50 protein-coding genes (1 of these 50 running past the window's edge) are annotated in these 56,706 nt (G+C 66.9%); 23 read left to right on the forward strand and 27 right to left on the reverse strand.

Features of this window, described 5'->3' with window-relative positions:
• The 4 genes in view from osmF to HNO51_RS10195 are tightly spaced (at most 2 nt apart) and all read left to right on the forward strand, a layout consistent with a single transcriptional unit that may run on beyond the window.
• On the forward strand, positions 1-45 hold the end of the coding sequence (gene osmF, locus HNO51_RS10180; RefSeq protein ID WP_209539128.1) for a glycine betaine ABC transporter substrate-binding protein OsmF. It extends 867 nt beyond the left edge of the window; only the last 45 of its 912 coding nucleotides appear in the window; its start codon lies beyond the left edge, outside the window; its stop codon occupies positions 43-45.
• Positions 46-47: 2 nt separating this feature from the next.
• On the forward strand, positions 48-1,214 hold the full coding sequence (locus HNO51_RS10185; RefSeq protein ID WP_234283493.1) for an ABC transporter permease: 1,167 nt from the start codon (positions 48-50) through the stop codon (positions 1,212-1,214).
• Entirely contained in the window at positions 1,211-2,152 is a 942-nt protein-coding gene (locus tag HNO51_RS10190) for an ABC transporter ATP-binding protein (RefSeq protein WP_197447257.1), read from the forward strand. Before HNO51_RS10185 ends, HNO51_RS10190 begins: the two co-directional genes overlap by 4 nt.
• Complete coding sequence (locus HNO51_RS10195) at positions 2,149-2,910, forward strand: ABC transporter permease (protein WP_209539129.1); 762 nt, start codon at positions 2,149-2,151, stop codon at positions 2,908-2,910. The genes HNO51_RS10190 and HNO51_RS10195 overlap by 4 nt, the downstream gene beginning before the upstream one ends.
• Positions 2,911-2,943: 33 nt before the next feature.
• Here HNO51_RS10195 and HNO51_RS10200 read toward each other — a convergent pair whose 3' ends face one another.
• Positions 2,944-4,797 carry a hypothetical protein gene (locus HNO51_RS10200; RefSeq protein ID WP_209539130.1) on the reverse strand — a complete coding sequence of 618 codons (1,854 nt, stop codon included), beginning with the start codon at positions 4,795-4,797 and terminating at the stop codon, positions 2,944-2,946.
• 482 nt (positions 4,798-5,279) lie between these two features.
• Here HNO51_RS10200 and HNO51_RS10205 point away from each other — a divergent pair, with 482 nt between their 5' ends.
• The 4 genes from HNO51_RS10205 to HNO51_RS10220 all read left to right on the forward strand — a co-directional run bounded on the left by HNO51_RS10205 (position 5,280) and on the right by HNO51_RS10220 (position 11,104).
• A complete protein-coding gene (locus HNO51_RS10205; protein ID WP_197447260.1) occupies positions 5,280-6,506 on the forward strand; it encodes a thiamine pyrophosphate-dependent dehydrogenase E1 component subunit alpha in 1,227 nt (408 codons plus the stop codon).
• 1 nt (position 6,507) lies between these two features.
• Positions 6,508-7,485, forward strand: coding sequence for an alpha-ketoacid dehydrogenase subunit beta (locus tag HNO51_RS10210; protein ID WP_197447261.1), 978 nt, complete (start codon positions 6,508-6,510; stop codon positions 7,483-7,485).
• A gap of 27 nt (positions 7,486-7,512) precedes the next feature.
• Positions 7,513-9,201 (forward strand): dihydrolipoyllysine-residue acetyltransferase, encoded by a 1,689-nt coding sequence (locus tag HNO51_RS10215; RefSeq protein ID WP_209539131.1) that lies wholly within the window; start codon positions 7,513-7,515, stop codon positions 9,199-9,201.
• 61 nt (positions 9,202-9,262) lie between these two features.
• Entirely contained in the window at positions 9,263-11,104 is a 1,842-nt protein-coding gene (locus tag HNO51_RS10220) for a protein kinase domain-containing protein (RefSeq protein WP_209539132.1), read from the forward strand.
• Positions 11,105-11,108: 4 nt separating this feature from the next.
• On the opposite strand, the gene HNO51_RS10225 is transcribed toward HNO51_RS10220, so the two are convergent.
• The 5 genes from HNO51_RS10225 to HNO51_RS10245 all read right to left on the reverse strand — a co-directional run bounded on the left by HNO51_RS10225 (position 11,109) and on the right by HNO51_RS10245 (position 15,523).
• Positions 11,109-12,413, reverse strand: coding sequence for a TRAP transporter large permease (locus tag HNO51_RS10225; protein ID WP_197447264.1), 1,305 nt, complete (start codon positions 12,411-12,413; stop codon positions 11,109-11,111).
• Between the two features lie 31 nt (positions 12,414-12,444).
• Positions 12,445-13,008 (reverse strand): TRAP transporter small permease, encoded by a 564-nt coding sequence (locus HNO51_RS10230; RefSeq protein ID WP_209539133.1) that lies wholly within the window; start codon positions 13,006-13,008, stop codon positions 12,445-12,447.
• Positions 13,009-13,079: 71 nt separating this feature from the next.
• The gene (locus HNO51_RS10235; protein WP_197447266.1) at positions 13,080-14,063 is read right to left on the reverse strand and encodes a TRAP transporter substrate-binding protein; all 984 of its coding nucleotides are present in this window, start codon (positions 14,061-14,063) and stop codon (positions 13,080-13,082) included.
• Positions 14,064-14,096: 33 nt separating this feature from the next.
• On the reverse strand, positions 14,097-15,074 hold the full coding sequence (locus HNO51_RS10240) for a LysR family transcriptional regulator (protein ID WP_209539134.1): 978 nt from the start codon (positions 15,072-15,074) through the stop codon (positions 14,097-14,099).
• Positions 15,075-15,085: 11 nt separating this feature from the next.
• Positions 15,086-15,523 carry a VOC family protein gene (locus HNO51_RS10245; RefSeq protein ID WP_209539135.1) on the reverse strand — a complete coding sequence of 146 codons (438 nt, stop codon included), beginning with the start codon at positions 15,521-15,523 and terminating at the stop codon, positions 15,086-15,088.
• A gap of 206 nt (positions 15,524-15,729) precedes the next feature.
• Between HNO51_RS10245 and HNO51_RS10250 the strand changes: the two genes are divergently transcribed.
• From HNO51_RS10250 to HNO51_RS10260, 3 genes are read left to right on the forward strand one after another with little or no spacing between them, the layout of a single operon-like run.
• The gene (locus HNO51_RS10250) at positions 15,730-16,482 is read left to right on the forward strand and encodes a 5-oxoprolinase subunit PxpA (protein ID WP_197447269.1); all 753 of its coding nucleotides are present in this window, start codon (positions 15,730-15,732) and stop codon (positions 16,480-16,482) included.
• Between the two features lie 2 nt (positions 16,483-16,484).
• Complete coding sequence (gene pxpB, locus HNO51_RS10255; protein ID WP_209539210.1) at positions 16,485-17,189, forward strand: 5-oxoprolinase subunit PxpB; 705 nt, start codon at positions 16,485-16,487, stop codon at positions 17,187-17,189.
• A complete protein-coding gene (locus HNO51_RS10260) occupies positions 17,186-18,124 on the forward strand; it encodes a 5-oxoprolinase subunit C family protein (protein WP_209539136.1) in 939 nt (312 codons plus the stop codon). Before pxpB ends, HNO51_RS10260 begins: the two co-directional genes overlap by 4 nt.
• Positions 18,125-18,148: 24 nt before the next feature.
• Here the strand turns inward: HNO51_RS10260 and HNO51_RS10265 are convergent, their stop codons facing one another.
• The 9 genes from HNO51_RS10265 to HNO51_RS10305 form a co-directional block, all read right to left on the reverse strand.
• Positions 18,149-18,370 (reverse strand): hypothetical protein, encoded by a 222-nt coding sequence (locus HNO51_RS10265; protein ID WP_197447271.1) that lies wholly within the window; start codon positions 18,368-18,370, stop codon positions 18,149-18,151.
• 151 nt (positions 18,371-18,521) lie between these two features.
• A complete protein-coding gene (csiR, locus tag HNO51_RS10270) occupies positions 18,522-19,211 on the reverse strand; it encodes a DNA-binding transcriptional regulator CsiR (RefSeq protein ID WP_197451001.1) in 690 nt (229 codons plus the stop codon).
• A gap of 111 nt (positions 19,212-19,322) precedes the next feature.
• Positions 19,323-19,934: an ABC-type transport auxiliary lipoprotein family protein gene (locus HNO51_RS10275; RefSeq protein WP_197447272.1), complete on the reverse strand. Its 612-nt coding sequence runs from the start codon at positions 19,932-19,934 to the stop codon at positions 19,323-19,325.
• Positions 19,931-20,869 (reverse strand): MlaD family protein, encoded by a 939-nt coding sequence (locus HNO51_RS10280; RefSeq protein ID WP_197447273.1) that lies wholly within the window; start codon positions 20,867-20,869, stop codon positions 19,931-19,933. Before HNO51_RS10280 ends, HNO51_RS10275 begins: the two co-directional genes overlap by 4 nt.
• Positions 20,869-21,675, reverse strand: a complete 807-nt coding sequence (locus tag HNO51_RS10285) for an ABC transporter ATP-binding protein (protein WP_242597245.1) — start codon at positions 21,673-21,675, stop codon at positions 20,869-20,871. Before HNO51_RS10285 ends, HNO51_RS10280 begins: the two co-directional genes overlap by 1 nt.
• Positions 21,672-22,793, reverse strand: a complete 1,122-nt coding sequence (locus HNO51_RS10290) for an MlaE family ABC transporter permease (RefSeq protein ID WP_197447274.1) — start codon at positions 22,791-22,793, stop codon at positions 21,672-21,674. Before HNO51_RS10290 ends, HNO51_RS10285 begins: the two co-directional genes overlap by 4 nt.
• Positions 22,794-23,021: 228 nt before the next feature.
• On the reverse strand, positions 23,022-23,837 hold the full coding sequence (locus HNO51_RS10295) for an IclR family transcriptional regulator (RefSeq protein WP_197447275.1): 816 nt from the start codon (positions 23,835-23,837) through the stop codon (positions 23,022-23,024).
• 93 nt (positions 23,838-23,930) lie between these two features.
• On the reverse strand, positions 23,931-25,139 hold the full coding sequence (locus tag HNO51_RS10300) for a 3-oxoadipyl-CoA thiolase (protein ID WP_197447276.1): 1,209 nt from the start codon (positions 25,137-25,139) through the stop codon (positions 23,931-23,933).
• 20 nt (positions 25,140-25,159) lie between these two features.
• Positions 25,160-26,683, reverse strand: a complete 1,524-nt coding sequence (locus HNO51_RS10305) for a 3-hydroxyacyl-CoA dehydrogenase (RefSeq protein ID WP_197447277.1) — start codon at positions 26,681-26,683, stop codon at positions 25,160-25,162.
• A gap of 232 nt (positions 26,684-26,915) precedes the next feature.
• Here HNO51_RS10305 and HNO51_RS10310 point away from each other — a divergent pair, with 232 nt between their 5' ends.
• From HNO51_RS10310 to HNO51_RS10325, 4 genes are read left to right on the forward strand one after another with little or no spacing between them, the layout of a single operon-like run.
• Positions 26,916-28,067, forward strand: a complete 1,152-nt coding sequence (locus tag HNO51_RS10310; protein ID WP_197447278.1) for an acyl-CoA dehydrogenase family protein — start codon at positions 26,916-26,918, stop codon at positions 28,065-28,067.
• Entirely contained in the window at positions 28,067-29,710 is a 1,644-nt protein-coding gene (locus HNO51_RS10315) for a class I adenylate-forming enzyme family protein (protein WP_197447279.1), read from the forward strand. Before HNO51_RS10310 ends, HNO51_RS10315 begins: the two co-directional genes overlap by 1 nt.
• Positions 29,707-30,132, forward strand: a complete 426-nt coding sequence (locus HNO51_RS10320; protein ID WP_197447280.1) for a PaaI family thioesterase — start codon at positions 29,707-29,709, stop codon at positions 30,130-30,132. The genes HNO51_RS10315 and HNO51_RS10320 overlap by 4 nt, the downstream gene beginning before the upstream one ends.
• On the forward strand, positions 30,129-31,541 hold the full coding sequence (locus HNO51_RS10325; protein ID WP_209539137.1) for a hypothetical protein: 1,413 nt from the start codon (positions 30,129-30,131) through the stop codon (positions 31,539-31,541). The genes HNO51_RS10320 and HNO51_RS10325 overlap by 4 nt, the downstream gene beginning before the upstream one ends.
• A 15-nt stretch (positions 31,542-31,556) precedes the next feature.
• On the opposite strand, the gene HNO51_RS10330 is transcribed toward HNO51_RS10325, so the two are convergent.
• The 4 genes from HNO51_RS10330 to HNO51_RS10345 all read right to left on the reverse strand — a co-directional run bounded on the left by HNO51_RS10330 (position 31,557) and on the right by HNO51_RS10345 (position 38,262).
• Positions 31,557-32,984 (reverse strand): enoyl-CoA hydratase/isomerase family protein, encoded by a 1,428-nt coding sequence (locus HNO51_RS10330; protein WP_197447282.1) that lies wholly within the window; start codon positions 32,982-32,984, stop codon positions 31,557-31,559.
• Positions 32,985-33,041: 57 nt separating this feature from the next.
• Positions 33,042-35,066: a TRAP transporter permease gene (locus HNO51_RS10335; RefSeq protein ID WP_197447283.1), complete on the reverse strand. Its 2,025-nt coding sequence runs from the start codon at positions 35,064-35,066 to the stop codon at positions 33,042-33,044.
• Between the two features lie 64 nt (positions 35,067-35,130).
• A complete protein-coding gene (locus HNO51_RS10340; protein ID WP_197447284.1) occupies positions 35,131-36,291 on the reverse strand; it encodes a TAXI family TRAP transporter solute-binding subunit in 1,161 nt (386 codons plus the stop codon).
• Between the two features lie 258 nt (positions 36,292-36,549).
• Positions 36,550-38,262: a SulP family inorganic anion transporter gene (locus tag HNO51_RS10345; RefSeq protein WP_197447285.1), complete on the reverse strand. Its 1,713-nt coding sequence runs from the start codon at positions 38,260-38,262 to the stop codon at positions 36,550-36,552.
• A 123-nt stretch (positions 38,263-38,385) separates the two neighbouring features.
• Between HNO51_RS10345 and HNO51_RS10350 the strand changes: the two genes are divergently transcribed.
• Both HNO51_RS10350 and HNO51_RS10355 read left to right on the forward strand, forming a co-directional pair.
• The gene (locus HNO51_RS10350) at positions 38,386-39,660 is read left to right on the forward strand and encodes an O-acetylhomoserine aminocarboxypropyltransferase/cysteine synthase family protein (protein WP_197447286.1); all 1,275 of its coding nucleotides are present in this window, start codon (positions 38,386-38,388) and stop codon (positions 39,658-39,660) included.
• A gap of 186 nt (positions 39,661-39,846) precedes the next feature.
• Positions 39,847-41,436: a methyl-accepting chemotaxis protein gene (locus HNO51_RS10355; RefSeq protein ID WP_234283491.1), complete on the forward strand. Its 1,590-nt coding sequence runs from the start codon at positions 39,847-39,849 to the stop codon at positions 41,434-41,436.
• Positions 41,437-41,453: 17 nt separating this feature from the next.
• Here HNO51_RS10355 and rarD read toward each other — a convergent pair whose 3' ends face one another.
• Complete coding sequence (gene rarD / locus HNO51_RS10360) at positions 41,454-42,392, reverse strand: EamA family transporter RarD (RefSeq protein ID WP_197447287.1); 939 nt, start codon at positions 42,390-42,392, stop codon at positions 41,454-41,456.
• Positions 42,393-42,546: 154 nt separating this feature from the next.
• Here rarD and HNO51_RS10365 point away from each other — a divergent pair, with 154 nt between their 5' ends.
• Positions 42,547-43,362 carry an amidohydrolase gene (locus tag HNO51_RS10365; protein ID WP_197447288.1) on the forward strand — a complete coding sequence of 272 codons (816 nt, stop codon included), beginning with the start codon at positions 42,547-42,549 and terminating at the stop codon, positions 43,360-43,362.
• Entirely contained in the window at positions 43,362-44,063 is a 702-nt protein-coding gene (locus HNO51_RS10370) for a pseudouridine synthase (protein ID WP_197447289.1), read from the forward strand. The genes HNO51_RS10365 and HNO51_RS10370 overlap by 1 nt, the downstream gene beginning before the upstream one ends.
• 1 nt (position 44,064) lies before the next feature.
• Here HNO51_RS10370 and HNO51_RS10375 read toward each other — a convergent pair whose 3' ends face one another.
• The 7 genes from HNO51_RS10375 to gloB all read right to left on the reverse strand — a co-directional run bounded on the left by HNO51_RS10375 (position 44,065) and on the right by gloB (position 53,678).
• On the reverse strand, positions 44,065-45,810 hold the full coding sequence (locus HNO51_RS10375; protein ID WP_209539138.1) for a GGDEF domain-containing protein: 1,746 nt from the start codon (positions 45,808-45,810) through the stop codon (positions 44,065-44,067).
• 163 nt (positions 45,811-45,973) lie between these two features.
• Entirely contained in the window at positions 45,974-47,572 is a 1,599-nt protein-coding gene (locus HNO51_RS10380; protein WP_209539139.1) for an ABC transporter ATP-binding protein, read from the reverse strand.
• Positions 47,565-48,650, reverse strand: a complete 1,086-nt coding sequence (locus HNO51_RS10385) for an ABC transporter permease (RefSeq protein ID WP_197447292.1) — start codon at positions 48,648-48,650, stop codon at positions 47,565-47,567. Before HNO51_RS10385 ends, HNO51_RS10380 begins: the two co-directional genes overlap by 8 nt.
• A gap of 4 nt (positions 48,651-48,654) precedes the next feature.
• Positions 48,655-49,728 carry a microcin C ABC transporter permease YejB gene (locus tag HNO51_RS10390; RefSeq protein WP_209539140.1) on the reverse strand — a complete coding sequence of 358 codons (1,074 nt, stop codon included), beginning with the start codon at positions 49,726-49,728 and terminating at the stop codon, positions 48,655-48,657.
• A gap of 25 nt (positions 49,729-49,753) precedes the next feature.
• Complete coding sequence (locus tag HNO51_RS10395) at positions 49,754-51,589, reverse strand: extracellular solute-binding protein (RefSeq protein ID WP_197447294.1); 1,836 nt, start codon at positions 51,587-51,589, stop codon at positions 49,754-49,756.
• Between the two features lie 110 nt (positions 51,590-51,699).
• Positions 51,700-52,857 carry a transglycosylase SLT domain-containing protein gene (locus HNO51_RS10400; protein ID WP_197447295.1) on the reverse strand — a complete coding sequence of 386 codons (1,158 nt, stop codon included), beginning with the start codon at positions 52,855-52,857 and terminating at the stop codon, positions 51,700-51,702.
• A gap of 53 nt (positions 52,858-52,910) precedes the next feature.
• Positions 52,911-53,678, reverse strand: a complete 768-nt coding sequence (gene gloB, locus HNO51_RS10405) for a hydroxyacylglutathione hydrolase (protein ID WP_197447296.1) — start codon at positions 53,676-53,678, stop codon at positions 52,911-52,913.
• Between the two features lie 176 nt (positions 53,679-53,854).
• Between gloB and HNO51_RS10410 the strand changes: the two genes are divergently transcribed.
• The 4 genes from HNO51_RS10410 to nudC are packed head-to-tail and all read left to right on the forward strand — an operon-like array spanning position 53,855 to position 56,661.
• Positions 53,855-54,646, forward strand: coding sequence for a class I SAM-dependent methyltransferase (locus tag HNO51_RS10410; protein ID WP_209537395.1), 792 nt, complete (start codon positions 53,855-53,857; stop codon positions 54,644-54,646).
• Positions 54,633-55,130, forward strand: a complete 498-nt coding sequence (rnhA, locus tag HNO51_RS10415; protein WP_209537396.1) for a ribonuclease HI — start codon at positions 54,633-54,635, stop codon at positions 55,128-55,130. Before HNO51_RS10410 ends, rnhA begins: the two co-directional genes overlap by 14 nt.
• 3 nt (positions 55,131-55,133) lie before the next feature.
• Positions 55,134-55,898: a DNA polymerase III subunit epsilon gene (dnaQ, locus tag HNO51_RS10420; RefSeq protein WP_197447299.1), complete on the forward strand. Its 765-nt coding sequence runs from the start codon at positions 55,134-55,136 to the stop codon at positions 55,896-55,898.
• A complete protein-coding gene (gene nudC, locus HNO51_RS10425) occupies positions 55,885-56,661 on the forward strand; it encodes an NAD(+) diphosphatase (RefSeq protein WP_197447300.1) in 777 nt (258 codons plus the stop codon). The genes dnaQ and nudC overlap by 14 nt, the downstream gene beginning before the upstream one ends.
• The last annotated feature ends 45 nt before the right edge of the window (positions 56,662-56,706 follow it).

Raw genomic sequence — 56,706 nt, forward strand, 5'->3', positions numbered from 1 at the left:
CCGCGCCAGGTCGCCGAGGAGTATCTGGCCGGGCTGCAGGACTGAGCGTGGCTGAGGGCAGACCATCCCCCAACTGGGTCCTGCTGAGCCTGATGCTGTGCGCCGCGGCGGCGTGGCTCACCCTCGATGCGGTGAGCCTGGCAGCCAACCGGATCGTGCCCGGCACGCCGCATTCGGCGCTGGACGTCATGAACGGCTGGCCGGCGCTACTGCTGGCCGTGCCGATGCTCGCCGTCGCGGTCCTCGCCTGGCGGCCGCACGACAAGGGGCTGCGGCTGTCGCTGGCCACCGTGGTGGCACTGCTGACGCTGCTGCCGCTGTGGCTCTCGGCGGCAACGGCCGTGCTGGTCACGCCCGACATGCCCCAGGCGCGTGTCGCCATCGGTGCCTCCCTCTGGCTGCTGCTGTTTCTGCTGCTGCTGGCGCTGATCGAGCTGCGCACGCGGCTCGGGCTGTCGCGGGCGACGGCTTGGCTGCTCCAGATACCGGTGATCGCGGGCTGGTGGGTGGCGCTGGCACTATGGCTCGAGCCGCTGGCGCTGCTGCGCGAGTACCAGGCCCGCAGTGACCAGTTTATCGGCGCCCTGGGCACGCATCTGATGCTGGTGGGCGCGGCGGTCGCCGCCAGCCTGATACTGGCCGTGCTGCTGGTCCTGGCCATGCGCCGACATGCCGGGGTACGCCGGGTGGGGTTCGGCGTGCTCAACTTCCTGCAGACCATACCCAGCCTGGCGCTGTTCGGTCTGCTGCTGGCACCGCTGGCCTGGCTCGGCGCGCGTTTCGACTGGCTCGCGGCGCTCGGCGTCGGCGGCATCGGCTGGGCGCCGGCGTTCCTGGCCCTGCTCGGCTACAGCCTGCTGCCGATGGTGCGCAACATTCACGTGGCGCTGGAGGAGGTGGACCCCGCGGTGATCGAGTCGGCACACGGCATGGGCATGAGCCGGCGGCAGGTGTTCCTGCAGGTGCGCCTGCCGCTGGCGCTGCCGGTGGTACTCGAGGGTCTGCGTATCACCACCGTGCAGGCGATCGGGCTCACGGCGGTGGCGGCACTGATCGGCGCGGGGGGGCTCGGGACCTTCATCTTCCAGGGGCTGGGGCAGGCGGCCATGGACATGGTGCTGCTCGGCGCCTTGCCGATCATCGCCCTGGCGCTGCTGGCCGATGCGCTGTTCGGTTCCCTGAGTGAATGCCTGCGACCGGGAGGGGCCGCATGATCGAACTGTTCGACGTGACCAAGCGCTTCGGCGACGAGACCGCCGTGGATGGCATCACGCTGCGAATCGAGAAGGGCGAGCTGTGTGTCCTGGTCGGCACCTCGGGCTGCGGCAAATCGACCACGCTGCGCATGATCAATCGCCTGATCGAGCACGATGGCGGTGAGATCCACCTGGATGGCCAGCCGGTGCGCAGTTTCGACGAGGTGACTCTGCGCCGGCGCATCGGCTACGTCATCCAGAGCACCGGTCTGTTTCCCCACTGGACGGTGGCGCGCAACATCGGCCTGGTGCCGCGCCTGCTCAAGTGGCCCAGGGCGCGAGTGCGCGAACGAGTCGAGGAGCTGATGCGGCTGCTGGGACTGCCGGTGGCCGAGTTTGCCGACAAGTACCCGCGCCAGCTCTCCGGCGGCCAGGCGCAGCGCGTCGGCGTGGCCCGAGCGCTGGCGGCGGATCCCGATATCCTGCTGATGGACGAGCCGTTCGGCGCGCTGGACCCGATCACCCGCGAGACCTTGCAGCAGGAGCTGCGCGAGCTTCAGGCGCGGCTACACAAGACCATCGTCTTCGTCACCCATGACATGGACGAGGCGTTGTCGCTGGCCGACCGTCTGGTGGTCATGCATCAGGGCCGGATCGTGCAGCAGGGCGGGCCGATCGAGCTGCTGCACGATCCGGCCAATGCCTTCGTCGAGTCGCTGCTGGGCGGCATGGATCGCGGCCTCAAGGAGGCGGCACTGATCAAGGTCGGCGAACGCATGCTGCCGCTGGGGCCCCGGCTGCTGGCCAGCGAGCGGATTGCCTACGGGGCGTCGCTGAGCCAGGCGCTGTCGGTCATGTTGTGGCATCAGGTGGATCGCCTGACGGTGGTCGACGAGGAGGACATTCCCATCGGCGAGCTGTCGCTGCGTCGTCTGCTCGGGGCCAGGGCGTCATGAAGTCGACGGCCCACGGCGCCCGCCGCATCACGCCGCTGGCCAGGTCGCGCCGCTGGCTGACGCCGCTCGCCTGGCTCGCGCTGCTGCTGCTGCTGTCGGCCGGGATGGGGCAGCTCGAGTGGCTGTTTCGCCTGATCGAGCCCGACGTGCGCGCCGTGGTCTATCGCCGATCGGGCTTCTTCGCGCTGCTGGGTCAGCACATCCTGGTGGTGGGTGTCGCCTCGTTGCTGGCGGTGGTGCTGGGGGTGGGGGCCGCGATCGCCGTCACGCGACCCGCCGGCCGTGACTTCCTGCCGCTGGTATCGCAGCTGGCCTCCATCGGCCAGACCTTCCCCCCGGTGGCCGTGCTGGCGCTGGCCGTGCCGGTGCTCGGTTTCGGCACCCTGCCGATCATCGTCGCGCTGCTGCTGTACGGCCTGCTGCCGATCGTGCGCAACACCCTGGCCGGCATCGGCGGCATCCCTGCCGAGGTGCACGAGGCGGCGCGCGGCATGGGCATGACCGCGGGGCAGGTGCTGCGCCAGGTCGAGCTGCCGCTGGCGGCGCCGGTCATTCTTGCCGGTATCCGCACCTCGGTGACCATCAACATCGCCACCGCGGCACTGGGCGCCACGGTGGGAGCGAGCAACCTAGGCGATCCCATCATCACCGGAATCGTCAACGGCAATACGGCCTACATCGTACAGGGTGCCGTGCTGATCGGGCTGCTGGCGCTGGCGGTGGACAGCGGCTTCGAACACCTGCTGCGTCGCGGCTAGCGCCGCGCGCGGCAGGCGCCTTCCCAATGCGCCTCAGGCCAGTTCGCCATGCTCGGTCAGCGTCGTCTCACCCACGCCCAGCAGCGCCAGGGCGCGATCATCGATGACGGCGTCGACCTCGGCAGCGCTCTGCACGTCGCCGCCATCGGCCCAGCCGTCACCCACCTCGCCGATGCGAAAGGCATCCGCTCCCGCCTCGATGCCGGGGGCGGTATCGGTATCCAGCACGTAGAAGAGGTCGCCCTCGTCGTCCTCGAACAGCAGGCCATCCAGGGTCTCGTCCTCGGCATTGGTCACGCTGGCGTCGAAGTCGAAGCGGCCGTCGAAGCGACCCTCCTCGTCGACCGACCAGTGGCTGTCGCCGGTTTCGCGTGCGAAGTAGGCGCTGTTGTAGGCTTCCGGCTCGATGTGGGAGGGGCGGAAGGGATCCAGCGCCACCTCGCCGTTCGCCTCGATGGTGACTTCGCCGTTGCTACTCTCGGGGTGCAACATGTCGCCGGTCAGCGCCAGGAACGCCTCGGTCTGCACTAGGCTGTCACCGCTAGCCCGGACAAGGCCTTCATCGAGCGCCAGCTCTCCGTCTGCCGCCACGTCGGTGAAGTGGACGCTGGCACTGGGGGCCTGGATATGGAAAGCGGCCATGTCGTCCAGCTCCCCAGCGCCAGCGTAGTTCAGGAGGTCGGTGCCTTCACCCCCGGTGTAGGAAAGGTCGCGCCCGCTGACAGCGAGAGTGTTCTGGCCCTCCTGCGAGCCGATGATCTCGGCCGTGCCTCGTGTCGGGCCGTCAAAGGCGCCGATGCTGGCGTTCAAGGTGTCCTCGCCGGGCGGAATGGGTAAGACGTCGCTGCTGAGTTCTGCCGCGTCGATGCGAACCGATTCGGCCTGTGTGCTGGCCTCGTCCGCATAGAAGACGACCCGGCCGCCGCCGCTTAGTTTGGCTTCTTCCAGATGGTCGAGCTCGAAACCCGAGAGCAGGAACTCGCCATCAGTGTCAGCATCCACGCGCCGCAGGGCCTCAGACTCGCCGATGGAGGTGAGGTGAAAGCGGGCATCGCCCTGGATCGTCAGTCGATCCAGGCTCTCGGCATCGATGTCCATCGCATGGTAAGTACCGCCATGGGCGTCGTCGCCCTCGTAGCGGCTCACCATGTCCATGTCGAAGGTGGCTTCGGTCAGGCTGGCGCCGTGCAGCGTGGCATCGTTCAACCAGCCGGTCGCATCCACCTCCAGCGTCTGCGCCGCATCGGCATGGAGGGTGCCGCTGAAACCGGTCTCATCGGCCACTTGCAGACTCAACGTCTCGCTGTTGGGAAGGTGATAGGTGCCGCTGGGCGAATCGTAGTCGGGGTTCGGATCCTCCGACAGGAAGGTGTCGATCGTCGCCGGGCCGCTGCCGTCGAAGCGGAAGACGCCGTGGTACTCCTCGTTCCGTTCGTCGGCGCTCAGGCTCAGTGCCAGGGCCGCGTCGCCCATGTCGTCGTACGACGCGTCCTCCTCGGTATCGCCCAGGGTGACGGTTTCCACGGGGCGTTCTTCGTCGCCGTCCTCCTCGCCTGCGGGTGGCGGGGCACTGGGGGCGACCGCCTCGTTGAAGCGTCGCACCAGCTGGCCCGCGGGGCCCTCGCGTAGTGCCGCCAGGGCGGCTTCAAGCTCCTGCGTGAGGGGCTGTTCATGCAAGTCGTCGAACAGGGCGGTCGCCTGCTGCATTCGGGTCAGGCCGGCATAGTCGTCCTGCTGCCGTGTCAGGAGGGCATCGAGCTCCGAGCGAAGTTCAGGGATGAGCGTAGGATCGGGGCGAAACAGGGCGGCATGCGCTGCGGCCTGCTCTGCCGGGGTGCGATGGGCCTCGAGGGCGTTTGACGAGGCGGCGTCGAGGTGGCGAGTCATGCGAATACTCCCTGTCGACTGTCCACGGGCAGGCTCCGCTGCCCGGGGTGGACCAGTGTGTTGTCACGTGCGGGAGCGCGTGAGGATGGGGTGCTCGTTTCGGCACGCCCCTCCCTTTCTAGTAGGGATGGCGAGGCGCAGCAAGGGAAAGGCACGAGGTTTTTCACGCTGGTCTGCGGACGGCGACAGCCTGGCGGTCATGGGGCGGGTCGCGGCGCGGCGGCTGCGGCGTCGCCACTTCACGGCGTTGAGGTCATGACTGGACGATAATGTTGTGTACTTGGCGTGAGGTAGTCGAATGCCTATACCATTGTACTATGAAGCAGTAAAAAGGGATGCGGCAGGATTCATCTTACGTTAACGTCAGCCTATCCAGCGTTGGCGGCCTGCTGGAGTGACCCTCTGGCAGACGGCTACATTAGAGACAACACTGCCCTCACGAGGGGCGGTATTCCTCCTGCCATTACCCAAGGATCAGGAAGATGACAACAACACACGACGTTTACGCGCCGAGCTTCATGACCGGCGACGAGTTCCACATTCCTACCTTCCGCCTGTTGCAGCAGGACGGCACGCTGTTCGAGGGCGCCGAGGCGCCCGAGCTCGACGAGGACAAAGCGCTCAAGATCTACCGCGCCATGCTCATCACACGGGTACTGGATGAGCGGATGATGGCGGCGCAGCGCCAGGGGCGTCTGTCGTTCTACATGCAGTGCACCGGCGAGGAGGCAGCGGTGATCGGCGCCACCGCAGCGCTCGACGATGCCGACATGATCATGGCCCAGTACCGCGAGCAGGGGGCCCTGGTCTATCGTGGCTTCAGCTACGACGAGTTCATGAACCAGCTGTTCGGCAACGAGCTCGACTACGGCAAGGGCCGGCAGATGCCGATCCACTACGGCTCGCGCAAGCTGCACTACATGACCATTTCGTCGCCGCTGGCGACCCAGATTCCCCAGGCCACCGGCTACGCCTACGGCCAAAAACTGGCCGGCGAGGGCCACTGCACCATCACCTTCTTCGGCGAGGGGGCGGCCTCCGAAGGGGATTTCCATGCCGCGCTCAACATGGCTTCGGTGCACAAGGTGCCGGTGATCTTCTTCTGCCGCAACAACGGCTATGCCATCTCGACCCCCTCCAGCGAGCAGTTCGCCGCCGACGGCATCGCCCCACGCGCCTTCGGCTACCGCATGCACGTGATCCGCGTCGACGGCAACGATGTGCTGGCGGTCTACCGCGCCACCCAGGAAGCGCGCAAGCTCGCCGTGGAGATGAACCAGCCGGTGCTGATCGAGGCCATGACCTACCGCCTGGCCGCGCATTCGTCGTCCGACGATCCCTCCGGCTACCGCTCACGCAAGGAAGAGGAGGCGTGGCGCGAGAAGGACCCGATCCTGCGCATGCAGCGCTGGCTCATCGAGCGCGGCTGGTGGAGCGAAGAACGCGAGAAGGAGCTGCAGGACAGCCTGCGCCGTGAGGTCCTCGAAACCATGAAGCGTGCCGAGAAGCGCCCGCCGCCCCCGCTGGAGAGCCTGGTCACGGATGTCTACGCCGACGTCACGCCGGCGCTGCAGCGTCAGCTCGACGCGCTCAAGACCCATATCCGCAAGCACCCCGACGCCTATCCGAAGGGGGCAAGATCGCTCGACCCCGACGTCAAGGCGCCGGGCGGTGAACACAAGGCCGGCGACGAGCAGGGGGGAGCCTGACATGCCCAGGATGAACATGCTGCAGGCGATCAACAACGCGCTGGACATCGCCATGGCCGAGGACGACAAGGTGCTCTGCTTCGGCGAGGACGTGGGGGTATTCGGCGGGGTCTTCCGCGCCACCAGCCACCTGCAGGAGAAGTACGGCCGCGATCGCTGCTTCAACACGCCGCTGGTGGAACAGGGGATCATCGGCTTCGCCAACGGCCTGGCGGCCCAGGGTTCGGTGCCGGTGGCCGAGATCCAGTTCGCCGACTACATCTTTCCGGCCTTCGACCAGATCGTCAACGAAACGGCCAAGTTTCGCTATCGTTCGGGCGACCTGTTCAACGTCGGCGGCCTGACCATTCGCACCCCCTACGGCGGCGGCATCTCCGGCGGCCACTATCATTCCCAGTCGCCTGAAGCCTACTTCGCCCACACGCCCGGGCTGAAGGTGGTGGTGCCACGCAACCCGTACCAGGCCAAGGGGCTGCTGCTGTCGGCGATTCGCGATCCCGACCCGGTACTGTTCTTCGAGCCCAAGCGGCTCTACCGTGCCGCGGTGGGCGAGGTGCCCGAGGAGGATTATCAGCTGCCCATCGGCGAGGCGGAGGTGACCAAGGAGGGCAGCGACGTCACCGTATTGGGCTGGGGTGCGCAGATGGAAGTGATCGAGCGCGCCGTGGAGCTGGCCGAGAAGGAGGGTGTCTCCTGCGAGGTGATCGACCTGCGCAGCATCCTGCCCTGGGACGAGGACACCGTGGTCGAATCGGTGCTCAAGACCGGCCGCCTGGTGATCACCCACGAGGCGCCGCGTACCGGCGGGTTCGCCGGTGAGATCGCCGCCACCATCCAGGAGCGCTGCTTCCTGTACCTGGAATCGCCCATCGAACGCGTGACCGGGCTGGACACGCCTTTCCCGCTGACGCTGGAGAAGGAGTATCTGCCCGACCATCTCAAGATCTTCGAAGCGATCAAGGCATCCGTGGCGTTCTGACGCCCGATATCAGGACAGGAGAGAACGATGAGCGATTTCATGCTGCCCGATATCGGCGAAGGTATCGTGGAGTGCGAAGTGGTCGAATGGCGCGTGAGCGAGGGCGACGAGATTGCCGAGGACCAGCCGGTGGTCGAGGTCATGACCGACAAGGCGCTGGTCGAAATCACCGCCCCGGAGGCGGGGCGCGTCACCAAGCTGTACGTGGCGAAGGGCGAGATCGCCAAGGTCCACGCCCCGCTGTTCGCCTACGAGGCGCATGGCGAAGGGGGCGAGAGCAGTGGGGCGGTCGAGCCGCCGCGTCCCGCCGCGCGCGACGAGGACGAAATGGCGAGCCCGGCGGCGGAAGCGCCGCCGCCCGCGGCGTCATCGTCGCCTGCCGCCACCACTACGTCGGCGGGTGCCAAGCCCAAGGATTTCATTCTGCCCGATATCGGCGAGGGCATCGTCGAATGCGAAGTGGTGGAGTGGCGCGTGGCCGAGGGCGAGGCGATCGAGGAGGACCAGCCGCTGGTCGACGTGATGACCGACAAGGCGCTGGTCGAGATCACCGCGCCCGAGGCGGGCACGGTGAGCAAGCTCTACGTGCCCAAGGGCGAGGTCGCCAAGGTGCACGCGCCGCTGTTCGCCTATGTGCCGGCCCATGCCGGGGAGAGCGAAGAGCTCGTGAGCGCCGCAGCGTCTCGTACCGAACCCGACGTGTCGCAAACGCCTGGGCGCAGGGAGAGCGTGGAACCTGCGGCCAGCGGCGGCCGCGGCCCCTACGGCCGCATTCCGGCCAGCCCCGCGGTGCGGCGCCTGGTGCGCGAGCACGGCCTGTCGCTCGAGGCGATAGCCGGTTCGGGCAAGGATGGTCGCGTGCTCAAGCAGGACGTGCTGCGCTACCTCGAGGACGAACAGCCGGAACACGGCCAGGTCGAGCGGGGTGAAGCGAGACCCGCACGGGGCGTCACCCCGCCCGCTCGCCGCGAGGCATCTCAGCAGGGAACGGCGCCGCGGGAGCCGCAAGGCGAAGTGCGGGTCGAGCCGATTCGCGGCGTGCGTGCGGTGATGGCGCGGCGCATGGTCGAGTCGGCCAGCACCATCCCGCACTTCCAGTACGGCGAGGAGGTTGACGTCACCGAGCTGCTGGCGCTGCGCGAGCGACTCAAGCCGGTGGCCGAGACACAGCAGGTGCGCCTGACGCTGATGCCGTTCTTCATGAAGGCGCTGGCGCTGGCGGTGCGCGAGGAGCCGATCCTCAATGCCCGGCTCAACGCCGAAGTGACCGAGATCCACTACCTGCCGTCGGTCAACGTCGGCATGGCGGTGGACAGTCAGTCCGGCCTGATCGTGCCCAACGTCAAGCAGGTGGAGCAGCGCAGCGTGCTCGAGGTGGCGCGCGAGATCCAGCGCCTCACCGCCGATGCGCGCGAAGGGCGGGTGGCCCAGGAGGACCTGAAGGGCGGCACCATCAGCATCTCCAACATCGGCGCCTTCGGCGGCACCTATGCGGCGCCGATCATCAACGCGCCGGAGCTGGCCATCGTCGCCATCGGCAAGAGCCAGTGGCTACCGCGCTTCGACGACCGCGGCGAGGTGGTGAGGCGGGCGATCATGACGGTGACCTGGGCGGGGGACCACCGGGTGATCGATGGCGGCACCATCGCGCGCTTCTGCAACGCCTGGAAGGGCTACCTAGAGAGCCCCGAGACCATGCTCCTGCATCTCGGTTAGTCCGGCAGAGCCGTCCGGGCGAGCGTGCCCGCGACGGCTCCCTTTCGATGGGCAATTCCACATGTCCCAGGCGCCGCTGCAGCAGTTCTATATTCCCGAAGAGCAGTCGATCTACCTGCTCAGCCACGACGATGCGCGCAAGCTGAAGGAGTGGGTGGCGCTGTGCCAGGCCCAGCTAGGGCAACTGGGCTACCGCGACATCGAACTGATTGGCAAGGGCGCCTACGGCTTCGTATTCGCCGGGACCACCGCCCACGATGAGGAGTATGTGTTCAAGTTCACCCGGGTCAACCTGCCCCAGCAGCTGCAGGATCGCCTCGAGGAGGAGGCGTTCATGCTGGAGCAGGTCGATCACCCCCGTGTGCCGAGGCTGATCGCCTTCCAGCGCGTGCGCAACCAGTCGATCCTGGTGATGCAGCGGGCGCCGGGTATCAACCTGGAGGAGGTCTCGCTGCGCGAGGGGCGCCTGTCGCCGCGCCTCGTGGTGCGTATCGCCGACCAGCTCGCCGACATCCTGCGCAGCCTGCGCCGCGAGTCGGGGCCGGCGGGGCGCCCCGTCGTGCATGGCGACATCAAGCCCTCGAACCTGGTCTTCGACGCGCGCCGCGAGGCGGTGGCGCTGATCGACTGGGGCTCGTCGGTGTTCGCCCAGCTCGACGCCAGCCAGCAGTTCGTAACGGCCAACGTCATGGAGCTGATGTCGGATAACCTGCAGCAGACCAATGCGCGCCTGGGCGATGTCTACTTCATCGGCGAGGAGCAGTTGAACGGGGCGCTCTCTTCGCCGCGCTTCGACGAGCAGGGCACCGCGGGCACGCTCTACGCGCTGGCCTCGGCCCAGTCGTGCCGCTTCGGCCACCGGGCCATCCCGGCCACCTCGCTGGGCTTGCCCATGGAATTTGCGCGCATGCTCGACGGTATGCTGGACCCTGACCCGCGGGTGCGGCTGCGCGCCGGCGATCACTTCATTCGCGAGATGCCGCGCCTGGCGCGGGTGGTGATGATCGACCTGCCGGAAGCGCCTGAGACGCCGCTGGTGCCAACCTGGGTCAGGCCTTCGACGCGGGAGATCGATACCGTGGTCTACAGCTCGCGCAAGGCGTTCCTGCGCGAGGAGGGCGGTCGCGAGACGCTCAATGACGTCAACGACGTCCAGCTCGACCGTTACTACAAGAACTTCATGCAGGGCATGGGCGAGACCGAGAAGGCCTTCCTGGCGGCGGTGAGCCGGCTGGGCAAGTATCCGGTGGTGGGTGGTCTCGCCGTGCGCTGGGAAGCCGACGGCGTCTACATCGATACCTCGCTCAACCTACACGACTCGACGCTCAAGCCGGCGTTCGTCGCGGCGGTCAACAACATGGTCAACCTGGCCCGGGCCATCTATCGCCAGGGCATCTTCAAGAGCTGCCTGTTCAATGCCCGCGACACCCTGCACCTGGACCGCGAGAGCCCGGCGCACCCGTTCGTGATCGAGCCCGGCATGCGGCTGCGCTACGAGGTCAGCGCGGTGCCGGAACTCGAGGACCGCAGCCGGCTGCACAGCTACTTCGAGGACGGCCCCGATCCCGAGGAGTTCCTGGTCCTGCCGGAAACGATCATCACTTCGCTGGAGGCGCTCAACGAGATCCATCACACCGGCATGATCATCTTCGAGGCATTGCCCCAGCACCTCAAGATACACAGCTATTACCGTCTGCTCGATCCTTCCCGCGAGGCCGAGTTCCGCGACCGGCTCGACGACATTCTCGATGCCGTCGGGCTGATCGAGGGGCTGGGGGTGTCGGGCTTCATGAAGATGCCCTACAAGGACACGCGCTTCTTTGCCCATGTCGAGCGCCAGCCGGAGCGCTACTATCCGCGCAACCCGCGTGAGGAGGCGCGGGACGGCGACGCCAAGGCCTAGCGTGCTAGCGGGTCATGCTCTGCGGCAGGTAGAGCGCGACCTCGGGGAACAGGTGCATCAGCGCGATCGCCAGCAGCATTAGCAGGAAGAAGGGCAGCGTGGCCTTGGTAATGGTCACGATGTCCTTGCCCGTCAGGCCCTGGATGACGAACAGGTTGAAGCCCACCGGCGGGGTGATCTGCGACATTTCGACCACGATCACCAGGTAGATGCCGAACCAGATCAGGTCGAAGCCGGCGGCACTGACCAGCGGCATGATGATGGCGGTCACCAGCAGGATCAGCGAGATACCGTCGAGAAAGCAGCCCATCACCAGCAACAGCAGGGTCAGTGCCACCAGCAGCATGGTCGGCGACAGGCCCATCTCGCCGATGGCCCGAGCCAGCTGCATGGGCACCTGGGTGAACCCCATGGCGGAGGTCAGGAACGAGGCGCCGGCGATAATGAAGGCGATCATGCAGGCCGTGCGGATGGCAGCGAACAGCGATTCGCGGAACACGGCAAGGCCGAAGCTGCCGTTCCAGCGGGCGATCACCATCGACAGTACCACGCCGACCGCAGCGGCTTCGGTGGGCGAGGCCAGCCCGCCGTAGATCGACACGATGATGCCGCCGATCAGCAGCAGGATCGGCACGAGTTCCAGCGTCTGGCGCAGCTTCCTGGCCAGCGGCAGGCCGGACTCGTCCTGGCCGGTGAGACCGCGGCGATTGCCCCGGAGCAGCGACCAGGCAACGAGGTACGTCATGAACAGTGCCAGGATCATCAGCCCCGGGCCGATACCGGCCATGAACAGCCGCGAGATCGACTGCTCGGTGACCACGCCGTAGACGATCAGCACGATCGAGGGCGGGATCAGCAGGCCCAGCGTGGAAGCGCTGGCCAGGGTGCCGATGGCCATGTTGGCGTCATAGCCGCGACGCTCCAGCTCGGGCAGGGTCATCTTGCCCACCGTGGCGCAGGTAGCGGCCGAGGAGCCGCACACGGCGGCGAACATGCCGCTGCCAAGGATGTTGGTATGCAGCAGCCGCCCGGGCATGCGGTTCAGCCAGGGCGAAAGGCCGCGGAACATATTGTCGGCAAGCCCCGAGCGGAACAGGATCTCGCCCATCCAGATGAACATCGGCAGGGCGGTCAGGTCCCAGCCATAGCTGGCGCCCCAGAAGTCGGAGGCGAGAATCGGACCCGGGTCGAAGGAACTGAAGAAGGCCAGCACGATCCAGGCGGTACCGATCAGGGCGAAGGCGATCCACACCCCGCTGCCGAGCAGGATGGCCAGGGTGGCGATGGTAGCCAGGCTGAGTATCAGCACGAGGGGTGTCTCCGTGTGGTTGAGGCGAGGTTCATGGCGTTTCGGTGTCGTCGGTGGCGGTCGCCTCACGGAAGCGGTGCGGTTCACGGATGGCTATGCGCAGCGTGATGGCCAGGGCCTCGGCCAGCGCCAGGCAGAGCAGGCCGACGCCGGTGGCCAGCACCGTCTGGGGAATCCACAGCGGGATCGACAGGAAACCCGAGGAGACGTCATGGAAGGCGCGGCTCTCGCGAGCGAGTTCCACCAGGCCGTAGCCCAGCAGAAGGCTGATGGCGAGCGCCACCAGCAGGCAGAACACCTCGAACCAGGCGCGCGCCGCGGACGGCAACCGGCCGATCAGCAACGTGACCCGGATGTGCGCATGGTGGACGAAGGTATAGGCGAGGCCGAGGAAGGTGGCCCCCACCAGCAGGTAGGCGGCGATCTCCGACAGGCCGGTGATGCCCAGGCCGAGACGGCGCATGCCCACCAGCACCAGCAGGGCGTCGACCAGGCGGAAGGTGACCTGGAGGGCGACCAGGGTGCAGATCGCCACCATGCAGGCGGCCGCGCCCCAGGCGCCCAGGCGGTACAGCGCGTTGAACTTGAATCTCATGGCAGAGGCCTCGGGCAAGCTGAGAGAAGCGTGGCGGGACACCCGCCACGCCGGGGGATGAAGGCGTTCGCTCAGTTGCCGCGCTGCTGCTGGTACTCTTCGAGCACCTGCTGGGCCTGCTCGTCGGCACGCTCCTGCCAGGCGGAGAACAGCTGGTCGCCGGCGGCCTGGAGGGCGGCGGCCACGTCGTCGTTCGGCGTCGAGACGGTGATGCCGTTCTCCTGCAGCGCCTCGAGGCTCGCCTGGTTGTCGTCGCGGCTCATCTGCCAGCCGCGCTCCTCGGCCCGGGCCGCCGCCTCCAGCAGCCCCTCCTGGGTCGCTTCGTCGAGGCGATCGAAGGCGCGCTGGCTGATGAAGACGATATTCTTGGGCAGCCACAGGTTGGCATCGGTGTAATGCGAGACGTAATCCCACGCCGTCATCGCATTGCCGGTGGAGCTGGAGGTGATCATGGCGTCCACGCGGCCGGTGCTGAAGGCGGTGGGGATGTCCGACTCCTCGGTCTCGGTGGGGCTGCCGCCGAGATAGTCGACGAAGCGCTGGGTATTGATGTTCGGCGCACGCACGCGCAGGCCTTCGAAGCGCTCCGGGTCGTCGAGCTCGAAATCGGTGTAGATGCCCTGGGCCGGCCAGGCGACGGCGTAGAGCGGCATCAGCCCCTGGTTGGCGAACAGTTCGGTGATGACCGGCTTGGTCGCCTGCCACAGCGCGAAGGCTTCCTCGTAGCTGCCGGCCACGCCCGGCAGGGTGTCGACCTCGAAGATCGGATCCTCGTTGGAAAGGGTCGAGAGAAAGACCTCGCCGGCCTCGATGGTGCCGCGGCGTACCGACGACTTGATCTCGCCATGGGCGACCAGCGAGCCGCCGCTGTGAACGTTGATGGTCAGCTCGCCGCCGGTGGCTTCTGCCACGTCCTCGGCGAACTGTTTCACGTTCTTGGTGTGAAAGCTGGCATCGCCATAGGGCGTAGCCATGGTCCATTCGGCGGCGCCGGCGGCGGCGGAAATACCGCAGGCGGTCGCGAGCAGCACGGAGCGGGACAGAAGCTTGTTCATGGTTTTCTCTCTTGTTGGATCACCAGGTTGTTGTCATGTTGCCAGTGGGTGTGTGGTGGGACGTTTCGGCCGCACCCAACGGCCGGAAAAATCGCTGTGTGCCATGTCGTCGACGCGCGACTGCGCATAGCGCTGGGCGCACTGCTGTGCCAACAGCCCGACGCTGCGACAGAAGCGCGGGTGGTTGGCGCTGCGCCAGATCACGTCGTAGTGCATGTCCGGCAGCGGCAGGGGCAGCTCGATGCGGTACAGCTTGCCGCTGCGCCACTCGTCGAGCACGGTGGCAACAGGCAGGGCGCCGATCCCCAGCCCCTCCATGGTCATGCGCGCGATGGTCATCAAGGTGCTCACGCTATGGATGCGCGGCGATGCCACTCCCTGCATGGCCAGGTAAGCCAGCAGCTCCTCGTACGGTCGGGCCTTCCTGCCGAAGGAGATGAAGGGCAGACAGGTGAGCCAGTCGTCGCTGCAGCCGGCCAGCAGCTCGACATGGTCAGGCGAGACGAACATGCCCATCTCGTAGGGGCTCAGTGAAACCTGGTCGATGCGCTCGGGATCGAGATAGCCGTTCATGGCCAGCAGGATGTCGAGTTCGTTCCTGGCCAGCCGCTGGTTGAGCGCCGGCGAATAATCGACGCTGAGCTCGATGGTGAGTTGCGGATAGCGCTGCGTCAGGCCGCGCATGAACTCGGTGAGCCAGCTGTGCGCGATGGTCTCGATGGCGCCGAGGCGCAGCGGGGCGGAGAAGGTTTCCTTGTCGTCGAACAGCCTCAGGGCCTCGTCCCGTTGTCGCAGCAGACCCTCGGCATGCACGAAGAATTCACGGCCGCGCATGGTGGGCTGAATGGGCCTGGCCGAGCGCTCCAGCAGCGTTTCGCCGACGGTCGTCTCGAGCCGCAGGATCCGCTCGGAGACCGAGGGCTGGGTCAGGTGCAGGCGATCCGCGGCCTTACGGAAGGATCCCAGCCTGACTGCCCAGACGAACGCTTCCAACTCTTTGAAATCGAGCATGCCGGAACCGCTCAGGCTTTCTTGAACAGCTGTTCTTCGCGATTCTTGAACGCCTTGAACTCCAGGGCATTGCCGGAAGGATCGTAGAAGAACATGGTGGCCTGTTCGCCGGGCTCGCCCTTGAAGCGGATATAGGGTTCGATCTCGAATGCCACGCCGTGCTCGCGCAGCTTCTGTGCCAGTGCTTCCCAGGCTTCCATTTCCAGCACGACGCCGAAATGCGGCACCGGTACGCCGTGGCCATCGACTGGGTTCTTGTGGCTGGATACCGGGCTGTCCTGGAGCGCTGGGTTGAGATGGCAGACGAACTGATGGCCGTAGAGATCGAAATCGACCCAGCTCTGCGACGAACGGCCCTCGGGGCAGCCGAGGAAATCGCCGTAGAAGCGCCGCGCCTCGTCGATATCACGCACTTGGACGGCTAAATGGAAGGGATCTTTTACCGCCATGAGGGGACTCCTCTTGTTGAAGTTATAGGGTCTCGCTTTTTCATTGATAATCCGCAAGAGAGGTATCGTCAACCATTTTCCTTCTGAATAACAATATGATAGGTGATGCCGATATTGAGTATCGTAAAAAACGATTGGCGATGAAAACTCCCCATCAATATAGTGAAATTCACTACAACAATCGCCATCGACGTTCAGGAGGCATCATGTTCGTTCCGCTGCTCAATTGCGATATGGGTGAGAGCTTCGGCAATTATTCACTGGGGCTGGACAGCGACGTGATGCCCCATGTCGATTGCGCCAACATCGCCTGCGGCTTTCATGCATCGGACCCTCATGTGATGCGCCGCACGGTGCGGCTCGCGGTGGAGCATGGCGTCAGGATCGGGGCTCACCCGGCCTATCCCGACCTGATGGGTTTCGGACGCCGCTCCATGGCCTGTTCCCCCGAGGAGGTCGAGGACTTGGTGCTGTATCAGATCGGCGCGCTGTCGGGCATCTGCCAGGCGGAGGGCACGGGTATCAGCTACGTCAAGCCGCATGGCGCGCTGTACAACGACATGGCACGCGACGCCGATCTGCTGCGTGCGGTGATGCGAGCGGTGCGCAGCTTCGACCCCAACCTGCCGCTGATGCTGATGGCCACGGCCGATCCGGAGCCGAGCCGGCGCCTCGCGGCAGAGCTGGACGTGGCGATCTGGTTCGAGACCTTCGCCGACCGGGCCTATGACGCCAACGGACACCTGGTCTCCCGCCGCCTGCCGGGAGCGGTGCATCACGACCAGGCGACCATCGTGGCCCAGGCCGTCAGCCTGGCCCGCGGCGAGCCGCTCGAGGCCAGCGACGGCACCCTGCTCAAGCTGCCCTGTGACACGCTCTGCGTGCACGGCGACAACCCCGAGTCGGTGGCGGCGGTACGGGCGATCCGCGAGGCCTTCCGGGAGCTTGCATCGGCATGACGCTGCAGACGCGCATCGAACTGACGGCCATGGACGTGCTCATGGTGCGCCTGTTCGACACTATCGACGAGGCGAACATGGCGTGGCTCTTGGCCGCCGACCGGGCGTTGCGCGATGCCTTCGGCGATACCCTGATCGACCTGGTGCCTTCCTACACCACGCTGATGCTGCACTACGATTGCCTGCGCCTGACCCATGACGAGGCACTGGCGCGAATCGAGGCCGTGCTTTCTCGCCTGGAACCGGCTGACGCCGGGCTGGGGCGGCGCCACGAGATTGCGGTCTGGTACGACCCGAGTGTCGGGCCCGAGCTGGCGCGGGTGGCCGAGCACGGCGGGCTGTCGATCGAGGAGGTGGTACAGCGCCACTGTGGCCGTGACTATCACGTCTTCGCTCTTGGCTTCGCCCCAGGCTACGGCTTCATGGGAATGGTCGAGGAGGCCCTGGCCACGCCGCGGCTGAAGACCCCGCGCCGACGGGTGGCGGCCGGCAGCGTGGGCATCGCCGATCGACAGACCGCGATCTATCCGCTGCTGTCGCCGGGCGGCTGGAACATCGTGGGGCGCACCGCCGTGCCCCTGTTCGAGCATGCGCGGCGCGGCGATCCGCTGCTGCTCCCGGGGGATCGGGTGCGTTTCAGGGCGGTTTCCCGCGCTGAATTCGAACGTCAAGGTGGCGATGCCACACCGCTGGAGGCCGCCCCGTGAGTGATGAAAGTCGTGCGCTGCTGCGCGTCGAGAAGGCGGGCCCCCTGGCGCTCGTGGTGGATGGCGGCCGCTTCGGCGTACGCCACCTGGGCGTAACCCAGGGGGGGGCCGCCGACTGGGTCTCGTTTCGCTGGGCCAATTGGCTGCTTGGCAACGCGTTGGAGGCCGCGGCGCTGGAGATCGTGCTCGGCGGCGGCCTGATGCTGGAGGTAGAACAGGATGCCACCCTGGCATTGGCGGGCGCCGACCTCGATGCGCGACTCGACGACCGGCCGCTTGCCCCCGGCACGGCCTTTCCGGTCTCGGCCGGTCAGCGGCTGAGCTTCCACCAGCCCCGCGATGGCCTACGTGCCTACCTGGCCGTGCCAGGCGGACTGGCGACGCCGGTCGTGCTGGGGAGTCGCAGCGCCACGCCGCGGGAGCAACTGGGCGGGCATCGCGGTGACGGCAGTGCGCTGTCTGGCGGCGACCGGCTGGCATGGAATCCGCAGCAGGCCAGGGTGCGTCGCCTGCCGTTCGACCCGGCCCAGGGGATCACGCTGCGTGGCAATCGGCTGGCGCTGGTGCCCGGTGCGCAGGTCGGCCATTTCACCGGTGCGAGCCTTTACCATGCGTTCAACGCGACCTGGCGCATCGATACTCGTGCCGACCGCATGGGCATTCGATTGCTGGGACCTGAGCTGCACTGCCGGCTGGGGAGCATGATTTCCGAGGGCATTCCGCTGGGAGCGGTACAGGTACCGCCGGACGGTCAACCCATCGTGCTGCTCAACGATCGCCAGACCATAGGCGGCTATCCACGCCTGGGGGCGCTGACGCCGCTGGCGTCGGCACGCCTGGCGCAGTGCCTTCCGGGAAAGGAGGTCGGCTTGGTGGCAACCTCCCGTGAATGGGCGTTGGTTTCCTACCGCCGTTGCCTGGAGGCGTTCCGCTGAGCCGTTGGCGTTGAACCGGGACGCTCAGGCGCCCAGCCCGCTCTCGCGCAGCAACTGGTCGAGCGCCGGGCGCTGGTTCGGCAGCGGGGCGCTGACGGCCTCTTCCAGCAGGTACTGGGCCTCGAGGTCGTGCATACCCACGGCAAGGCAGCTCTCGATCAGCTCCCCCTTGCTCTTGCCGGTACGCTGGGCGAGTCGCTCGAGGCGAGACTCGACGTCGCGGGAAAACCGTAGCAGATGTGGCATCACTCCCCCCCTTGGCCCTGCGTCACCGGGCCGGCTCATTGGTTTACTTTCAACATAAGCCGATGCGCTCGGCGTGTCATCACCCATTCTGGCGACACGGCATGACAGCTTGGTGACGCCAGGGGGGGGGGGCGTCATGGCGGCGCGACCCTCAGGCCAGGCCGCGGCGTGTCATCACCTCGGTGATGATGGGCACCGGCGTCATCAGGTGCTCGCGCATCATGTCGGCAGCGCACTCGGCGCGGCGCTCGAGGATCACCTCGACCAGCGCCGCATGCTCCTGGCGCTTGCGCTCCAGCGCTTCCTCGGAGAATACCGTCTCGCGCAGCCACAGGTGGCGGTAGCGCTCGACCTGGTCGAACAGGCTGTCGCGCACCTGCAGCAGGTGGAGGGAGCGGCAGCCGCTCACGATCGCCGTATGAAAGGCCTTGTGCCGTGCATCCCACACGTCGAGCAGCTCGTCGGGGGAGTTCACTTCCATGACCTTGGAGAGGGTGTGCGCCTTGGCTAGAATCTCGGCCTCCCAGGCATCGTCGCCGCGCTCGATGGCAAGCTTGAGCATCAGCCCCTCGAGTTGGGCTCTTGCATCGTAGATATCGTTGAGTTCGGCCAGCGACATGGGGGCGACTCGATAACCGCGCTGGCTGATGGCGACGACCAGGCGTTCGGCGACGAGCTGCGACAGGGCCTCGCGCAGCGGGCCGATGCCCAGGCCGTAGCGCTCCTTGAGCCGGCTCATCAGCAGTTTCTCCCCCGGCTGGAAAACGCCGCGTATGATGTCGTGCTTGAGCCAGCTGTAGGCGCTGATACCGAGATTCTGGCGTGGCGTATCCATCGTCATCATCGCTTTTTCCTTGCTTTTGCCGAGCATAATAACCAATCGCGAGCGTTGCGGGTAACTGCTCGATATTTTGCTCGAGTATCTATATTTGCCTCGGGGCTGCGGTACGAATCAGCGACGCTCCATTTGCTCGACGGTCCAGTCGACCATTTCGCGCGCCAGCCTGTCCGCCACCCTGCCGAAGGCCTCCACCACGCTGGGGATGGCTTCGCTCTCCGCCCGCTGCCGCTGCTCGAAGCGTCGGCTGGCTACAAGCCGCTGCGAGCGGGTGTCGACCAGCCTGGCATCGAGGCGCAGCGTGGCCTCGGGCAGGCCGTCGCGATATTCGGCGTGGAAGACCCGCAGGTCGCTGAGCAGCGCCAGGTCGGCCGACACCGCGCTGTCGTCGGGCACCAGGTGGACGATGCGGCCATCGTCCTGAAAGGCGTCGAGCAGGTGATTGCGGATCAGCTGCGGCATGTCGTCGGCCCAGCGCGCCCCCTCGTAGGCGCGTGGCTGGTGCGGCTGGGGGACGACGAGGATTCGCGATCCATCGAGCAGGCCGCTGGTGTGCGGCGTCTCCAGGCGCAGGGTCGCGCGTGTAGCCTCCCCCGGGGCCGGCTCGAGGCGGTGCGATGGCAGTTCATACAGGGCGATCCGGGTCTGCTCCGGCACCAGGTTGCAGCCGGCCAGCAACAGGCCGATCGCCACCAGCGCTGATTGGCTCAGCCGGCGGGGCGTCATGGGCTGAACTCCTCGACGCGATCGCGCCCCAGCAGGAAGGCGCGAGGGTTCTCCTCCAGACGACGGACCAGACGGTTGAGCGAGGAGAGGGTGTTGCGCAGCTCGAGCGTGGCCGGCCCCAGCCCCTGAACCCCACGCAGGCCGCTTTCCAGTGCGCCCTGGTTGTCGCTCAGCAGGGACTCCAGGCTCTGGGCCGTACGGGCCAGGCTACCGGTGATCTGGCGGGCATTGCCCAGCACTTCCTCAGCCTGCCCCTGTACCAGGCCTCCGGTGCGGCCGGCCAGGGCGCGAATGTCGGCGAGTGCCCGGGCGGCCTCCTCGGAGACCTCCAGCATGCGCTCGGCCAGTCGGCCCGGGGCGTCGCCGACGGCGGCGAACTGCGCCGTGGTGCGCTCCAGGTTGGCCAGCGTCCGCTCGATGCTGGCCACGTTCTCCTCGGACAGCACCTCCTCCAGCCGCGTCAGCACGCGATTGACGTTGCCCAGCAGCTCCTCGCTGTCGCTGAGCATGGCGCTGAGTGGGGATTGGTCGGCGGTGATGCGCGGCGGCGTGTCGCCGCGGGTGACCAGCAGCGGACTCTCCGGCGCCCCACCCTGCAACTGGATGGACATGCTGCCGGTAATATTGGCCAGGGCGAGCCGCGCGCGCGTGTCCTGGCGGACCGGCACCTGACTCTCCACGCGAATGAGCGCCAGTACGTTGCGGGGATCGGCAGGGTCAAGGCGAAGGCTGACCACGTCGCCGACCCGCACGCCGCTGTACTCCACGGCGTTGCCCTCCGAGAGGCCGCTGACGCCGTGGTGGAAGAGCACCTCGTATTGGGTATAGGCCTGGTCGCGCGTGCTCTGGTCGAGCCACAGCGCAAACAGGGCCCCGCCGACGGCCGACAGCACGACGAACAGGCCGATCACGACATGGTGCGCGCGGGTCTCCATCAGCGTTCCTCCCCGTTGGATGACGAATGGTGTCGTGCCGCCTGGCTGGCGGCTCGGCCCCTTGGGCCGTGGAAATAGTCGCGTATCCAGGGATCGTCGGTGTCCTCCACCACTGGCAGCGAGTCGGCGACCAGGATGCGCTTGTTGGCGATGACGGCCACTCGGTCGCAGCTCGAGTACAGCGTATCGAGATCGTGCGTGACCAGAAAGACGCTGAAGCCCAAGGCATCGCGCAGCGTCAGGAGCAGGCGGTCGAAGGCGGCGGCACCGATCGGGTCGAGGCCGGCGGTAGGCTCGTCGAGAAACAGCACTTCGGGGTCGAGGGCCAGGGCGCGGGCGAGTGCGGCGCGCTTGATCATGCCGCCGGAGAGCTCCGCCGGGTTGAGGCGTGCGGCGTCTGGCGGCAGCCCGGCCAATGCCAGCTTGACCCGGGCGAGGCGCTCGGCGTCGGCGCGCGACAGGCCGGCATGTTCGATCAGCGGCAGGGCAACGTTTTCCTGTAGATTGAGCGAGGAGAACAGGGCGCCGCGCTGGAACAGCACGCCGAAGCGGCGCTCTACCCGAGCCCGCCGGGCGGCAGGCAGACGCTGCAGTTCCTCGCCAAAGACGCGGATGGCGCCGCCGTCAGGCCGCTTGAGGCCGACGATACTGCGCAGCAGTACCGACTTGCCGGTGCCGGAGCCGCCCACCACGCCGAGGATCTCGCCGCGGCGAATGTCCAGATCCAGGCCATCGTGCACCACATGCTGCCCGAAGCGGTTGACCAGCCCACGGATCTCGACGATAGCCTCGCTCTTCTGCCTCACCAGCCCATCTCCATGAAGAACAGGGCGGCCAGCGCATCGAGCAGGATCACCATGAAGATCGACTGCACCACGCTGGAGGTGGTGTGTTCACCCACCGACTGGGCGCTGGCCTTGGCCTTGAAGCCTTCCAGGCAGCCGATCACGGCGACGAGGAAGGCGAACAGCGGGGCCTTGACCATGCCGACCAGGAAGTGCCGTAGCGGGATGTCGCGCTGCAGGATGGCGAGGAACTGCGTGGGAGAAATGTCGAGCGCCAGGGCGCATACCAGGGCGCCGCCCAGCATGCCGCTGAGCATGCCGACCAGGGCCAGGATCGGCAGGCTGATCGTCATCGCCAGCACTCGTGGCAATACCAGAAGCTCGATGGGATCGAGCCCCTGGGCGCGCAGCGCGTCGATCTCCTCGTTGGCCTTCATCGAGCCGATCTGGGCGGTGAAGGCGCTGGCCGTGCGGCCCGCCAGCAGGATGGCCGCGAGCAGCACGCCGAATTCGCGCAGGAAGGAGTAGGTCACCAGATTGACCGTGTAGATGGTGGCACCGAAGTCGCGCAGCACCGTGGCGCCAAGGAACGCCACCACCGCACCGACGAGAAAGGTAAGCAGGGCGACGATGGGAATGGCGTTGAGGCCGGTCTGCTGGACATGCGCCACCAGCGAGGTGATTCGCCAGCGCCAGGGGGTGACCAGCGTGGCCAACAGCGTGCTGAGCGTCAGGCCGATGAAGGCGATGAGCTGCAACTGCTGGCGGGCGAGGTGCTCGACGATTTGCCCCAGTGCGGCCAAGGCTGCCAACAGGCCTCTGTCAGGCCCGGGCGGCGCGAACAAGGGAGTGCGGGAGGCGTCGGCCACCGCTCTCAGCAGCGCCTGGCGCTCGGCCGCCAGGTTCGGTGCCCACTGGGCGACGTCGCGTACGGTATCGGGGCCCAGCAGGTCGACCAGCAGGGCGGCACCGGAGGTGTCGAGCTCGCCGAGGCGCTCCAGATCGACCGACTCGGCCTCGTGGACCCTGGCCACGGCGTCACGCAGCCTGGCATAGTGCGGCAGCGTCCAGTCGCCGACGGCTCTCAGACGATGGGCATCCTGCTCCAGCCTGCCGGGACGGGAAACGGGGTCGGGCATGGCGAGTGGTCCATCTCTCCCTGAAAATGGTGGAAACACTGCATAAATGCCTGCGCGAGCGCATCGCTGCGTTGCGCGGTGCTCGGAATCCTCACATATACCCCATATGCTCCGGTTCCTGCGCTCCGTGCGCCTTGCGCTACATCTCGCTCGCCAATTTATTCAGTGCTTCCATAGGCTCGCCATCACTATATCGTCATACACCGTTAGGCGACAGCGAGCGGCGGCCTACCTGGCATTGCCGTGCTGCAATTCACCGAGGATGCGCCTGGCCACTTCCTTGAGTCGCGGCCCCAGGTTGTCGACCATGATCGAATGACTCAGGCGATGGGCGGCACCGCCGCAGTTGATCGCCATCACTTCGGCACCGTCCTCGAGGATCAGCGGCGTGGCGACGGCGCTGATCTGCGACTGCCAGTCGCCTTCCGAAAGGCAGAAGCCGTAGCGGGCATACTCCTCCTGGCTGCGTCTGATGCCCTTTTCCAGCGTGGGCCAATCGCTGCCGTGCTCCCTGGCGAGTTCCGCCAGGATCGCCTCGCGGCGCGCTTCCGGCAGGCCGCAGAGCCAGGCGCGGCCGATCGCCGTGGTCGCCATCGGCAGCCGCGAGCCCACGTCGAGTCGCACGATCAGCGGGCCACTGCCGTGGCAGCTCTCGATGTAGACCATGTCGGTCTTGTCGGCCGCTCCCAGGCTGACGTTGCAGTCCGTGGCCTCGGCGAACTGCTGCATGAAGGGGCGGGCGATCTCGCGAATTCCCTGGCTGGCCAGGAAGCGGTAGCCCAGCGCCAGGATGCCGGGCCCCAGGCGGTACTTCTCCAGCCGGGTGTTGTGGCGCAGGTAGCCGAGCTGGGTCAGGGTGTAGGTCAGGCGTGAGACCGTCGGTCGCGGTATGCCGGTACGGCTGGAGAGCTCGGCGTTGCCCAGGTACTCCTCGCCGGTGCCGAAGGCGCGTAGCAGCTCCAGGCCGCGGGCGAGGGCGGTGACGAAGTTGCGATCCTTGGCCGGTGCGGTCTGGTCGTCATCGAGCGGTGCAGGCTTGTTCATGGCGGGTTCCCTGTCACGAGATCGTTGCGGCGGAGTATCGCATATCGCCCCGGGCCGGGTCCGTTGGCGACGCCGGCCCGGGCAACGCTGCCGTCAGGCGTCCAGGCGCTCGAGGATGCAGGCGATGCCCTGGCCGACCCCGATGCACATGGTGACCAGGGCGTAGCGGCCGCCCTTGGCCTCCAGCTGTCGCAGTGCCGTCAGCGCCAGCCGCGCGCCGGAGGCACCCAGCGGATGGCCGATGGCGATGGCGCCGCCGTTGGCATTGAGGCGCTCGTCCTCGGCGGCGATGCCCAACTGCTTGATACAGCCCAGCACCTGCACGGCGAACGCCTCGTTGATCTCGATCACGTCCATCTGCTCGAGGGAGAGGCCGGCCCGCGCCAGCGCCTTATGGCTGGCCGGCACCGGCCCCAGGCCCATCACCCTGGGAGGCACTCCGGCCACGGCGCTGGCGACGATACGCGCCCGCGGGGCGACGCCGGCGCGCTCCCCGGCGGCCAGGCTGCCGACGATCAGCGCCGCGGCGCCGTCGTTGAGGCCCGAAGCGTTGCCCGCGGTGACCACGCCGCCTTCGAACAGCGGCCCCAGCCGCGCCAGCTTGTCGGCGTCGGTACCCGGGCGAGGATGCTCGTCGCGGTCCACCGTCAGCGGCGGCTGCTTGCGCCCTTGGGGCACCTCGACGGCGAGCAGCTCGGCGTCGTAGAAACCACCGGCCTGGGCCTTGGCGTAGCGTGCCTGTGAGCGGGCGGCGAAGGCGTCGCTCGCCTCGCGGCCGATGTCGAGGTCGTGGGCCACGTTGTCGGCGGTCTCCGGCATGCTGTGGCTGCCGTACTCGCGGGCGATCCAGGGATTGGGGAAACGCGAGCCGATCACGGTGTCGTACAGCGGCTGGTTGCGGGCGAAGGGCGACTCCGCCTTGCCCAGCACGTAGGGCGCACGGGACATCGACTCCACGCCCCCGGCCAGGAACAGCTCGCCTTCACCGAGGCGGGTGGCGCGGGCCGCGTCGATCACCGCGGCGAGACCGCTGCCGCACAGCCGGTTGACCGTCTGCGCCGCCACCTCGACCGGCAACCCGGCCAGCAGCCCCGCGTGGCGCGCCACGTTGCGCGAGTCTTCACCGGCCTGGTTGGTGCAGCCGGCGAGTACCTCCTCATAAGCCTCGGCGGCGAAGGCGTTGCGCTCGACCAGCGCCTTGAGCACCAGGCCGAGCAGGTCGTCGGGGCGCACCGCGGCGAGGCTGCCGCCATGGCGGCCGAAGGGCGTGCGCAGCCCGTCGAAGATATAGGCGTCTTGCATGGCAAAGCTCCTTTGAGGCATCAGGCCGCGGTCAGCGGTAGGCCAAGGGTGGCGCGACGGCGCAGCCACGGGCTGGCGCGGTAGCGCGGATCGCCGGTGGCGGCCAGCAGGTTGTCGAGGATGGTGAGGATGCGGCGGCTGCCGTAATGGTCGCCCATGGCGAGAGGTCCATGGGGGTAGCCCAGGCCTAGCTCCACGGCACGATCGATGGTGGGCGGTTCGGCCACGCCCTGCTGGGCGATCTCGCTGCCCACGTTGACGATGCATGCCACCACCCGCTGCAGCACGAAGCCGTTGCTGTCGCCGATGGCGCTGACCGCGGTGCCGTCGTGGCCCAGCAGGGCCATCGCGGCATTGCGGTAATCCGTCTGGGTGGCCGGCGTGGTCATCAGGGTGCGGCGACGATCGAGGCCGGCCAGCAGATCCACGGCCACGCAGCGTTCTGCGGGCAGGCCCAGGCGTAGGGAGCAGGCAGTGGCATCCTCGCCCAGCGGGGCGACCAGGCAGAGCGCCTCGGCCGAGGGTGTCTCGCCGCTCTCCAGCGGCCAACCCGCTTCGTTTATCAGCTCGCTGAGCTGCCGGCGGGCCTCGTCGTCCTCGGCGCCGATCCATACCGGACGTGGCGCGGCCTGGGGCAGCGGCGGCTCATCGGGCAGCTGTGGCTTGCCTTCCACGTAGCGGTAGAAACCTTCGCCGCTCTTGCGCCCGAGCAGGCCGGCCGTCAGCCGCTGGCGGGTCAGCGGCGAGGGGCGGAAGCGCGGCTCTTCGTAGTACTGGTGGTAGATCGATTCCATCACCGCGTGGGAGACGTCGAGCCCGGTAAGATCGAGCAGGGTGAACGGCCCCATGCGGAAGCCGCCCTGGTCCACCAGGATGCGGTCGATGGTGGCGTGGTCGGTGACGCTCTCGCCAAGGATGCGCAGCGCCTCGGTGCCGAAGGCGCGTCCGGCGTGGTTGACCAGGAAACCCGGGGTGTCGGTGGCCCGGGCGGTGAAGTGTCCCATGGCCTGGCCCAGCGCCTCGACCCGTTCGGTCACTTCGGCGTCGGTGCGCAGCCCGGGGATGACCTCGACGATCTTCATCAGCGGTACCGGATTGAAGAAGTGAAAGCCGATGACGCGCTCGGGCCGACGGCAGGACGACGCAATGGCGGTCACCGACAGCGACGAGGTGTTGGTGGCCAGTACCGCCTGGTCGCTCAGGATGCCCTCGAGCTCGGCGAACAGCGCCTGCTTGGCGTCGAGCTTCTCGACGATGGCCTCTACCACGATGTCGCAGCCGGCCAGGTCGTCCAGTGTCGCCGCTTCTCTCAGGCTGGCCCGATAGCGCTCGGCCTCGGTTTCGCTGAGACGCTGTTTCTGCACGCCGCGCGACCACATGCCGCCGATGAAATCCCGCGCCTCACTGACGGCGCCTTCGCGCAGATCGTGGAGATAGACGGTCAGTCCGGCCTGGGCGGCGATCTGGGCAATGCCACGCCCCATGGCACCGGTACCGACGATACCCAGCGTCTGGAGAGAGGGGGTTGGCGTGTCGTTCGGCATGAGTCTATCCTCTTTATCACTTTTATTTCGCTTGGCGGAATGCTGTTCCGTATATTGACTGCCATCCTAGGCTATGCAACATTGCCTGACAACTTAATGCGGTTTTCCATTCTGCTATGCGAAATTAAGGCAGGTGAGACCTGTCATTTCAAGGGCTTCGTTGCTCTTGGTCATTCCGTAGCTCTTAACCAAAGTATCTGACAGCCAGCCGCCACCTGCGTGAGGACATGCCATGATTCGCGACCCCGAACTGCTCGATCAGCTCATCGATACCATTTCCCGCTTCGTGCGCGAGCGCTTGATTCCCAACGAGGCACGCCTGGCGGAAGAGGACGCGGTGCCGCAGGAACTGCTCGAGGAGATGAAAGAGATCGGCCTGTTCGGCCTGTCGATCCCCGAGGAGTACGGCGGGCTGGAGCTGACCATGGAGGAGGAGGCACTGGTGGCGATGGAGCTCGGCAAGACCTCGCCGGCCTTCCGCTCGGTGTTCGGTACCAACAACGGCATCGGCGCCCAGGGGATCCTGATCGATGGCACTCCGGAACAGAAGGCGAAGTACGTACCGCGCCTGGCCACCGGCGAACTGCTCAGTGCCTTCTGTCTCACCGAGCCCGATTCCGGCTCCGACGCGGCGAGTCTGCGGACCACCGCGATACGCGACGGCGACCACTACGTGCTCAACGGCACCAAGCGCTTCATCACCAACGGCCCCGAGGCCGATGTCTTCACCGTGATGGCACGTACCGATCCGAGCCACAAGGGCGCCGGAGGTATCACTGCCTTCATCGTCGAGGGCGACACGCCGGGGCTCAAGCGCGGACCGGCCGACAACAAGATGGGCCAGAAAGGGGCGCATACCTGCGACATCATCTTCGAGGACTGCCGGGTGCCGGCCGAGAATATCATCGGCGGTCGCGAGGGGCAGGGCTTCAAGACCGCGATGAAGGTGCTCGACCGTGGGCGCCTGCACATTTCGGCAGTGTGCGTGGGAGTGGCCGAACGCCTCGTCGAGGAGTCGCTCCACTACGCCATCGAACGCAAGCAGTTCGGCGTGCCGCTGGCCGAGCATCAGCTGGTGCAGGCGATGCTCGCCGACAGCAAGACCGAGGCCTACGCCGGCCGCACCATGGTGCTCGATGCGGCCCGGCGCAAGGATGCCGGCGAGAACGTTTCCACCCTGGCGTCGTGCTGCAAGCTGTTCTGCGCCGAGATGGTGGGCCGGGTAGCCGATCGCGCGGTTCAGGTCCACGGTGGCGCCGGCTACATGGCGGAATATGCGGTGGAACGTTTCTATCGCGACGTGCGGCTGTTCCGCATCTACGAGGGCACCACCCAGATCCAGCAGCTGGTGATCGCACGCAACATGGTGCGGGAGGTGACCTGATGGCGCTCGATGGCGAGCGGGGGGCTCACGCAACTGAGCGCCAATCCCTCTCGGTACCCCGCCAGGCACCCGATGAGACGATCTTCGGTCGCCAGGCGAGCGAGCTGGTGGCCGAGCTGCCCGAGCGCTTGAGTACCCGCGTGCTGGAGAACGCCGAGCGGCTGGCCGAATGGCCGGCGCTGGTCGACGGCGAAGTGCGCTGGCGCTATGCCGAGCTGGGCGGCGAGATACGCGCCGCCGCCGAGTGGCTCGATGCGCTGGGCATTCGCCCCGGCGATCGCATCATGACCGTGAGCGAGAACTGTCGGGCGCTGGTCGTGCTGCTGCTGGCGGCGAGCGAACGTGATGTCTGGGTGGCCATCGTCAACTCGCGGCTCTCGGCCCAGGAGATCGATGCCATTCGCGACAACTGCCAGCCGCGGCGGATCTTCTATACCAGCGAGGCGTCTCCCGACGCCGAAGCCCACGGTCGGCGCCACGGCGCCGAGCCGTTCGCGCACCCCTCACTGGGTCGGCTCGGGCTGTCACCGCTGGCCGAGGTCGAACCGGAGCCGGTCGCGACCGATGGCGCCGACCAGGTCGCCGCGATGATCTACACCTCGGGCACCACCGGCACGCCCAAGGGCGTGATGCTGACGCATCGCGGCATTCTCTACATCGCTGCGCTCTCCGGCGGCATGCGCCACCTGTGCGAAGGCGAGCGGGTCTACGGCGTGCTGCCGATGTCCCACGTGTTCGGCCTGTCGTCGGTGTGCATGGGCTCGCTCTACAACGGTGCCTGCCTCTACTGCGTGCCGCGCTTCGATGCTCCCGCCATGCTGGCGGCCCTGGAACAGGAGCGCATCACCGTGCTGCAGGGCGTACCGGCCATGTTCGCGCGCATGCTCGAGACGCTGCGTCGCGAGGGGCGCTCGCTCGCGGCCCCTGCGCTGCGCTACATCTCTGCCGGCGGTTCGCCGCTCGACGGCGACCTCAAGCGCCGGGTACAGGCGCTGTTCGGACTCACGCTGCACAACGGCTACGGCCTCACCGAGGCGAGTCCGACCATCAGCCAGACCCGCATCGACGACAGCTTCGACAGCAACACCGTGGGGCGCGTGCTGCCGCTGCTGGAGTATCGCCTCGAGCCGCTGGGCGATGCCGGCGAGGACGAGCCCGACCATGCCGGCGCCGGCGAGCTGTGGGTGCGCGGTCCCAACGTGATGAAGGGCTACTTCCGCCAGCCGGCGGCTACCCGTGCCTGCCTGACCGAGGACGGCTGGCTCAATACCGGCGATATCGCCCGCTTCGACGACGACGATCAGCTCTACATCGTCGGCCGCAGTAAGGAGCTGATCATCCGCTCCGGCTTCAACATCTATCCGCCCGACGTCGAGGCGGTGATCAACGAGCACCCCGACGTGACCCTCTCGGCGGTGGTGGGGCGCCAGGTGGAAGGCAACGAGGAGGTGGTCGCCTTCATCCAGTGCGAACCCGGTGCCAGGGCTGATGAAGAGGCGCTCAAGGCCTTCATCGCCGAGCGCCTGGCACCCTACAAGCGGCCGACGCGACTAGTACTGATGGACGCGCTGCCGGCCACCGCCAGCGGCAAGATCCTCAAGGGGCGTCTGCGCGAGCTGGCCAACCGCGAGGGGGCGGCATGAGCGAATCCAGCCAGTCGCCCCTGATGGGCTACCACGAGCTGCTCGGCCTGCGGGTGGTGGAGTGGTCGGAAGGGGTCGCCGTGGTCGAGCTGGTGGCCGATGAGCGCCACCTCAACCGCAGCGGCATCGTGCACGGCGGGGTGCTCACTTCGATGCTCGACAGCGCTCTGAGTCTCGCCGGGCTCTACTGCGAGCTGCCTGGCCGAGTAAGGCGCGGGATGACCCTGTCGCTCACGACCACCTTCGTCGGGCCTGCCGGTCCAGGCCTGCTGCGTGCCACCGGCAGGGTGCGCGGCGGCGGGCGCAAGGTCTACATGGCCAGTGGCGAGGTCACCGGCCGCGGGGGCGAGCTGGTGGCGATGGCCGAAGGTGCGTTTCGTCGGCGCGCTGGCAGCGAGTCGCCGGAGGGTGTCCCCGAGTGACACCGGCACGGCTGCGTGCCAGCCTGCTGGTGTTGGTGACCCTGGCGACCCTCGGCCACCTGGTATTCACCAGCGCCTGGCTGCAGGGCATCGCAGCATTGGCGCTGGCCCTCTATCTGGCCGGCGTGACCCGGCACCTGTCGTCCATGGCGCGCTGGCTGCTTGCCGCGGCCGCCGCGCTGAGCGTGGTCGTCCTATGGCGCAGCGATACTCCCGGTAGACTGCTGTTCGAGGCGGCCGGCCGCTTCGCCTTCTTTGCCACCTTCGTGGTGGCGCTCAGCCTGCTGCGCCTGCCCGCCTATCGCTCACGTCTGGTGCGGCGCTGCGGCGAGGCGATGCTGCTGCAGCCGCCGGGACGGCGCTACCCGATCCTCTCGGCCGGTTCGGCGCTGTTCGGCATCATCCTCAATATCGGCGTACTCAACCTGTTCGCCGGCATGATCGAGAAGAGCAATACCCTGGCGGCGGCCCAGGGCCGCGCCTGGGTGCGACAAGTACGCCAGCGACGGATGATGCTGGCCCTGCTGCGCGGCTTCTCGCTGGCCCCACTGATCTCGCCCATGGGCATCGGTGTAGCAGTGGTGCTCTCCAACCTGCCCGAGCTGCGTTGGCTCGACCTCGCCCCCTATGTGATCGGTGCCGCGCTGCTCATCTTCCTGGTGGGGTGGGGCGTCGATCATGTCACCGGCCCGCATCCCGCTCATGTCAGCGGTCCGGCCCCTGCCTCGCGACGCACGTCGCACCCGGCTCCCTCGGCGGCGCCGTTGGGGCAGTTCTGCCTGCTGCTGTTGGGTGTCGTCTCACTGGTGTTCCTGCTGGCCTGGGCGCTGCAGGTGCGGCTGCCCATCGCCGTGCTGATGGGCGCACCGCTTGCGGCGATCACCTGGCTCGCCTGGCAGAGGCGGCGGCTCGGCATGCTGGGCGCACCGGCGGCGCTGGCCAGCTTGCATCGTCAGTTGCCGTGGCTGCTGGCACCGAGTGCCAACGAGGTCGTGGTACTGGGGGCGGCAGGCTACCTGGGCCACCTGTGCGTGGCGCTGGTGCCGGTGGAGAGCCTCGGGCCGCTGCTGGCTGCGGTGCAGCCGCTGGGGGCGTCCAACGCCGTGCTGGCCATGTTGCTGGTGATGGGGCTGGCCCAGGTCGGCATCAATCCCATCGTCACCGTGACGCTGCTCGTGGGACTGGTGCCGACGCTGCCCATCGACGGGCTGCCGCCGGCACTGCTCGGGGCATCGCTGATGGTGGGCTGGGCGCTGGCGATGATGTCATCGCCGATGACGGCCTCGATGCTGATCCTGTCGCGCTTCACCGGGGTCGCGTCGAGCCGCATCGGCTATCGCTGGAATGCGCGCTTCCTGCTCGCCTGTATCCCGCTGCTGGCCGGTTGGTTCCTGCTCGCGGCCTGGTAATGACTTGTGCTGCCTTTAGCCGTGCCGCTCTTCTACCGCCAAGCTGGCCTGCCGGTGTGGGCCGCCCAAATGGCGAGGGTAGCCCAGTGCCTCGATGGCGAGCAGGTCGATGTCGCTCGCGCGGTAGGCCCAGCCACGTTCGGCCAGCATCAGGCTCGCCGCTTCCATGGCGGCGTGAGGATTGGCGTCGTCGTCCCATGCGGCTTGCGCCAGGGTGGCGAGCAGGCTGCCCTGCCGGCTGACCGCCACTTCCTGGCGTAGCGCCTTGAGCAGATTGGCCACGGCCTGCTGGCGAGCGGCATCGGCGCGCAGTGCCACCAGCTCGGCCAGGCTGCCCTCGGCAGGTACGACCAGCGCCAGGTCGGCGTCGAGGCTGTCGAGATCGTGCGCCGCTTCCACATCGCGCAAGGCGATACGCAGGCAGTGGGCCGGGCAGGTCGCATCGGCTCCGGCAGCGATGAGACAGGCCTGGGTGGCGTCGTCTGCCCGCTCGTTGAGTTCGATACCGGCCCGCTCGGCCTTGTTCCTGAGTTTGTCGTACAGGGGATGTTCGCCGAGCAGGGCCAGGCGCGTCAGGGCGGAGGCCTCGCCCGCCTCTGGCACCTTGTGCGGCGCACGGGCGGCGAAGAAGGCGTGGATCAGGCCGGCGCGCTGGGGCGACTCCATGCAGGAAAGGAACAGCTCGCGCTCGCGGCGCAGCCCTTCGGCCAGGCTGCCCTCGCTGCTGGCGGCGATGGCCTCGAGGCAGCGGAAGGGGGAGTAGAGCTCCGGCACCTCGCTTTCCAGCTTGGCGCGGTAGCGTTCGATGACTTCGGGATCGGCCGCTGGCGGCGGCAGCTCGCCGGTGACTCGCGCCCTGCGCGTGCCTGACAGCACGTCGCGCGCCGCCGCCAGTCCCGCCTCCAAGGGGTCGTCGAGCTCGAGCACGGCGTCGACGATGCCCAGCGACAGGGCCTCGTCGGCGGGGGCGAAGCGTCCGCTGGTGATCAGGTCCAGGGCGGCTTCGACGCCGGCCAGTCGCGGCAGCCGCTGGGTACCGCCGGCACCGGGCAGCAGCCCCAGCTTGACCTCGGGCAGGCCCACCCTGGTGCCCGGCAGCGCCACGCGCAACTGGCAGCCCATCGCAACCTCCAGCCCGCCGCCCAGCGCCGTGCCGTGCAGCACGGCAACGATGGGCTTGGCGCTGGCCTCGAGATGGGCGATCACCTGCGGCAAGATCGGTGCCTGTGGGGGCTTGCCGAATTCGCGGATGTCGGCCCCGGCGATGAAGGTGCGGCCGCGGGCGAGAAGCACCAGTACCTGAGCCTGGGGATCATCGTTGCCCTGACTGACGGCCTCCATCACTCCCTGTCGCACGGCCTGGCCCAGGGCGTTGACCGGCGGATTGTCGATGATGATCACGCCAATCTCGTCGTGGCGCTGGTAGGTGACGGGGGACGTCATGCGGTATGGCTCCCTATGTCAGGCATCGGTTCTAATGAATGGTACATGCACGCAACCTCAAGAATCGACGGGAGGTGCCATCTTCGCCATACGCGGTCCTGCGTGGCGCTGGCTCCAGCGCGCCAGCAGCACGGCAGGCAGCAGGGCGGCCATCGCACTGCCCAGCAGTTCGAACTGGCTGAGCGGCACCATGCCGCCGCCGGGCAGGGCGAACAGCAGGCCGGCCACCAGTACCAGGCCGCGGGCCGGGATTTCATGCAGGGCGCCGATGCCGAGCCTTCCCACGCCGATCAAATAGCCCTGCATGGCCGAGGCAAACAGCACGATGCCGATCACGGCCTGAACGAACACCAGGCCGATTTGCCATGCCTCTCCCTGCATGATCAAGGCGGGATTGAGCACGAACAGGAAGGGAATGAAATAGATCACGCTGCCCAGGCGCATGGCCTGGAGGCCCGTGGCCATGGGGCGAGCGCCGGCCACGGTGGCGGCGGCGAAGGCGCCCAGCGCCACCGGCGGGGTGATGAAGCTGAGCATGCCCCAATAGAGAATGAACATGTGCACCGCCATGGGATCGAGCCCACCCCCCTGGATCAGCGCCGGCGCCAGCGCCACGGCGAGGAAGATATAGGCCGCGGTGACGGTCATGCCGATACCGAGCACGAAGCTGGTCAGGGCGCCCATGATCAGCAGCAGCGGCACGCTGCCGCCGGCGATATGGATGAAGTCGTTGGCGATGGTGCCGGAGAGCCCGGTCATCGACAGCGCGCCGACCAGCATGCCGACGCCGGCCAGGATCGCGATCAGTTCGGCGAACAGCTTGGCCGCCGAGGAGAGCGATTCGCCCAGCTCGCGTAGCCCCCAGCGGTTGCGACGCGAGAACTGGTTGAGCACCAGCAGCAGTGCGGTGGCATAGAAGGGCGCCACGGCTTCGCGCTGCATCACCAGCAGCATCCACACCAGCAGGGCGAAGACGAAGATGAAGTACCAGCCTTGCTTGAGGGTCTGGGCGATCGAGGGCAGTTCCGCGGCGGGCAGGCCCTGGATGTCGTGGCGCGCCGCATAGGCATCGATCTGGATGAACAGACCGAGGAAATAGAGAATCGAGGGGATCACCGCAGCCAACGCCACGGCGGCATAGGGTACGTCGAGGAACATCGCCATGACGAAGGCGGTGGCGCCCATGACCGGCGGCATCAACACGCCGCCGGTGGAGGCGCAGGCCTCGACGCCGCCCGCGAACGAGCGGCCCATGCCGATGCGGCGCATGGCGGGGATCGACAGCACGCCGGTGGTCAGCACGTTGCTGATCACGCTGCCGCTCATCGAGCCCATCAGACCGCTGGAGAAGATCGACACCTTGGCCGGGCCGCCGCGCACGTGGCCCAGCAGGGCGAAGGCCAGGTCGATGAAGAACTTGCCGCCGCCGCTCTTCTGCAATACCACGCCGAAGACGAGGAAGCCGATGACCAGACCGGCGAAGGCCTGCAGCGGTACGCCCATGATGCTCTCGGTGCTCATGGTGTGATACATGGCGGTTTCCTCCAGAGTGGAGGGAAACGCCTGGATCGGCCCGGGCACGATATCGGCTACCAGCGGGTAGAGCGAGAAGGTCGCCACGATCACCGCGATCGGCCAGCCGCCGGCACGCCGGGCGGCCTCGACAATCAGCAGCCACCAGGCATAGCTGGCCAGAATGGCCGTATCGGGGGCGGCAAAGGCCCAGCCGCGCTCGAGGATCGACTCGGCGTGATAGACGAAGTAGCCACCGACGATCAGGGTGACGGCGCTGAGCAGGTAGTCGTACCAGGGCACCGGGAGGTGCTGCCGCGAAGGCAAGGCCGGCCACAGCAGATAGACCAGCGGCAGCAGCAGGGCCACCACGGCGTAGTAGAACTGCGTCTCCAGTCCGGTCACGAAGCGCAACCAGCCCAGGTTGAACAGGTAGTCCAGCGTCATGGCCATCAGCACGACCGTCACCGCGCCGGGTATCCAGCGCAGGGCGGTGGGCAGCGAGCGAACGTGGGTAATCTTTTCCTTGAGCTGGCGTGGCGACTCGGGGGGCGAAGTGGCGGTGGTCATGGCAGCATCCGTGAGGCGGCAAGGGGCGGCATGGCCGCCCCGGAATCAGTCGCTGGTGACGCGATCATTCGAAGACAGGATCGAAGCCGGCGTCGCGCAGGGCCGTGGCGCGCGCTTGCATCCAGGCGTCGCGGAACGCCTCTTCGTCCGAGGGCGCATCCTCGATGAAGGCGTTCCAGGTCTCGAGCAGCAGCTCCTGGCGTTCGACCAGCGAGTCCTGGTGCGCCTGCATGTCATCGGTCCATTCACCGATCTCCTTGTAGTACTCGACCACGGCGTCGTGGAACGGCAGCACCCAGGTCAGGTCCTGGTACTCCAGGGCGTAGCCCACCGCGCCGGGCGCGGCATCCTTGTAGTCGTCGTAGTTGTCCTGCAGCGCCTTGATCAGGCCGTAGGCGACGTTGTCATCGAGGTCCTGGTTGGCCACCACGATCGGGTACGGGTAGCTGGCGCTGGGCACGGGATTGTCGGCGCTGACGTCGCCGGCCCCGGCGGTGACCTCGTGGGGCTGGAAGTAGGGCGCTACCGCCAGCATGCGCTCCCAGCCCTCGGCGTCGTCGGGGTCGAGCACCGGCCAACTGATGCCGCGGGGGCTGCTGGCGAGCTGCTGGGCGGGCGGCGTGACGGTGGTGGTGAAGGAGGCATCGACGTCGCCGGCGATGATGCCGTCGAAGGAGCGCGCATAGCCGGGGTAGTCGACGCGCTCGACGTCGTCCCAGGTCAGCCCGCCGAAGGCCAGGTAGGCCTCGGTGCCCTTGTTGAGGGCGTCGTCACCACGGATATAGGCGATGCGCTTGCCGGCCAGGTCGGCCGGGGTTTCGACGTCGAGGTCGCCAGCCACCGCCAGCGACAGGCCGAAGGAGGCGGTGGAGGTCGTGAGCACCCGGATGGGCTGGGGGCCCCAGTCGCGGTCGGCGAACATCAATACACCCTCCGCGCCGTAGTAGCTGGCGATACCGCAGGCGCAGAGGTCGACGCGGCCCTGCTTGAGCGGCGTCATGCGCGAGACGTCATTGTCGCCGGGCAGGACGCGCACCGAGGTGCCGTAGTGGTTCTGCAGCATGTTGCCGATGGCCACGGCCTGGGCATAGCCGCTGGAATTGGTGCCGTAGGCGGTCCAGGCCATGGTGCGCGGCAATTCGACCTCGGCGGACTGGGCGACGCCGGCGCAGAGCAGCGAGAGCGGAAGGGCGATGAAGGCGAGCGGATGGGACAGCTGGCGCATGGGAGACTCCTGTGCCGTGGGCGATTGTTGTTTTGCTATGCGGTATTTAATTCCGAAACTGAGGTCGATACTAGAAAGGCACTGCGACGCTGTCAACGGATCCACGCCACTGCCTTTCCGCTAGGCGGAATGCCGCCGTGCGGTGTTTCGGGAAGGCTGGAAAAAGAAAGGCTTGGCAGGCTTTTTTTCGGACAGCGCAGCGCGCCCTACGACCAAGGTATAGGCGTGCAGACGGTGATCTGAGTGGGGGTGGCGGCGTTATTCCGATGGGCGCGACAGTTCCCGCCAGGCGGCGTAGCTACTGAGGAACACGCGTCCGGTCATGTCGTCGAGGAAATCGCTGCGCTTGAGCTGGTCCATCACCGGCCCCTTCACTTCGGCCAGGTGCAGGGTGACACGGGAGTCCTTGAGGCGAGCGTTGATGGCGTCCAGGCTCTCCAGCGCCGAGGCGTCGATCAGGTTGACCGCCGAGCAGATCAACACCACGTGCTCAAGTTCCGGTCGCGTCGCCACCAGGTCGTAGACGGTATCCTCCAGGTAGCGGGCATTGGCGAAGTAGAGGCTCTCGTCGATGCGCAGCAACGCCAGGTGACTGGCGGTCTCGGTGTCGTGCCGTTCGACGTTGCGGAAGTGCTCGGTACCGGCAATGCGCCCGACCAGAGCGCTGTGGGGGCGACTGGTGCGATAGAGGAACAGCGCGATGGAGAGCCCCACGCCGCCGAGGATACCGGCCTCGACCCCCTCGACCAGGGTCAGCAGGATGGTCGCGGCCATAGCCGAGAAGTCGCTGCGCGAGTAGCGCCAGGTCTGGCGGATCATGGACACGTCGACCAGCGTGATGATCGATACGGTGATGGTGGCGGCGAGGGTGGCGATGGGCAAATGGTGCAGTGCCGGGGTGAGGAACAGCGTCACCGCGCCGATGCCGAGCATGGCGAACATGCCGGCCAGCGGGGTTTGCGCCCCGGCGTCGTAGTTGATCACGGTGCGGGTCAGGCCGCCGCTGACCGGCATGCCGGCGGTGAAGGCCGCGGCGAGGTTGGTGCCACCCAAGGCGAGCAGCTCCTGGTTGGGCGAGATGCGCTCGCGCCGGCGTGCGGCGAGCATCTGGCCCATGGAGACGGACTCGACGAAGCCGACGATGCTGATCAACAGCGCCGGTACCAGCAGGGCCTGCCACGTTGCCGCATCGAAGCCGGGCAGGGTCAGCGGCGGCAGGCCCTGAGGGATGTCGCCGATCACCGCCACACCGCGCTGCTCCAGCCCCCAGTGCCAGGTCGCCAGTGTCGTGACCGCCACCGCCAAGACCGGGCCGGCCCGGGTCAGCAGGTCGGCCAGGGAGCGGGGCAGGCCGAGCCGGCGCAGGCTGGAGCGACCATACTGGCGCAGCCACAGCAGGAAGATGAGGGTTCCTGCGCCGATGACCAGGGTCGGCAGATGCAGGCCGGGCAGCTCCCGCACCAGCTCCACCACTCGCGGCAACAGGTCCCGCGCCGCGAGCTCGATCCCGAGCAGGTAACCCGCCTGGCTGGCGGCGATGAGAATGCCGGCGGCCGAGAGGAAACCGCCAATGACCGGATGGCTCAGGAAATTGGCGACGAAGCCCATGCGCAGCAGGCCCATGGCCACCAGGATGAGGCCCGACAGCAGCGACAGGATCAGCGCCGCCTCGACGTATTCCGGGGTGCCTGGCGCGGCTACCCCAGAGAGCGCCGCGCCAGTCATCAGCGCAATGATCGCCACCGGCCCCACGGCCAGCGTGCGACTGGTGCCGAGCAGGGTGTATGCCAGGCTCGGCAGCAGGCTGGCGTACAGGCCGACCACCGCCGGCAGGCCGGCCAGCACGGCGTAGGCCAGGGACTGGGGGATCACCATGACGGTGACGATGAGGCCTGCCAGCAGGTCGGCGCCGCCGAGGCGACGGTTGTAGTGGGGCAGCCAGGTAAGGACCGGAAGGTAGCGTCTGAGCATCCGTCTCTTCGTGTCAGGGTGGGGGGGGGAATGCACAGACTAAACGATATTGGTGGATGGGTTGAGTCTTGGTTAGCATCGAGTGATATAGACGAAACCCCCTTTGACCATATAGGACACCTCATGAAGCCCGAAACCATCGCCCTGCACCACGGCTACGCCCCCGACGACCAGCACGCCGTGGCCGTGCCGATCCACCAGACCACCTCGTTCTCCTTCGACAGCGCCCAGCATGCCGCCGACCTCTTCGACCTCAAGGTCGAGGGCAACATCTACTCGCGCATCATGAATCCCACCTGCGCGGTGCTGGAGCAGCGCATCGCCGCGCTGGAGGGAGGCATCGCCGGCCTGGCGGTGGCCTCCGGCATGGCCGCGATCACCTACGCGATACAGACCATTGCCGAGGCTGGCGACAACATCGTTTCGATCAGCGAGCTGTACGGCGGCACCTACAATCTGTTCGCTCATACCCTGCCGCGGCAGGGCATCGAGGTGCGCTTCGCCGACAAGGACGATCTCGACGGCATCGAATCGCTGATCGATGCCCGCACCAAGGCGGTGTTCTGCGAAAGCGTGGGCAACCCCTCGGGCAGCGTGGTCGACATGGCCCGGCTGGCAGAGGTCGCCCACCGCCACGGCGTGCCGGTGATCGTCGACAACACCGTAGCCACGCCGTTCCTGTGGCGTCCGATCGAGCACGGGGCGGACATCGTCATTCACTCCGCCACCAAGTACATCGGCGGCCACGGCACCACCGTGGGGGGCGTCATCGTCGATTCCGGAAAGTTTCCGTGGGCTGACCATGCCCAGCGCTTCCCGCTGCTCAACGAGCCGGATGTCTCCTACCACGGGGTGAGCTATACCCGTGACGTGGGCGAGGCCGCCTTCATCGCTCGCGCGCGGGTGGTGCCGCTGCGCAACATGGGCGCAGCGCTCTCTGCCCAAGCGGCGTGGAATCTGCTGCAGGGGCTGGAGACGCTGGCGTTGCGCATCGAGCGCATCTGCGACAATGCCCAGCGCGTGGCCGAGTACCTGGAAGGGCATCCGGCGGTGACCTGGGTACAGTACGCCGGCCTGGCCGGCCACAAGGATCACGCCCTGGCCAAGCGCTACATGAACGGCCACGCCTCGGGCATCCTCAGCTTCGGCATCCAGGGTGGCCGCGAGGCGGGAGCCCGCTTCTACGATGCGCTGGGCATGATCCTGCGCCTGGTCAACATCGGCGACGCCAAGACCTGTTCGTCGATTCCGGCCTCGACCACCCACCGTCAGCTCAGCGACGACGAACTCGTCGCCGCCGGCGTGACGCCCGACATGGTGCGCCTCTCCATCGGCATCGAGCACGTCGACGACATCATCGCCGACCTGGAACAGGCGCTGGCCGCCAGCCAGGCTTGAGCCAGTCGGGCACGGGAGCGGGCCGTCTCGTACGAGGGGCCCGCAGCGGGTGCCAAAGCGTTGATATCGGCCGCGCGGAGCCCGACTTGAGTCGTGCTTTCGTCTGTCAGGCCAAAGTGGTGATGCGAATGCCGCTTACATGGCGTTAATCTCTGACAAATCCCAGTAACAAAGAGACGAGACGCCATGCGGATCCTGATGCTTCTACTGGCCGCGGTTTCGCTTGCCGGTGGACTTCTTCTTTCCTACCTGGAGGGGGCGGGCTGGCAGGCCTTCGCTGGGATCGGCCTCGGGCTGGTGAGCGGCCTTGCGCTGGCGCTGAGCGGCATGGCGGCGGTCTATCGCGCCGATGCCGACAGCCTCGCCAACGGCCGTATCGCATGGTTGCCCGTCACCCGCGACTACTTCTCGCTGCGTCGAATGGCCCATGGCCTTATTCGCCAGGCCAGCGCCACGGCTATCGCCTCTGCCGAAGTGTCCCACCACGCCGATCGCATGGACCAGCGCCTGGAACGGCAGGAGCAGACCGTGCGCGAGGCCTCGTCGAGCATGGCGGCGATCACTTCGGCGATCGAACAGGTGGCCGCCAGCGCTTCCAACGTGGCCACGCTCGCCAGTCGTTCGCGTGACGCCAGCCATGTGAGTCGCGAATCGCTGGGCCAGGTCATCGAGGAGATGCAGGCACTCGCCGAGCGCTCCGAAGAGGCGCTGGAGCTGCTCAACATGCTGAGCCAGAAGGCCGACAGCGTGCGCCACGTGACCTCGCTGATCGAGGAGATCGCCGAGCAGACCAACCTGCTCTCGCTCAACGCCTCGATCGAGGCCGCCCGGGCCGGCGAACATGGCCGCGGCTTCGCCGTGGTGGCCGGTGAGGTGCGCCAGCTTGCCGGCCGCACCGCCGATGCCACACGCAACGTCGAAGCCCTGGTCGGGGATATCGGCGACAGCAGCCATCGCGTGGTCGACACCATCGGCCACCTGATGCAGCGCGTTGGCGACCGTGCCAAGGAAATGAGCAAGGTGGGCGAGCAGCTCACCGAGATGACCGGCCACTTCGACCAGGTGGAGGGCGAGATTCGCTCCATCGCCGAGGCCATGGAGGACACCAACCGACACTCCCAGCGCGTGGCCGGTACCCTGGGTACGCTGGAAGAGGATGCCGAGCAGGGCAACCGCGACATGCATGGTCTGGCGAGCCAGGCGCGTGCCCTGATGGCGGGCGCCGAGGCGGTCGATGCGGCGCTCGCCCAGCAGCGCCTCGAAGGGCGCCACCAACAGGTCTTCGAAGCGGCGCGCCAGGCGGCGGCCAAGATCGGGGAGCTACTCGAATCGGCCATCAAGCGTGGCGAGCTGGACGAGCAGACCCTCTTCCATGCCCAGTACACGCCGATTCCCGGTACCAACCCCCAGCAGTATGAAACCGGATTCGTCGGCTACACGGACGAGAACTTTCCCTCCATCCAGGAACCGCTGCTCGAGCGGCTGGGTGTCGCTTACGCCATCGGCATCGACCGACGCGGCTACATCCCCACTCACAATGCGCAGAGCAGTCGCCCCCCCACCGGCGACTACGACCACGACCTCAAGTTCTGTCGCAACCGGCGAATCTACGAGGACACCACCGGCCAACGCTGCGGTACCCATGAGCAGACGCTGTTGCTGCAGACCTACAAGCGCGATACCGGCGAGGTGATGCACGATCTGTCGGTACCCATCTATGTCGGCGGCAAACACTGGGGCGGGTTCCGGGTCGGCTACAAGCCGGAAACCGCCTGAGCATACCCTCCTCGCAGTCAGGCTCGCTCTCCCTCCTGAAGGGTGCCGGCCGGCGCCAGGGGGGAGCGCGTACGACTGTTCCAGGCCGACCAGGAGTAGAGCGCCAGGCTGGCCCAGATCAGCAGGAAAGTGGCGAGCTGGACCAGCGACAGCGGCTCGCGGAACACCAGCAGGGCGATGAAGAACTGAATGGTGGGGTTGAGGTACATCAGGAAGCCCAGCGTGGCAAGGCGCAGGCGCCGAGCCGCGCCGGCGAAGGCCAGCAAGGGTAGGGCGGTGATGACGCCGCTGGCTACCAGTAGCAGCGTGATGCGAGGCCCGGTGAGGAAATGAGAGAGCTCGCCGGCGCTGAGCCAGGCGAGCGCCATCAGCCCCAGCGGCAGCAACAGCAGGGTTTCCACGAACAGTCCCGAGAGGCCGTCGAGGGGCACCTGCTTGCGCAGCAGGCCATAGGTGCCGAAGCTCAGCGCCAGGGTCAGGCTGATCCATGGCAGCTCGCCCAGCAGTACCAGCTGAATGGCTATGGCGATGCCCGCCAGCACGACGGCGACGCGCTGCAGCCCGGCCATGGCCTCGCGCAGTACCAGCATGCCCAGCGCAACGTTGACCAGCGGGGTGAGAAAATAGCCCAGGCTGGCCTGGAAGACCTGCCGGGTCTCCACCGCATAGATGTAGAGCCCCCAGTTGATGGCGATCAGCAGGGCGCAGCCGAGCACCCGTCCCAGGCGACGAGGTTCGGCGAGCGCCTTGCGGATGGGCCCCCATCGCTTGAGCAGCGTGACCAGCCCCACCAGGAACAGGCACGACCAGATGATGCGGTGGATCAGCACCTCGAAGGCCGGAACGCCATCGAACAGGGCAAAGAACAGCGGAAAGCAGCCCCACATGACGTAGGCGGCCAGGCCGAAGCCGACACCGCGTGCGGCTTCACTATCGCTCAGGGATTGCAGGGGCATGCCGGGGTCTCTGATGACGGAAAGCTACAATTTAGCAGCCTATTGAACTTGGCTCCATGATCCCGGGGTGTCTCGGCGAGGCAATGCCGCGGGCTGACGTCGCTGCCTGCCTGGGTTAGGCTGAAGCGATAGACGACACCGCAAGGGAGCCACCATGAGCGATTTGCGTACGACCCTGGTTCAGTGCGACCTGCGCTGGGAAGACCCCGAGGCCAACTGCCGCATGCTCGAGGAGCAGCTGGGAGAACTCGGTGGCGACGAGACCGATCTCATCGTGCTGCCCGAGATGTTCGCAACCGGCTTTACCATGAACTCCCGTGAAATGGCCGAGCCGATGGAGCAGAGCCGGGCCGTCGCCTGGCTGACAGAACAGGCTCGCGTGCGCAACTGCGTGATCACGGGCAGTGTCGCAATCGTCGAAGACGGCCACTACTACAATCGCCTCGTCTGGGCTCGGCCGGATGGCAGTCGGGTCTGTTACGACAAGCGCCACCTGTTCCGCATGGCCGGCGAGCATGAGCGCTACGCCATGGGCCACGACCGGGTGATCGTCACGCTCAAGGGCTTCCGTATCCTGCTCAGCGTCTGCTATGACCTGCGCTTCCCGGTGTGGCTGCGCCAGAGCCCGGGGCCGGGCGAACATTTCGAGTACGATGCGCTGCTGTGCGTGGCCAACTGGCCGGCGCCGCGACGGCATCCGTGGCGGATCCTGCTGCAGGCGCGGGCGATCGAGAATCTGTGTCCGGTCATCGGGGTCAATCGTGTCGGCGAGGACGCCAACGGCATGCACTATTCCGGCGATTCCATGCTGGTGGACTTCAAGGGCGAGGCGATCATCGACGAGCCGCGAGATACGGCCTTCATCAAGAGTGCGACACTTTCACGCGCGGACCTCGAGGCGTTTCGCGAGAAGTTTCCTGCCTGGCGCGATGCCGACCATTTCACGCTGGCCGACGGGGTAGGGTTCTGATGCGCCTGGACCGCTTCCTGGCGGAAACCACCGACCTGACCCGCAGCCTGGCCAAGAAGGCGCTGCATCGCGGCGAAGTCAGCGTCAACGGAACCGTGACCAAGCAGGCCGCCAGCCAGGTGGCCAGCACCGACCGCGTGGAGTGGGCCGGGCAACCGCTGACCCTCGTCGGCCTGCGCTATGTCATGCTGAACAAGCCGAGCGACGTAGAGTGCAGCGCCCGTCGCGGGCTCTATCCGCGCGCCGTCGACCTCATCGATCTGCCCAAGGCCGAACGCCTGCAGACGGTGGGGCGACTCGATGTCGATACCACCGGCCTGGTGCTGCTGACCGACGATGGGCAGTGGTCGCATCGGGTCAGCTCACCGCGCCGTCGCTGCGCCAAGGTCTATCGTGCCAGCCTGGCGGAGCCGCTTGCCGGCGATGCGCTGGCCGCCGCCGTGCGGCGCTTCGAGGAGGGCCTCCTGCTCGAGGGCGAAGAGAAACCGACGCTACCGGCAGCCCTGGTGATGCGAAGCCCCCACGAAGCCGAGCTGACTCTGCACGAGGGGCGCTACCATCAGGTCAAGCGCATGTTCGCCGCCATCGGCAACCGGGTCACGGCGCTGCATCGGGAATCGATAGGTCCGCTTTCGCTAGGCAATCTCGCCCTGGGGGAGTGGCGCGAGCTGAGCGACGACGAGGTGGCCGGGTTCGACTGAGTCAGGTGGAGGGGGCATAGGTTTCGCTACGGTCGCGGCCGCAATGCTTGGCCCGATAGAGAGCCATGTCAGCCAGGCGAACCAGCTCGGTCGGGTCGTCGGCATGGGTCGGGTAGCTGGCGATGCCGCAGGAGAGGCTGACGCAGCCGAGCGCTTCCCCGCCATGCAGGAAGGATTGCTCGCGCATCGAAGCCAGCAGTCGTTCGACGGCTTCACTGGCCTGCTGCGCCGTGGCGCCGGGCATGATCACGACGAACTCCTCGCCGCCCAGGCGGCACACCACGTCGGCCTCGCGGAAGTGCTCACCGATCAGCCGTGCCGTGGCTGTCAGCACCGCATCGCCGGCATCATGACCATAGAGGTCGTTGAAATGCTTGAAGTGATCGATATCGAGCATGACCAGCGTGAGCGCACCGCCGCGCCGGGCACTGGCCGCCTCGTGCGCGAAGACCTCGTCGAAATGGCGGCGATTCTTCAGGCCGGTCAGGGGGTCCTGGTAGGAGAACGCGCGTAGCTGCTCGACCATGTGCTGCAGGTCTCGGGTGCGATCGGCCACCTGCTGCTCGAGACGCTGGTTCAACCCGATCAGTTCGCGCTGGGTGAGGACGTAATGGCGCAGCGAGATTGCCACGATGGCGAGGCTGAAGCCCAGAGCCCCCAGGCTGACCGGGATGCGCTGCCATGGTAGCAGCCCATGGGCGACCGCCATGTCGAGCAGCAGCAGCAGGGCGAACAGGCCATAGGCGGCAATGACGAGCCGCTGCTCGCCGTTGAGCCGCTTCAGGTGCCCGGCAATCAGCGCGAACAGCACCGGCAGGCTGGTGGCCAGCAGGGCATCGAAGACCGGAAAGGTGCTGGAGAGATTGATGACGCCACTCAGCGCCAGCCCCAGTGCCAGGACCAGATATCCCAGGTGGAGCTGCCACAGCCGGCGAATCCAGCGCGAAAGACGATTCGTGAACCAGGGCTCGAGCAGCAGGCCGATGCCCACCGGAAGCGCGTAGTAACCTGCTGCCGCGAGGTAATCCCATAGCAGCGGTGTCGCCAGCAGCAGCTGGCTGGCCTGGGTTTCGGCCAGGATCATCACGCCCGAGGCGAGCGAGAAGAGTCCGATGCCGGCAAAGGTCTGGCGTCGCTGATGAATCAGCGCGAAGCTGCCAGCCAACAGCGCCAGCAGCAGGCAGAAGGCGCTGACCACAAGGTCGGCCGCCGAGCGATTCAGGATCATGGCGAAGAACTCGGGGCGATCCATCAGGCGAACCTCGCCCCACAGGCCGATATCGGTGTAGTTCGAGTAGACCCGGAACGCCAGTTGCCGGCCGCCGAAGTCTTCGGGCAGGCTGATCACGTGCCACGGCCAGCCGATGAAGGGGCCTTGCCCCCGCGCATCGAAGTTGCCGTGCTGGTAGATCGGCTCGGTATCGAGGAAGGCCTGAGCGATCAGGTCGATGCTGTAAATGTAGAGCACCGGGTCTCGCCACTCACCATCAGGCAGGGTGATGCGAAACCAGGCGTGGTGATTGCCGTCCCGGCCGGGCGGGTTGGAAGGGAAGTCGATGGCCTGCCAGGCAGCTTCATCATCGGTGACAAGCCAGACAGGCGTACCGTCTTCGAGCGTGGGCGAATCCCCCCAGCGATACTCCCATCCGCTATCGAGATCCAGGGAGGACGTGGCCGCCGCCACGACAGGAAAGAAGAGCAGAACCAGTGGCGCGAACAACCGCAGCGGGAGGTCGAGGCAGCGCATGGGTGGCGTTTCCTGTGTTCCTGACGGCGCGAAGCCCCAGTATAAGGTATACCTGTCCAGTGAAGCGCGTTCGGCATACTTAGCCGAAGACAAGGCTTTATACCGTTATCATTTTTTCGCCAAATCACGCCTACTTCGCGAAAGTCATCATGTCATCATGTCATCAGACAGGGGGCGCCAGGCCTGCCGCCTGGACCAGCGCTCGCGTGTAGTCGCTGGTGGGCGCAGCGAGGAGGGTCTGGCATTCGCCCTGTTCCACCAGTTCGCCATCCTTCAACACCAGCACGCGGTGCGCCATCGCCCGCACTACGGCGAGGTCATGGCTGATGAAGAGGAAGCTCAACCCGCGGCGAGCCTGGAGATCGCGCAGCAGTTCGACCAGTTGCTTCTGCACGGTGCGATCCAGCGCCGAGGTGGGTTCGTCGAGCACCACGAGTGCCGGCTCGAGGATGAGCGCCCGGGCCACGGCGATGCGCTGCCGTTGGCCACCGGAGAACTCGTGGGGATAACGCGCCGCACAGTCGGCAGGCAGGCCGACTTCGCGTATGGCGGCGTGCACCCGCTCGTCCACCTCCTCATCGCTGAGCTCGGGATAGTGAAAGCGCAGGCCCTCGCTGATGATGTCCGAGACCGGCATGCGTGGCGAGAGCGAACCGTAGGGGTCCTGGAAGACCACCTGGATGCGCCGCCGCCGCTTGCGCAGCGCATTGCCGGTGAGCTGGTCGAGACGCTCGCCGTCCAGCTCGATCTCGCCACGACTCTCCACCAGCCTCAACAGTGCCATGGCCAGGGTGGTCTTGCCGGAGCCGGATTCCCCGACGATACCCAGGGTCTCGCCCGGTGCCAGGTGCAGGTCGATCGGCTTTACCGCCTCGAAGGCGGGAGGGCGCTTGGCGAACAGCCGCTTGGGACGCTGAAAACTCACCGCCACGCCGCGCGCCGCTAGCAATACCGCGCTGGAGGCGACGGGGGCCGGGCGTCCGGTCGGCTCCGCATCCAGCAGGCTTCGCGTATAGGTGCTGCGTGGCGCTGCAAAGACCTCGCCGACGGGACCCGTTTCCTGCTCGTGGCCGTCGTAGAGCACGCAGATGCGATCGGCGTGGCGTCGCACCAGGTTGAGGTCGTGGGTGATGAAGAGCATGCCCATGCCATGCCGGTCGCGCAGCTCGGCGAGCAGCGCCAGGATCTCCTGCTGCACGGTGACGTCGAGCGCCGTGGTCGGCTCGTCGGCAATCAGCAGCTCGGGATCGTTGGCGATGGCCATGGCGATCATCACCCGCTGACGCTGTCCGCCCGAGAGCTGGTGCGGCCAGGCATCGAGCAGCTCGTCGGGGCGCGGCAGCTTGACCTGCTCCAGCAGCTTGCGGGTACGCCCACGGGCCTCACGCCCCGACAGGCCCTGATGCAGCCGCAGGGTTTCGCCGATCTGCTTGGCCACGGTGTGCAGAGGGTTGAGCGAGGTCATCGGCTCCTGGAAGACGAAGCCGACGCGCCCACCGCGAAGCGCCTGCCAGTCCCGCTTCCCCAGGGTGGTAAGGTCGGTGTCGCCCAGCCGACGGCCGCCGGACACCTGGGCGTTGGCTGGCAGCAGGTTCATGGCGCCGAGAGCCGACACGGACTTGCCCGAGCCCGACTCGCCGACCAGGGCAAGGGTTTCGCCGCGACGGACCTCGAGCGTCAGTTCGTTGAGGACCGGCTTGCCGTCGAAGGCAATCGACAGCCTGTCGAGTCGTAGCAGGGGTTGCGAGCGAGTGTCAGGCATTGGCTTGGGTCCTGGTCAACGGCGTAGCGCTGGCGGCATGCTGGATGTGGCGCGGATCGAAGGCGTCGCGCAGCCCCTCGCCGATGAAGACCAGCAGCGAAAGCATGAGCGACAGACTGACGAAGGCGGTGATGCCGAGCCAGGGCGCATGTAGGTTGTTCTTGCCCTGGGCCACGAGCTCGCCCAGCGAGGGCGAGCCTGGGGGTAGACCGAAGCCGAGGAAATCGAGCGCCGTCAGGGTGGTGATGGCGCCGGTGAACAGGAACGGGATGAAGGTCAGGGTGGCCACCATGGCGTTGGGCAGCACGTGACGCCACATGATCAGCCGTGACGGCAAACCCATGGCCTTGGCGGCACGCACATACTCGAGGTTGCGGGCACGCAGGAATTCGGCGCGCACCACGTCCACCAGGCCGAGCCAGGAGAACAGCAGCATGATGCCGAGCAGCCACCAGAACCCCGGCTGGACGAAGCTGGCCAGGATGATCAGCAGGAACAGCACCGGCAGCCCCGACCAGATCTCGGTCAGGCGCTGGCCGATCAGGTCGGTCTTGCCGCCGAAATAGCCCTGCATGCCGCCGATAATCACCCCCATCACCAGCGAGCCCGCCGTCAGCACCAGGGCGAAGGCCACCGATAGGCGAAAGCCGTAGATCACGCGCGCCAGGACGTCGCGACCCTGGTCGTCGGTGCCCAGCCAATGTCGCGAATCGGGCGGGGAAGGCGAGGGGCGCATCATCTGCATGTCCAGGGTCTGGTAGGAGAACGGAATCAACGGCCAGACGGCCGAGGCATGCGCCTCGATCTGCTCGCGAATGAAAGGGTCGTGGTAGTCGGTACGCGTCGGCAGGAAGCCGCCGAACTCGGTTTCGGGATAGTCCACCAGCAGCGGCACGTACCACTGGCCATCGTAGCGCATGACCAGGGGCTTGTCGTTGGCGATCAGCTCAGCGCCGAGGCTCACCACGAACAGGACAAGGAAGATCCACAGCGAGACCCGGGCACGGCGGTTGCGGCGGAAGACCTCGATGCGCCGGCGTGCGATCGGCGAGAGCTTGAAGGTGAACGCAAGTGACATCGGCTCAGGACTCCCGTGTCTCGAAATCGATGCGCGGATCCACCCACACGTAGGTGAGGTCGGACACCAGCTTGAGGATCAGCCCTATCAGGGTGTAGAGGAACAGCGTGCCGAAGATCACCGGATAGTCGCGCTGCATTACCGCTTCGAAGCCGAGCAGGCCGAGCCCCTCCAGCGAGAAGATCACCTCGATGAGCAGCGACCCGGTGAAGAAGATCGTCACCAGGGCGCCGGGCAGGCCGGCAATGATGATCAGCATCGCATTGCGAAACACGTGGCCGTAGAGGGTTCGGCGGTCGCTCGCGCCCTTGGCGCGCGCCGTCAGGACGTACTGCTTGTGGATCTCGTCGAGGAAGCTGTTCTTGGTCAGCATGGTCAGCGTGGCGAAGCTGCCGATGGTCATGGCGGTGACCGGCAGAGTGATGTGCCAGAAATAGTCCTTGATCTTGCCCCAGGTGGAGAGCGTCTCGAAGTCGGGCGACGTGAGGCCGCGCAGGGGGAAGAGATCCCAGTAGCTGCCGCCGGCGAACAGCACGATCAGCAGGATGGCGAAGAGAAACCCGGGGATGGCATAGCCGACAATCACCAGCCCCGACGACCAGACGTCGAAACGCGAGCCATGATGGAGCGCCTTGCGAATCCCCAGCGGGATCGAGATCAGGTAGACCAGCAGGGTGGTCCACAACCCCAGCGAGACCGAGACCGGCAGGCGCTCGATCATCAGCTCGACGACGGGACGGTCGCGGAAGAAGCTGTTGCCGAAATCGAAGGTGGCATAGTCGCGCATCATGCCGAGGAAACGCTCGTGGGCGGGCTTGTCGAAGCCGAACTGCTGCTCGAGCTGCTCGATGAAACGCGGGTCGATGCCGCGGGCGCCGCGGGACTCGTCGCGCACGACCACGTCGCCACCGCCGGCGTCCAGGCGCGTGCTGACCATGCTGTCGACGCCCTCGAAGCGGGCCAGCATCTGGTCGATGGGGCCGCCGGGGGCGGCCTGGACGATGATGAAGTTGAGCAGCATGATGCCCACCAGGGTGGGAATCATCAGCAGCAATCGGCGCAGGATGTAGCGGCTCACGTCAGGTCATCCTCATGGCGGTGGCCTAGCGGCGGCGCAGGCGCTGGTTGATCTCGGCTTCGCGCTCGGCATCGACCCACCAGGCAGCGAGGTCGAGCCCGTACTCGGGGAAGGGCTCGGGATAGCCGAACTTGTCCCAGACCGCAATCCGTGTCTCGCCGGAGTGGTACTGAGGAATGGTGATGAATTCCCAGCGCAGCACCCGGTCCAGCGCGCGGGCCACGGTATTGAGCTCTTCGCGGCTGTCGGCCCGGATAAGCTGCGCCACCAGGGTGTCCACGGCGGGATGCTCGAGCCCCATCAGGTTGCGGCTCTGGGGGCTGTCGGCGAATTCGCTGGTCCAGTACTCGCGCTGCTCGTTGCCCGGGTTGTTGGACTGCGGGAACTGGCCGACGATGATGTCGAAATCGAAACTGCGCAGGCGGTTGAGATACTGGTTGATGTCGACGATGCGCAGGGTACCGTGAATCCCCAGGCGTGACATGTTGCGCAGCATCGGCTGGACCACGCGCTCCATGCCGCTGTCGAAGAGCATCACTTCGACCGCGAGCGGGCGGCCGCTCTCGGCGTCGACCAGGGTGTCGTCACGCACCTCGTAGCCGGCCTCGATCAGCAGGTCGTAGGCCAGGCGCAGCCGTTCGCGCAGGTCGTCGGGATGGTCGATGGGCAGTGCTTCGTCGAAGACCCGCGCCGGCAGCACATCGCGAAAGGGCTCTAGCAGCTCGAGCTCGGCATCGCTTGGCTTTCCCTCGGCGGCCATGTCCGAGTTCTGGAAATAGCTCTCGGTGCGCCGGTAGGTATCGTAGAAAATGTTGGCGTTGAGCCAGGGGAAGTCGAAGGTGAGGTTGAGCGCTTCACGCACCCGAGGGTCCTGGAACTTGTCCCGGCGGAGGTTGAAGACGAAGGCCTGCATTCGCGATGGCTGGCCATCCGGCACGGTGATGCGCTTGACCAGCCCCTCGCGATAGGCGGGGAAATCATAGCCGATGGCCCAGGTGGCGGCACGTGCATCGATGCGGTAGTCCATCACGCCGGCCTTGAACGCCTCCCAGGCGATGTCGCGGTCGCGGTAGTAGTCGTAGATCAGGCGATCGATGTTGTGGCGACCCACGTTGACCGGCAAGTCTCGGCCCCAGTAGTCGTCGACGCGCTCGTACACGATGCGCCGGCCGGGGTCCACCTCGGCGATGCGATAGGGTCCCGAGCCGGGGTGCCGGGCGAGCGTGGGGCTCGAGAAGTCACGCTCTTCCCAGTAGTGCTTGGGCAGGATCGGCAGCTGGCCGACGATCAGCGGCAGCTCGCGGGAGTGGTTGGCGGCGAACTCGAAGCGCACGGTATGGGGGTCGAGCGCCTCGACGCTCTCCACGTCGGCATAGTAACCGCGGTAGAAGGGATTGCCCTCGTCACGCAGCAGATGAAAGCTATAGACCACGTCCTCGGCGGTTACCGGCTCGCCATCGTGAAAGCGCGCCGCGGGGTGCAGGTCGAACTCGATCCAGTAGCGATCCGGGTCCAGGCGAATGCCCTCGGCCAGCAGGCCGTAGGCACTGAACGGTTCGCCGGGGTTCTCCACCAGCAGCGTATCGTAGATCTCGCCGATGCCGATCGCCGGCGTGCCGCGAATGATGAAGGGATTGGTCGAATCGAAGCTGCTGCCCACTGCCGCCTGGGTCATGCTGCCGCCTTTGGGGGCATCCGGTACGACATGGGGAAAGTGGCTGAAGCCGCCGGGCAGGGCCGGCTCGTCGTAGAGCGCCAGGCCATGCACGGTGGGCACCTCGTCCGCCTCGGCGGCGAATGACGACGCTCCCCAGCCAAGCAACAGGCAACCGACGAGAGAGGCACGCAAGACGAACCGCATCAATGACATCCTTGGTGGAGGCTGGCCCGGCAGTCCGGGCGATACCGCCATAAGGTGTCAGGCCATCCGTCACTTGTAAACCTCGACGTGGCGGATGGTCCTCGCCTCATTCAACGTGCCGCTAGGCTGCGGCGGGGGATCTCGAGACGCTGACCGGCATGAATGACGTCGCCGGCGAGAGCATTGTGGCGGCGCAGTTCGGCCACGCTGATGCCGTGACGGCTGGCAATGGCGGAGAGGCTATCGCCGCGCTGGACGAGGTAGCGCTCGCCGTCGGCGGGCGTCGACGACGCCGGCGCGCTCAGCTCCGCCAGTATCGTCTCTTCCGCTTCGACGGGCACCAGCACCACGTCGACCGTGGCAGGGCTGGCACTGCCATTGGTCAGCCCGGGATTCAGCGCCGCGAGCTCGTCCTGGTCCACACCGGCCACGCTGGCCAGCTGGGACAAGTTGATGGGCGCATTGACCGGCACCTTGGCAAAGGCAGGGGCATCATCGATCTCGGGCAGGGCGACGCCGTAGGCATCGGGATCGTCGATGATGGCGGCGATGGCATTGAGCTTGGGCAGGTAGTTCATCGTCTCGCCGGGCAACTGGAGGTGCCAGTAGCCATCGGGAGCCCCACTTGCCGCTGCCGCGTGTCGAGCCCGGTTGACCGTGCCGGCACCGGCATTGTAGGCCGCCAGCGAGAGCTCGATATCCCCTTCGTACCACTGCTCGGCCTGAAGCTCGATGTAGTCCAGCGCCGCCTGCGTCGAGGCGATGACGTCGAGGCGCGCGTCATAGCCGCGCTGACGGGACAGACCCAGGGCGTCGGCGGTGCCGGGCATGAACTGCCACAGCCCGGCGGCGCCACGATGGCTGCGGGCGAGTGGGTCGTAGGAGCTCTCCACGAAGGGGATCAGGCCGACTTCGCCGGGCAGGCCCCGCAGTTCGACCTGCTCGGTGATCCAGGCCATCCACGGCCGGGCGCGCTCGATGATTTCGGCGATATTGTGAGGATTGGAACGATAATGTTCGATCCACTGCTGCACGCGAGCGTCCTGGCGGCGATCGTGCCATTCCATGTTGTCGCGCAACCGCTCCCAAGCGTCCCCGGGGACGAAGTCGAGATTCAGGTCGTCCCAGAAATGGTGGGAGGGATGTATCGGCGCAGCTCCGGGATGCGGGCTTGCCAGCAGCGTCGGGCTGGTGGTCGACAGCGCACCGATCATGGCGATGCCGCCGGCAAGGGCCAAGGTCCACTGCCGCGTCGTTCGATAGGTCATGCGTTCTCCTTCAGGGCACGTGTCGCTCTGCTGCCCATGGGATGCGTCGATTCTCAGAAGTTGTCTTTCCAGGCCCGCAGCGTGGTGAAAGTGGCCTGGTCGGTATCGGTACTGCCATGCCGGGCAGCCGTGGCGCGCACATCGGGATCGGCACAACGCAAGAAGGGATTGATGCGCTTCTCCCGGGCCAGGTGGCTGGGCAGGGTGGGGCGGTCAAGATTGCGGGCACGCTGGGCCTCGACAAGCGCATCGGCAACGTCCCGGTTGTGCGGATCGGCCGCCTGGGCAAACCTGAGGTTGGCGAGGGTGTATTCGTGAGCGGCGAACACCAGCGTATCGTCCGGCAGGGCGGCCAGGGTCTGCAGCGAGCGGTACATCTCCTCGGGAGTACCCTCGAACAAGCGGCCGCAGCCGGCGGAGAACAGCGTATCGCCGCAGAACAGCAGCGGCGGAATGCCGGCGGTGAAGAAGGCAATGTGATCGCGGGTGTGTCCTGGCACCTCGTGCACATCGAAGCGTCGCCCCATGACCCGGCACGTGTCGCCCTTGCCGACACGCTCCGTCAGGCCTTCGATGCCTGGGTTGTCAGGCCCTATCACCTGGGGCGAGTAGCGCTCGATGAGTTGCGGCAGCCCCCCGGTATGATCGGGGTGGTGGTGGGTAACGAGGATGGTCCCGAGGGTAAGACCCTCCTGCTCGAGCACACGGAGGACCGGTTCGGCGTCACCGGGATCCACGACACAGACTTCAGGGCTCGTATCCTGGCGCATGAGCCAGATATAGTTGTCGCTTAAAGCGGGAATCGGTGTCACGCTCAGCATAGGCGGTCTTTCCTTCGTCGCGTCGTCTACCGAAGTGAGTGGCGGTCGTTGGTCCGTTCCTCGCACCCGGCGTGCGGCCGAGCGCCACCGTGGGCGCTCACTCGACCGAGGGCCGTGCACGGCAAAAATGCCGGAAATGCCTGCAAAACCGGTGATCATGGAGGTAATGGTCAGCAATGTCAAACCCGCATGAAGCGCTCGCCCTGGCACGGCTGTATCGGGAAGGGCACCGCTACTGGTCCAGCGATGACGGCCAGGCGCACTGGCGCGCCGAACGGGCCTGCCTGGGACCGCTCTGCGAGAGCCTGCATGGCGGCCATAGTCTGGAGCTCGGCATGGGGCCCTCGCTTACCGATATGTCTCCCATTCGCCACAACATTCGCTGGGCACCGACGACCGAACTGTGCGAGGGCGCCTCCGCCCTGGTGTGTCCACTGGATGCGCTCGCGCTGCCCGATGAGTGCCTCCACCTGGTCATCGTTCATCATCTGCTGGAGGTCGTCGACGAGCCTCATCGATTGCTCCAGGAAGCCGCGCGGGTCACGGCGGACGATGGCTGCCTGGTCGTGCTTGGCTGGACGCCGATGGGCCTGGGCGGCCTCGCGCGCCTCACGCCGGGGCGCCGCCACCGCATGCCCTGGCGCGGACATTGGCGCTCGCCATCCAAGCTCGGCGACTGGCTCGCGTTTGTCGACTTCCGCGTCGAGCGGGTAGACTACTGCGGCTTTCACCTGCCCGGCAGCCCGCCTGGCAATGCCGCGCTGGAAACGCTGGGGCGGCGCCATAACGTACCGCTGGGTGACAGCTACATCATTCACGCCCGCCGCCGAAGCCGGCTCGCCCAGAGGCAACGCCCCAGGTTGAGGCTGCAGGGTACCCTCGGCGGCGGTGCGCTGGGCCATGCCACGCGCGTCGGCGGTGCCGCGCCGGAACCGAGCAGAAGGACAGCCGAAGTTGAGTGCCAGTGATTCCGACAAGCCGCTCCCCCGTGTCACCATACATACCGATGGCGCCTGCCGTGGCAACCCGGGGCCGGGCGGATGGGGGGCAGTGCTGAGCAGCGGCCGGCACGAAAAGACCCTGAACGGCTTCGAGGCGACCACCACCAACAACCGCATGGAGCTGATGGCCGCGATCATGGCGCTGCGAACGCTCAAGCAGGCCTGTGAAGTGGAGCTGTGGACCGATTCGGAGTACCTGCGCCGCGGCATCACCGAGTGGATTCACGGCTGGATGAAGCGCAACTGGAAGACGGCAGCCAAGCAGCCGGTCAAGAATGCCGAGCTATGGCGGGAGCTGCTGGAGGAGACCCAGCGCCACCGTATCCACTGGCACTGGGTCAAGGGGCACAGCGGCCACCCCGGCAATGAGCGAGCCGATGCGCTGGCCAATGCCGCCATCGACGCTCACTGGAGCCGAGGCATGTCGCAAACCACCCAATCTGAGTCCTAGATCATGCGTCAGATCGTTCTGGATACCGAAACCACCGGCATCGACCCCCGCGAGGGCCACCGCCTGATCGAGATCGGCGCCGTGGAACTCGTCAACCGGCGCCTGACCGGCAACACCTACCACCAGTACATCAACCCCCAGCGCGAGGTCGAGGCCGAGGCCATCGCGGTGCACGGCATCACCAACGAATTCCTTGTCGACAAGCCGCTCTTCGCTGAAGTGGCCGATACCTTCTGGGAGTTCATCCGCGGTGCGGAGCTGGTGATCCACAACGCCGCGTTCGACGTCGGCTTCATCGATCACGAATTCAGCCTGCTGCTGGGCGCTCGGGGCGAGCCACGCCTGGGCCCGGTGGCGGAGCACTGCCGAATCCTCGATACGCTGCAACTGGCCCGGGAGCGCCACCCGGGGCAGCGCAACAACCTCGATGCGCTGTGCAAGCGCTACGAGATCGACAACGGCCACCGCGTGCTGCACGGCGCCCTGCTCGACGCCGAGATCCTGGCCGACGTCTACCTGGCCATGACCGGCGGGCAGACGGCACTGTCGCTGGATGCCGAGGAGCGCAGCGACAGGCAGGCCATGACCAGCGGCCTGTCGATCAGGCGCATGACGCTGCCTGCCGGCAGCCTGCGCGTGCTACGCCCCGGCGACGCTGAGCTCGCGGCACACCGGGCCAAGCTCGAGCAGATTCGCCAGGCGGCGGGCAGCTGCCAGTGGGATGCGCTGACGGAACAGCCCCGGGGGAGCGGCGATGCTGCGCCGTGAGCTGCCACTGACGGCCAGCCACGGCAGGCTCATCCGGGTCGCCGCGGGGCGCATCGCACCCGGAGCGGACGGCGGCCCCCTCCAGCAGGCGCAGCCCTGGCCAGATAGCGTGCAACCGCTGGCGTACTGGCACGACGAACCGATCGCGCTGTCGGTGGAAGAGCATGCCGGCGAGCACTGGCCCGATGGCCGTCAATGGCTCGCCCGCCTTCCCGAGTCCTGGTTTCCGCTGCTCTCCACGGCCCTGCAGGTCGCCGCCTGGCTTCGCGATCACCGCTTCTGCGGTCGCTGCGGCGCGCCAGCCGCTCGGCTCGACGCCGAGTTCGCCATGCATTGCGAGCAATGCGGGCATCGCAACTACCCGCGCATCTCGCCATGCATCATTACCCTGGTCACCCACGGCGACGCCATGCTGCTGGCCCGCAGCCCGCGCTTCCCACCGGGGCGCTACTCCACCTTGGCAGGCTTCATCGAACCAGGGGAGTCCGCCGAGGAGGCGGTTCATCGGGAGATTCACGAGGAGGTGGGCGTCAGCGTGGGGCGGATTCGCTACTACCGCAGCCAGGCCTGGCCGTTCCCCCACGCGCTGATGCTGGGCTTCTTTGCCGAGGCAGCCAGTCGTCGCATTCGCATCGACGGCATCGAGATTGCCGACGCCGCCTGGTTCCACCCCAAGCGGCTTCCGCAGCTGCCGCCTCCCTATTCCATCTCGCGGGCACTGATCGAGACCCACCTTGCCGAGGTGGCCGACGGCTTGAAATGAAACGGGTCGCCAGCCGGCGACCCGTCACCTTCCTTACCCCTTCGC

The sequence above is a fragment of the Billgrantia sulfidoxydans genome (assembly GCF_017868775.1).
Lineage (GTDB): Bacteria > Pseudomonadota > Gammaproteobacteria > Pseudomonadales > Halomonadaceae > Halomonas > Halomonas sulfidoxydans.

Excerpts from the sequence above, each read along its gene's own strand:
- HNO51_RS10295 (WP_197447275.1), bottom strand. The coding sequence starts at position 23,837 with ATGAACAAGCCTGCACCGCTCGATGACGACCAGACCGCACCGGCCAAG.
- HNO51_RS10210 (WP_197447261.1), top strand. The coding sequence starts at position 6,508 with ATGCCCAGGATGAACATGCTGCAGGCGATCAACAACGCGCTGGACATC.
- gloB (WP_197447296.1), bottom strand. The coding sequence starts at position 53,678 with ATGCTGAGCGTGACACCGATTCCCGCTTTAAGCGACAACTATATCTGG.
- HNO51_RS10335 (WP_197447283.1), bottom strand. The coding sequence starts at position 35,066 with ATGACCACCGCCACTTCGCCCCCCGAGTCGCCACGCCAGCTCAAGGAA.
- HNO51_RS10400 (WP_197447295.1), bottom strand. The coding sequence starts at position 52,857 with ATGACCTATCGAACGACGCGGCAGTGGACCTTGGCCCTTGCCGGCGGC.
- rarD (WP_197447287.1), bottom strand. The coding sequence starts at position 42,392 with ATGCCCCTGCAATCCCTGAGCGATAGTGAAGCCGCACGCGGTGTCGGC.
- HNO51_RS10275 (WP_197447272.1), bottom strand. The coding sequence starts at position 19,934 with ATGACGCCCCGCCGGCTGAGCCAATCAGCGCTGGTGGCGATCGGCCTG.
- HNO51_RS10220 (WP_209539132.1), top strand. The coding sequence starts at position 9,263 with ATGTCCCAGGCGCCGCTGCAGCAGTTCTATATTCCCGAAGAGCAGTCG.
- HNO51_RS10370 (WP_197447289.1), top strand. The coding sequence starts at position 43,362 with ATGCGCCTGGACCGCTTCCTGGCGGAAACCACCGACCTGACCCGCAGC.
- HNO51_RS10190 (WP_197447257.1), top strand. The coding sequence starts at position 1,211 with ATGATCGAACTGTTCGACGTGACCAAGCGCTTCGGCGACGAGACCGCC.
- HNO51_RS10205 (WP_197447260.1), top strand. The coding sequence starts at position 5,280 with ATGACAACAACACACGACGTTTACGCGCCGAGCTTCATGACCGGCGAC.
- dnaQ (WP_197447299.1), top strand. The coding sequence starts at position 55,134 with ATGCGTCAGATCGTTCTGGATACCGAAACCACCGGCATCGACCCCCGC.
- HNO51_RS10340 (WP_197447284.1), bottom strand. The coding sequence starts at position 36,291 with ATGCGCCAGCTGTCCCATCCGCTCGCCTTCATCGCCCTTCCGCTCTCG.
- HNO51_RS10200 (WP_209539130.1), bottom strand. The coding sequence starts at position 4,797 with ATGACTCGCCACCTCGACGCCGCCTCGTCAAACGCCCTCGAGGCCCAT.
- HNO51_RS10385 (WP_197447292.1), bottom strand. The coding sequence starts at position 48,650 with ATGTCACTTGCGTTCACCTTCAAGCTCTCGCCGATCGCACGCCGGCGC.
- HNO51_RS10305 (WP_197447277.1), bottom strand. The coding sequence starts at position 26,683 with ATGCCGAACGACACGCCAACCCCCTCTCTCCAGACGCTGGGTATCGTC.
- csiR (WP_197451001.1), bottom strand. The coding sequence starts at position 19,211 with ATGACGATGGATACGCCACGCCAGAATCTCGGTATCAGCGCCTACAGC.
- HNO51_RS10250 (WP_197447269.1), top strand. The coding sequence starts at position 15,730 with ATGTTCGTTCCGCTGCTCAATTGCGATATGGGTGAGAGCTTCGGCAAT.
- HNO51_RS10230 (WP_209539133.1), bottom strand. The coding sequence starts at position 13,008 with ATGAGATTCAAGTTCAACGCGCTGTACCGCCTGGGCGCCTGGGGCGCG.
- HNO51_RS10330 (WP_197447282.1), bottom strand. The coding sequence starts at position 32,984 with ATGACGTCCCCCGTCACCTACCAGCGCCACGACGAGATTGGCGTGATC.
- HNO51_RS10215 (WP_209539131.1), top strand. The coding sequence starts at position 7,513 with ATGAGCGATTTCATGCTGCCCGATATCGGCGAAGGTATCGTGGAGTGC.
- HNO51_RS10375 (WP_209539138.1), bottom strand. The coding sequence starts at position 45,810 with ATGCGCTGCCTCGACCTCCCGCTGCGGTTGTTCGCGCCACTGGTTCTG.
- HNO51_RS10265 (WP_197447271.1), bottom strand. The coding sequence starts at position 18,370 with ATGCCACATCTGCTACGGTTTTCCCGCGACGTCGAGTCTCGCCTCGAG.
- HNO51_RS10300 (WP_197447276.1), bottom strand. The coding sequence starts at position 25,139 with ATGCAAGACGCCTATATCTTCGACGGGCTGCGCACGCCCTTCGGCCGC.
- HNO51_RS10380 (WP_209539139.1), bottom strand. The coding sequence starts at position 47,572 with ATGCCTGACACTCGCTCGCAACCCCTGCTACGACTCGACAGGCTGTCG.
- HNO51_RS10315 (WP_197447279.1), top strand. The coding sequence starts at position 28,067 with ATGGCGCTCGATGGCGAGCGGGGGGCTCACGCAACTGAGCGCCAATCC.
- nudC (WP_197447300.1), top strand. The coding sequence starts at position 55,885 with ATGCTGCGCCGTGAGCTGCCACTGACGGCCAGCCACGGCAGGCTCATC.
- HNO51_RS10280 (WP_197447273.1), bottom strand. The coding sequence starts at position 20,869 with ATGGAGACCCGCGCGCACCATGTCGTGATCGGCCTGTTCGTCGTGCTG.
- HNO51_RS10310 (WP_197447278.1), top strand. The coding sequence starts at position 26,916 with ATGATTCGCGACCCCGAACTGCTCGATCAGCTCATCGATACCATTTCC.
- HNO51_RS10235 (WP_197447266.1), bottom strand. The coding sequence starts at position 14,063 with ATGAACAAGCTTCTGTCCCGCTCCGTGCTGCTCGCGACCGCCTGCGGT.
- HNO51_RS10365 (WP_197447288.1), top strand. The coding sequence starts at position 42,547 with ATGAGCGATTTGCGTACGACCCTGGTTCAGTGCGACCTGCGCTGGGAA.
- HNO51_RS10395 (WP_197447294.1), bottom strand. The coding sequence starts at position 51,589 with ATGCGGTTCGTCTTGCGTGCCTCTCTCGTCGGTTGCCTGTTGCTTGGC.
- HNO51_RS10320 (WP_197447280.1), top strand. The coding sequence starts at position 29,707 with ATGAGCGAATCCAGCCAGTCGCCCCTGATGGGCTACCACGAGCTGCTC.
- HNO51_RS10290 (WP_197447274.1), bottom strand. The coding sequence starts at position 22,793 with ATGCCCGACCCCGTTTCCCGTCCCGGCAGGCTGGAGCAGGATGCCCAT.
- HNO51_RS10245 (WP_209539135.1), bottom strand. The coding sequence starts at position 15,523 with ATGGCGGTAAAAGATCCCTTCCATTTAGCCGTCCAAGTGCGTGATATC.
- HNO51_RS10345 (WP_197447285.1), bottom strand. The coding sequence starts at position 38,262 with ATGCTCAGACGCTACCTTCCGGTCCTTACCTGGCTGCCCCACTACAAC.
- HNO51_RS10410 (WP_209537395.1), top strand. The coding sequence starts at position 53,855 with ATGTCAAACCCGCATGAAGCGCTCGCCCTGGCACGGCTGTATCGGGAA.
- HNO51_RS10240 (WP_209539134.1), bottom strand. The coding sequence starts at position 15,074 with ATGCTCGATTTCAAAGAGTTGGAAGCGTTCGTCTGGGCAGTCAGGCTG.
- HNO51_RS10350 (WP_197447286.1), top strand. The coding sequence starts at position 38,386 with ATGAAGCCCGAAACCATCGCCCTGCACCACGGCTACGCCCCCGACGAC.
- HNO51_RS10355 (WP_234283491.1), top strand. The coding sequence starts at position 39,847 with ATGCGGATCCTGATGCTTCTACTGGCCGCGGTTTCGCTTGCCGGTGGA.
- HNO51_RS10195 (WP_209539129.1), top strand. The coding sequence starts at position 2,149 with ATGAAGTCGACGGCCCACGGCGCCCGCCGCATCACGCCGCTGGCCAGG.